The sequence below is a fragment of the Sorangium sp. So ce1335 genome (genome assembly GCF_051521615.1).
In the GTDB taxonomy this organism is placed as follows: domain Bacteria; phylum Myxococcota_A; class Polyangia; order Polyangiales; family Polyangiaceae; genus Sorangium.
The window spans coordinates 10,577,189-10,634,121 of the sequence record NZ_CP150363.1 but is presented as its reverse complement, the minus strand read 5'-3'; the positions used below and the strand labels follow the sequence as shown (position 1 = coordinate 10,634,121).

Genomic DNA, 56,933 nt, shown 5'->3' with positions numbered 1-56,933 from the left:
CGACCGGGCGCGCTGGGTCGAGTCGATCGTCGGGGCGCCGCACGAGCGCTTCTCCGTCGACGCGGCCGGGCGGATCTTCGCCGGCGGCGAGCTGCTCGGGCAGCTCGCGCGGGGCCCGGCGCTGCTCCTGCCCGACGTGCGGCTCGCCGCGCTCGACGACGTCGGCGCGGGGGCGCGGTCGCGGGTGCTGCGGCGGCTCGTGGCGTTCGCGCGCGACATGGTCGAGGAGCTGCTCGCGCCGCTGCGGTCGCCCGAGGTGCGCGCGCTCCCCGGGGCGGCGCGCGGCATCGTCTACCAGCTCGAGCAGGGGCTCGGGACGGCGGCGGCGCGCGACGCCGGCGCGCAGATCGCCGAGCTCGCGCCGGAGGACCGCGCGCTGCTCACGGCGCACGGCATCGAGGTGGGCGAGCGCGTGATCTACGTGCAGCAGCTCCTCCGGCGCGGCGCGCTGGAGCGCCGGCTCGCGCTGTGCGCGGCGTGGTTCGACAGGGGCCGCGTGCCCGCGCGCCCCGCGCCCGGGGCCGTGTCGGTGGCGGCCGCGCGCGGCGTGGACCCGAGGGCGTACGCGGCGATCGGCTACCCGGTGTTCGGGACGCGGGCGATCCGCGCCGACGTGGCGGAGCGGGTGCACCGCGCGCTCGTGAGCGGCGAGCCGGCCGAGCGGCTCTCGAGCTGGATGGGCTGCCCGGCGCGGGAGGCGCCGCGCGTCGCCGCGTCGCTGCTCGGGTAAGCGGGGAGGGGAGCGGGCCCCGCGCGGGCCCAGCGACCGAGCGATCGAGGCGCCTCGTGGGAGGGCATGGAGAGCACCGCTCGGTTTGCTGGGACCGACGCGGCGCGCGTGGTAGGGCCGGGGAGGGGTGCCGACGTGAAACTTATTGTCGACAAGCTGGGCCGGGTCGAACACGCCGAGCTGGACATCCGGCCGCTGACCGTGCTCGTTGGCGAGAACAATACGAACAAGACCTGGGTGGCCTACTGCCTTCACGGTCTTGCGCGTTACCTGACGTGGCGCCAATCCTCACCGCTCGGTGACCGCTTCGGTCATGGCTTCCTCCAGCTCGAGCCGGCGGCCGCGCGGGTGAGCATCGATGCGGCAGTCGGCAACGCGTTGGAGCGCGTGCTGCGTCTTCGTGCGCTCTCCGATGCGATCCAGTTCAGCGTCGCGCGCCGGGAGCTCGTCGAAGGCGTCCAGTGCGCTGTGAGGTTCACCCTCTCCGCCGACAGGATCCGGGAGCTCCTGAGGCTCACGGACGAGCTGTCGGACGAGAGCGCTGCGACGTTGGAGGTCGGACCCGAGGCGTTCCAGCGCCGGGATCTCGATACCGGCGCGCTCGGCATGAGCGCCGATCTGGACGTCATGTACTTCCGCCGGAGCGTGATGACGCATCTGTCTGCCCCTGGGGCGCGGGCCACCTTCACCTGGCAGCCGAAGCCCGATGCGGAGGTGGGGCCGGCCCTCGAGGCCTACGCGGGGGACGTCCTTCGGGCGCTGGCGCACCGTTTCCTCGCCCCAGGGATCGCCTTTGCGCTGCCCTCGGAGCGCAAGGCGTTTGTCTCGACCTACAAGCTGCTCCGGCCGGAGTTCGAGGAGACCCTCAGCCTTCCGGTCGTCGATTTTGCCAACTTTCTGACACTGACAGAGAACGTGTGGCATGTGCGCAAGGAGCCGGCGATGCCGGATGCGTTGGCTCACCTCGAGCACGGCATCCTCGGTGGATCCATTGAACTCGCGCCCGCCGGTGCGGGTTTTCGACTTGTATTCGCCACGCGAGCAGGCGCGGCGCTCCCGCTACACTCTTCGGCCTCGATGGTCCGCGCGCTCGCCGGCCTGGACCTCTATCTCCGCTGCTGGGCAGCGCCCGGTGACACCTTGCTCATCGACGAACCCGAGATGAACGCTCACCCGGAGGCGCAGGTACACCTCACCGAGCTCATCGCCTACCTGGTCAACCGGGGTGTCCGTGTCGTGCTTACCACGCACAGCCCCTACATCGTCGATCACCTGAACAACCTGATCCGAGCGAAGGATCTCTCCAGCGCGGATCAGGCTGCGATCGCCCCCCATTTCAAGCTCGGGACTGCGGAGTGCTTCCTGCGCGCGGAGGATGTCTCGGCCTACCTCTTCCAGGCCGATCGCGACAGGGTTCCGGTAACCGTCACACCGATCTTCGAACGCGAGGGGCGCCACATCATCGACTGGGAGACCTTTGGCCGCACCACCGAGTATGTGACGAATCTCTACTCGGCGGAGATCCTTGCCCGCCTTTACCGCTGAGGGCCGTCACCATGAGCAGGACGCTGCCTTCGAGGCCGCACCCGACGCCGCTCGGATACCTGATCGGGCCGGCGATGGAGTCGGTCGGGACCACGTCGCTCAGCGAGGCCGGGAAGAGCGCGTTCCTCTCCCCCCATCGGCACCTGGGAGAGACGGTGCGGCTTTTCGGATCCAGCCGGAGCCGTTCCGCCAGCATTTCGGCATGGAGCCGGATGCCCCCGTTGCCGACGCGCTCTTTCTTTACCTGAGGGAGGCGGAGGACGCGCCGGCTCGGTGGGTGGTGTTCGTGGTGGAGCTGAAGGGGAAAGACCACAAGCACGCGCTGGAGCAAATGCAGCGAACCATCCAGGCGCTCCGCGACAAACTGGGCTCCTCACTCGGTAGAGGATTCCTTGCAGGGGAGAATCTGCGTGCGATCCTCGTCTCGGATCGAGGCTCACCGGCGCGATTCGACGACGCCCTGGAGAACTTTCGGCGGCAGACGCGGGTGACACCCTATCTCTGCGTCAGCGGAAGCGGACGAGTCGACCTTCGACAATACCTCGATCCGTCCAGGCGGTGAGGTGATCCTGGAGAGGCCCCCTGTCGTCGAGCGAGGACCCAGCAGGCGGCCCCCGGATCATCGAGGCGTGGGCGTCTCGCCTACGGCGGCTCTGCGGGGCTCCCCGCCGGAGCCCCTCCGGGGGCGACGGTGAGATAGCCGAGGAGCGCGTCCGAGATCGCCCGCCGGAGGCCGCCGTCCTCGACGCCGGGGGGCGGATCGAGGGCCGCTGCGTGGACGAGCTCCTCGAACATGCGAAGCACCACGTACGTGGCCAGCTCGAGATCCGGCTGCGCGATCTCCGCGCCGTGGCGCGACAGGAGCTGCCGCGTGCGCTCGAAGACCGCCTGGCTCGCGGCGCTCAGCGCGCGCCGTTGCTCCAGCGTCGGGAGATCGGCGTGGAGGAGCCGCTGAAGCCGCGGCTCCGTCCGGTGGACATCGAGGCTCCTTGCGACGAGCAGCTCGGTCGCTTCCCGCAGCGAGCGGCCCTCGGCGGCCGCGTCGACCTGCTCGAGGAGCCGGAGCATGTGGCGCACGTGGCGCTCGTGCAGGGCGGTGACGAGGGCGTCCTTGTTCGGGAAGTACTGGTACACCGACCCGACGCTCACGCCCGCGATCCTGGCGATCCGGTTCGTGTTCGCCCCCTCGTAGCCGTGCTCGTCGAAAACGCGAGCTGCGGCCTCGACGATGGTGTCGACGAGGAAGCGCGAGCGCGCCTGGCGAGGCGCTTTGCGCGGCGTCTGCGGGCGCTTCACCGTCTGTCTTCCCAACGCGAGTCTCCGCCGTCGGCCGGATGGCCCAGACTGGCGGCTCATGATCACCTCCAACGCATCCCCGCGCAATCTGCTCCCGCCCGTCCTCTTGCTCCTCGTGACGGCCGCCATGGGGCTCGCGCACGCCCTCGTGCCTCACCCGTCGCTGCTCCCGGCGCCGTACCGCGCGACAGGCCTCGTGCCCCTCGCGATCGGGATCGCCGTGGCGGTCGCGGCCCGCGCGCAGTTCGCGCGGGCCGCGACCGAGATCAACACGTTCGCCGAGCCCACGCGGCTCGTGACCGGCGGGCTGTTCCGGTGGTCCAGGAACCCGATGTACCTCGGCATGGCCCTCGCCGCCGTGGGCGTGGCGATGCTGAGCGGCTCCGCGGCCTCGTTCCTCCTCGCGGCCGCCTTCGTCGTCGTCGTCGACCGCTGGTACATCGCGTTCGAGGAGCGGCGGCTCCGCGCCCGGTTCGGCGCCGCCTACGAGACCTACGCGCGGTCCACGCGGCGCTGGATCTGACGGCCGGCGCCGCCGGAGGCGCGCGGACGGCGCTGTCATGCGCGCGTGGGATGCGGGGCCTGTGCCGAGCACGCGGATGAAGCAAAACAGGACCGCCAGGAGTAGAAGGGAGGGGGAGACGCGGATGACAGGCAGGCTTCGCGGTGTGCTCGGGGTGGGTTGCGCAGCGGCGGCGGCGTTGACCGCGGGCCGGGCGGCCGCCATGCAACAGCCGCCTCCTCGCCCTCCCGCGCCCGCCGCGTCGCCGGCGTCGTCCGCGCCGCCGGGCCACCCGGGCGGCGCTGCGGCCGTGCAGCCGCCGGGCGACGCGGCGAGCCAGCCCGCTTCCCCTGCGCCGCCTCCAGGCGGCGCGGCGAGCCCGCCTCCTCCGCCCGCGCCGCCTCCTGGCGGCGCGGCGAGCCAGCCAGCTTCCCCTGCGCCGCCTCCTGGCGACGCGGCGAGCCCGCCTCCTCCGCCCGAGCCGCCCGCCGGCGCGTGGAGCGGGACGCCGCCCGGGTATCCCCCGCCGCCGCCGGGGTGGATGTGGAGCCCGGTCCCTGTGCCGCCGGAGGGCATCCCCGGCGGCGCGCAGCCCGCTCCGAGGCGAGTCTGGTACGGCTGGCAGCACCTCCTCGTGGGGCTCGGGAGCCTCGTCCTCCTGCCCGTCGGCGCCGCCGCCGAGTCGGAGGCGCTCGTCCTTCTGAGCGTCGGCGGCTTCGCGTTCGGCGGCCCCGTCACGCACTGGGCCAACGGCAACGTCGGAAAGGGATTCATCAGCCTCGGCCTCAACGCCGGGGGCACGATCGGCGGCGGCCTGGTCGGGATGGTCCTGGCCGCCTCCTCCGATTCCTACGACGAACCGTTCGCGGCGCTCGGCGGCTTCTTGATCGGCGGCGGCCTGGGCCTGCTCACGGCGAACATCATCGACATCGCCTCCCTCGAGTACGAGGAGCGCTGGCCAACGGGGGAGCGCTACGACTACCTCCGTCTCCGCTCGCCGCGCCTGCGGCTCGCGCCGCAGGCTGCCCTCGCGCCGGGCGGCGCCACCTTCGGCCTCGGCGGCACCTTCTGAGCGCGCCGCGCTGCCTCGCCCCGTCGCCTCGCCGCCGCGCTGCCCCATCGCTTCGGGCTGGCCAGGCGGCCGCGCGGGTGTAGCATCCGCGCGTGTTCATTCCGAAATCAGGTGCACGACGGCTCGCGTTCGCCGCGCTCGCCGCGCTCGCCGCGTGCGGCGGCGCCGACCGGCAGGAGCCCGAGTTCGCGGACTCCCCCTCGGTCCCGCTCCCCGGCCCGCCCGGCGCCGCGCCGCTCGACGCCGCCGGCGGCGAGCCGGAGGAGCTGCCCGGCGTCGACACCGCCGAGCTCGTCCGCCGCGAGCGCCACACCTGGTGGCAGCTCGTCTCGCAGCTCTACGCGCCCTGCTCCGAGCACGCCGTGTCGATCGCGCAGTGCGTCCGCGAGTCGCGCCCCTGCGCCGCCTGCGCGCCCGCCGCGCAGCTCCTCGCCGACAAGATCCGCGGCGGCGCGAGCGGCGCCGAGGCGCAGGCGGCGTACGGCGTGCGGTTCGGTCCGAACGTGAAGAAGATCGATCTCGCCGACTCGCCCTCTCGCGGGCCGGAGGGCGCGCCGGTGCAGATCGTCGTGTGGTCGGACTTCGAGTGTCCCTCCTGCGGCCGCGCGGTGCCGATCCTCGACGAGATCGTCGAGCGCCACGCGCCGAACGTCCGGCTGGTTCACAAGGTGTATCCGCTGCGGTCTCACGCGCACGCCGAGCCGGCCGCGCGCGCGGCCATCGCGGCGCACGCCCAGGGCCGCTACTGGCAGATGGAGCGCCTGCTGTTCGAGAACCAGCAGCGCCTCGAGGAGAAGGACCTGCTCGGCTACGCGCAGCGGATCGGCCTCGACATGGCCCGGTTCCGCGCCGACATGGCGGGCGAGGCCGCCGCGAAGGTGATCGCGCGCGACAAGGCCGAGGCCGACCGCGCCGGGCTCTCGGGCACGCCGTTCATCGTCGTCAATGGCCGGGAGTTCGATCTGGCGCTGTTCAGCCTTCAGGGGGAGCTCGACCGGTGGATCAAGACCGAGCTCGCGATCCTCGGGGCGAGCGGGCGAGCGGCGCCCGCCAGAACGACGGAGGGCGGCTCGGAGCACAGTCGGTCCTCCTCGCCGCGCGCAGGAGCAGGGGGCCCAGACGGACGGAACAGCAGCGCGAAATGATGGAGGCCCAGGGAGGCGCCGCGTTCAAGTAACACGTAACCACGCGAGGAAGTAGAGCCCGAGCACGCAGGTTGCCCCGCGGATTGACATGGACTAACCTCTTGGTCCACAGCGCACACCGCTGGCCGATCCCAGGAGGTTCCGGGTGAAGCAAGTCACCATCCATGCCGCCAAGACCCACCTCTCACGCCTCATCGAGGAGGCGTGCGCCGGCGAGGAGATCGTGATCTCCCGTGGCAGCGAGCCGGTGGTTCGCCTCGTTCCTGTAAAAACCCCTGCGCCGGCGCGCGTGTTTGGCAGCATGCGCGGCCGTGCGAAGGTTGACGCCGCCTTTTTCGAGCCGTTACCGGACGATGAGCTCGCTGCATGGGGGCAATGACGTGCGCGCCCTGCTCGACACTCACGCGCTCCTCTGGTGGCTCGACGGTGATGAGCGGCTCTCACTCCCGGCGCGGACCGTCATCGCCGATGAGAACAACGAGATTTTCGTGAGCGCGGCGAGCGCCTGGGAGATCGCCACCAAAGCCAGGATCGGAAAGCTCCCCGGAGCTCTCGATGTCGCCGCGGACATCGTGGATTGCCTGAAGAAGCAGGGGTTCACACCCCTCAGCATCTCGGTCTCGGATGGACAGCGCGCCGGGAGCTTACCAGGGCCGCACAGGGACCCTTTTGACCGCATGCTCATCGCGCAGGCGCTGTCGCTCGACATCCCGCTGGTCACGAACGAGACGGTCTTCGAACAGTACGGCATTCGCCGGCTCTGGTGACGATCGACGGAGCGAGGCACGGTCGGCGGGGGCCGACGTGACGAAGAGGACGACGGCCCACGCTGTCGCCCGAGCCCTCGACGCCCGAGCGACAGCGTCTGCCGCATCCGTCGGGGAGAAGCGCGAGGGGGCGCTCCTTGAGGCCGGCGACGGCGTGCTGCTGGACGACCCTCGACGCTCTCGGCCACTCCGAGCCGGATTCACCTGGCCGCTCAGGCCGATACGTTTCGCCATCCGGATCGCGATCCAGCAGGCCAGTTCCTGACACATCGAGGCAAATTGCCTCGGCGTGCGGGGCGTCCTGCGTGGGTTTCACTGCTGGCATACCCCTCGCAAGCCCGGCGTCCAGGCCTCCACAGCGCGAGATCCGCCGCAGGTCGCGCGCTGCCGGGGCGCTCCACGCAGCGCCCGATGGAGGCTGTACGCACGCGAACGAAGGGAGAGTCCGTCATGACGACAGCACGTAGGTTCCTGCCTGTCTTCCTCGCTGCTGCTGGCGTCCTCGTGGGCTGCGACTCCGCGAGGGACGAGCGAGCTCGAGCCGACCACGAGCTCCGCGAGGTCAAGGAGGAAGCGGCGGAGGCCCAGAGCAAGCTCGACGACATGAAGAGGCAAGGCGACGCGCCGACACAGGCCGAGGTGGATGAGGTCGTCGACGACCTCAGGGAGGCGCAGGCCGAGGCCAGGGAGGTGAGCGCCGAGGCGGACGCGGCGCTCGCGAGGGCGCGCCTGGAGGCCCGGTCCGCTGTGGAGAGGTCGCTCCAGGAGAAGATGAAGAGCATGGCCGACCTCCAGCGCGAGATCCGGGAGAAGCTGCCGAAGGCCGAGGCGGACAGGCTCGTGGAGGAGCTCACGCGGCGATCGGGGGCAGTCCAGGAGATCCTTCTCGAGATCGACCGCGCCAGGGGGATCAACCTGGAGGCGATCAAGAGGACCGCGGAGCAGCGCCTGGGCGATTTCGATCAGGCGCTGGAGCAGGCCCGACAGCGGGTCTGAGGAGCGGGCGAGCAGGGCCCATCGAGCCGAGCGCGCCGCGCCCCGGCATCCGCCGACAGGCGCCGCGCGCCCCGGCCTCAGCCCCTCTTGCGCCGGCGCCGGGCCTCCCCGGCCGGCGCCGGCGCCCCGGCGTCGCGGCGGGCGCTCCGCAGCGCTTCCCAGAGCGCCTGCGCGACGACGCCGTGCGGCCGGTCGCGGCGGCGCATCACGAACAGCTCCATGACGTCGGCCTCGAACTCGGGCACCTGCAGCCTCACGAGCTCGCCCGCGGCCAGCGCGTCGGCGGCCACGTGCTCGGGCAGCCCGCCCCAGCCCATGCCCGCGAGGATGACCTCCCGCTTCGCCGCGACGTCGGTGACGGTCCAGCGCAGGCCGCCCTCCAGCACGTTCAGCGACGGCGAGCCGCTCCCGGTCGCGCTGTCGCGCAGGACGATCTGCGCGTGCGCCCGCAGCAGCGCCGGCGGGATCGGCGCGCCGCACGTGGCCACCGGGTGATCGAAGCGCGCCACAGGGAACACCCGCACGTCGCAGAAGGGCGCGATCTCCACCTCGGACGCGTCGATCCCGAGCCTCGTCGCGACGGCGAGGTCGGCGCGCTGCTCGCGCAGCGCGTCGGCGGCGCCCGCCAGCCGCTCGGTGCCGAGCTCGATGCGCACGAGCGGATAACGCGCCTGCACGCCCCGGAAGATGCCCATGAGCGGCCCGAGCGGCGTCACCGCGTCGACGGCGAGCCGCACGATCGGCTCCACCTTGCCCGAGAGCCGCATGCCGAAGCTCCGCAGCGCCTCGGTGCTCTCGATGACCGCCGCCGCGCGCTCGTGGAACAGCCGGCCCGCGTCGGTGAGCGTGGCGCGGTACTCCCGGCGATCGAACAGCGCGACCCCCAGCTCGCCCTCCAGGTTGCGCACCAGCTTGCTCACCGCCGGCTGGGACTTGTGCAGCCGCGCGGACGCGGCGCTGAACGAGCCCTCGCCCGCGACGGCGAGGAAGGCGACGAGCTGGTCGTAGGTCATGGCGGCGCGCGCAGGGTTCAGAACCGGAGGTTATGGAGTCCATAGGAACATACCACTTTCTTGTTCCGGGGAGCGGCGCCAGGGTGTCGGCAAGAGAGGAGCGACACTCCATGTCCAACCGAATCGATCGCGTCATCATCACCGGCGCCAGCAGCGGTATCGGCCTCGATCTCGCGAGGCGCTTCCTGGCCGAGGGCTCGCGCCTCGTCCTGAACGGGCGCGATCCGGAGAAGCTCGACCGGGCGCGGCGGAGCCTGGAGGGCGGCGAGCGCGTCGTCGCGGTGCCGGGCCACGTGGGCGACAGGGCCACGGCGCGGGCCGTCGTCGACGCCGCGCGGGAGCGCTTCGGCGGCGTCGATGTGCTGATCAACAACGCGGGGATCTTCGGCGTGAAGCCGTTCCTGGAGAGCACGGAGGAGGACCTGGAGCGGTTCTTCTCCACCAACGTGAAGGGGACGTTCCTGATGACGCAGGCCGCTGTGCCGCTGATGATCGAGGGCGGCGGTGGCTCGATCCTCAACGTGGGGACGGTGCTCGTGCAGCAGGCCATGACGGGGATGCCCTGCTCGGCCGCCATGGCGAGCAAGGGCGGTGTCCACGCGCTCACCGTCTCGCTCGCGGCCGAGCTGGCCCGGCACAACATCCGCGTGAACACGCTGGCGCCCGGCATCATCCGCACGCCGCTCATCGGCGAGAACGCGGACGCGATGGCGTCGATTCACCCCCTCGGCCGGATCGGCGAGGTGCGGGACACGACGGACGCGGCGCTGTACCTGGCCAGGGCCGGCTTCGTGACAGGCACGACGCTCGACGTGGATGGAGGCTACGCCCATGGTCGCTGAGGGCCGGAAGCACGTGCTCCTGATGGGGCTAGAGGTGACGGACGAGGCGTCCTACGCCGGCTACCGCGCCCGCATGACGCCGATCCTCACGACCTACGGCGGCGCCTTCGGCCACGATTTCGTCGTGGCGCGCGTGCTGAAGGGGGATGCGCGCATCAACCGCGTCTTCACGATCGTGTTCCCCGACCGCGCGACGCGGGAGCGGTTCTTCGCCGATCCGGCGTACCGCGCGGCGCGCGCCGAGCTCTTCGAGCCGGCCGTCGCGGCGGCGATCGTGCTCGGGGAGCTCGAAGAAGCGGTGGAGTGAGCCGTCCCGTCCGCCACGCGCTGTCCATCACGCATTCTCGCGACGATCCGCGCGGCGTCGCGATCACGCCCTGCGTTCCACCTGGAGCCGCTGCGCCCGTGGAGGAGCAGGTGGCGACCGGCGCGGGCGGCAGGGCACCGCCGGCGACCCGGGGCACGGGGACGGCGGCGCCTGTGTAGCTCGATCGCGTACCGGCGCAACCACCGCCACCGATGAATCCCGTCAGGGGCTCGCCCCGCGCGACAGGCGCTGGCGGGCCGAGGGATCGGTCGTGCGGACGCGTCGCCGGCGCTTGACACTCTACCTACCGATCGTAACTTACCACGAGTAGATAGCCTGCGTCTTCGGCGGAGGCCCGTCAACAGGAGTCATCGCCATGCACGTTCTCGTTGTCGTCGCGCATCCCGAGCCCAGCTCGCTCACCCACGCGATCGCCGCACAGGTCGCGCAGGGCGCGGCCGACGCCGGCCATACCTTCGAGATCGCCGATCTGGCGCGCGAAGGGTTCGATCCTCGGTTCACCGAGGCCGATCTGGCCGTCCACCGCCGGAAGGCGCCGCCGCCGGCCGACGTGGCCGCCGAGCAGGCGAGGATCGACCGGGCGGACACGCTGGTGCTGGTCTATCCGGTCTACTGGTGGTCGATGCCGGCCCTGATGAAAGGGTGGATCGATCGCGTGTTCTCCAACGGCTGGGCGTTCGACTTCAGCGTCGGCGGCAAGCTGGTGAAGAAGCTCCGCCATCTGCGCGTCCACCTCGTGGGCCTCGCGGGCTCGGACGTGCGGACGTACGCGCGACACGGCTACGTCGGCGCGATGAAGATGCAGATCGACCACGGGATCTTCGGCTACTGCGGCGCCACCGTGGGCACGTCCGAGCTGCTGTTCGATTCGGAGGCGCACGACCCGGCTGTCCACCTGGAAGCGGCCCGCGCGATCGGGCGCAGGCTCCTCGATGCACCCGGCCGTCGCGAGACCGCGTGAGCGGCTCTCGGCAGCGAAGAGGCCGTTCTTCTGGCGCTGGCTGGGGCCGTGTTCGGTCTCTGGCATGGCCAGAGCCACGGCCACCACCACGTCGGCTGGAGCCTCGATCGCGGCGGTGACGTGACGGAGCTCTGGGGCCGAGGCGCCGTGGTGACTTCCGAGCGTGGCGAGCCGCCCTTGACATCCCGGAACATTGGCTTTTCTTTTCCCCTCGATGCGCATTGGTAAATTCAATCCGCCCGACGTCCACCGGACCCCTGGCTACCATCACGTCACGATCGTGGAGGCCGGCCGGATGGCCTTCCTCGCCGGCCAGTGTCCGCTCGACGTCGACGGCAACCTGGTCGGCGCGGGCGACCACCTCGCGCAGGCCGACCAGGTGGCGGCGAACGCCCTGGCCGTCCTCTCCGCGGCCGGGGCGCAGCCCGCCGACGTTGTACGCTCGGTGATCTACGTGGTCAGCGACGACAGGGAGGTGCTTGCCGCTGTGTGGCAGCGACTGAACGACTCGGCGCTCGGCCCGGCCTTCGGTACGGCCAGCACCCTGCTCGGGGTCGCCGCGCTCGGCTTCACCGGTCAGCTGGTCGAGCTGGACCTGACCGCCGCCCTCCCTGATTGATCCTGCGGTCGCCGGACCAGCCGGTCGCCGAGCGTCGACGGCGCGCTGCTTCTTCGCTCGCAGCGCTGTACTCGCCGTACGGCGGCACGAAGCCCGGGATCCCGATTCCCCGTTGCCTTCGCGCTGCACAGACCAGCAAGGCGCGACGTCGCGATCATGCCCGGCTGTTCCACCTGGAGCCGCCGCGCCCGTAGCCTCGCGTGATCATGGCTACCAACAAAAAAACCTCGCGCCGGCAAGCCCTGGCGTCCGTCTTCGTTCCTGGCACCGACCCGCTGGCGTTCGCGCCGCCCGTGGTCACCACCCTCTCCGCGCAGCTCGCGGGGTTCAAGGCCGAGCCCCACGGCTACGATCCCGAGCTCGCCGAGGAGCTCGTCGCCGCGTACCGCCCGCGGCTCACGGCCATCACGCCGGATAGGCTGGAAGTCCCGCGCGTCGATGTCGAGTCGGTCAGCCGCGCCCTGCTCACCGTTCACGCGCTCACGCAGGCCCCGCCGCTCCTCGCGCTCTACCGGGGCGCGGCGGCGCAGGGGGAGTTCCAGATCGACAACCTCGATCACCTGAAGGCGCTCGCGCTCATCCTCCTCCATGCCTATCGCCAGGCCGACGCCGCGGGCGCTTTCGCCAGCGGCGCCAAGCTCTCGGCGGCCCTCGACAGGGAGTCGGCGGAGGTCGAGTCGCGCATGCAGAAGGTGTGCGAGCACTTCTTCGGCGACGACCCGGAGCTCGGCCCGGTCCTCCGCCGCCTCAGCGCCGGGACGGGCTACCTCGATCGCGCGTATGACCTCCTTGGTTACGCGGACATCTACCAGGCCAGGCATGACGTCGTGTCCACGGATCCGGTCCATCACCGCGCGACCGACCTCGCCGACGCCCGGCGGCTCGCCTCGCAGATGCTCGCCGTCCTCGGCGCGGCGCTGAGCCCGAAGGCGCGTGAGGCGTACGACCTGCTCCAGCGCGCCTGGACGCTCGCCAAGCCGCTCTACGTCGAGGTGCAGGAGCTCGGGCTGCGTTTCCTGCGGTACGATCCGCAGCGCGACGCGCGGTTCCCGTCGCTCTACGTCGTCGGGCGGGCTGGCCAGGGGCGGAAGCGGACGAAGAAGGAGGCTGCGGCGCCCGCAGGGGGCGACACGGCGTCCAGCGGGGGCGGCGGGGCGGCGACCGGCGGAGGGGCCGGCGCGGGAGCGGCGAACGGCGGTGGCGCGGGCGCGGCGAACGGCGGCGGCGCGGGAGCGGCGAACGGCGGAGGGCCCGGGGCGGCGAACGGCACGGCCAGCGGGGCAACGTCGGGCGCCGGTGGCGGCGCGACGTCTGGCAGCGGCGGCGGGGCGGCACCGGCGGCCCGGGGCGCCGAGAAGCCGGCACCTGTGTAGCGGGCAGTCCTCCGGGGGCCGTGTGCACCTGTTCAGGACCGGCATGCTCGAACGACGTGATCCCGAGTTTCAACTCCCCCGGCGGCCTCGATCGAGGTCCTGGCCGGAGTTTCAACTCCCCCGGCGGCCTCGATCGAGGCCCTGACCGGAGTTTCAACTCCCCCGGCGGCCTCGATCGAGGTCCTGGCCGGAGTTTCAACTCCCCCGGCGGCCCCGATCGAGGTCCTGACTGGAGTTTCAACTCCCCCGGCGGCCCGATCGAGGTCCTGACCGGAGTTTGAACTCCCCCGGCGGCCCGATCGGGCGGCGCGAAGCACGACGTACGAAGCTTCGATCACGTCGCGGTGAACTCCAGCGTCATGGCGTGCGACATCGCGGCCGTCCCGCTCGGCGGCGGGGAGCTCGACGTCGCCATCTTCTGCCTGTCGCTGATGGGCGCGAACTTCACCGACTACCTGCGCGAGGCTCACCGCTGCCTCCGCCTGGACGGCCGGCTGCACATCTGGGAGCCCGCGAGCCACTTCGACGACATCGACGCGTTCTGCGCGGGGCTCGCGCGGCTCGGCTTCGAGGTGATGGATCCGCGCCAGCAGGGAGCGTTCATGCGCATCCGCGCGGTGAAGGCGACGGTAACGGCTGCGCCGGATATCGTCCTCCACTTCAGGGGAAGGCCGGCAGCCGCCTCAGCCGGCCGCTAATAAGCGGCATATCGCCGGATGCTGTTCTGAGCACGCCCGAGAGCGACGGGAGGCCGTTAACGACAGCCGCCTTGCTCCGAGGTCCGGGACTACCCGACCCTTGTGACATCAGCACCTGCGACAGGGCCTGGATCCCCGCCGCGACGTTGCCGATCCACCCTACGGCGAGCCCGGTCGATACGGCGATCGCTGGCACACTGATCGCGGCGCTGATTCCTGTGGCGCTCGTGACGCCCCCGAATACCTCCCCCGTCAAGCCCCCGATGGTGAGAGCCAGCCCACCCACGATCTGCCCGATGGCCAGCCCCATCCTGGCTTCCGGCGTCCCATGGGCCAGCACGCCCGCGGCGTCCAGCAGCCCATGCCCGACGCCGGCGAAAGGGACCGCCCCGAGCATCAGCCCGGCGATGAACCCTCCCTCCACCTGCACGTAGGGGTTCTGCGCCCCCCTGGATCCGCGCCGCGATGTTCCTGATTAACCACAAACCATGCCATGCGACGCCGCTTGGTTCGGGTCCCTTCTATTGAGGCTCTCGAGTCCAGGCTCCTCCCACTTTGCTGCGAAAGGCTACCCATCCCAAGGGCAGGTCAGCCACTTCCGTTACGCTCGGATCCATAGCGACGATCTCCTTCAGATGAACGATCCGGCCATCGCCTGGGTCGTTGGTTGTTCCACATAAGAATTGCCATCCGCCGTCGTCCGCGTCATGGGATATCATGAGAACTGGGGCCCCCGTTAGGACTGCCGCCGTTGTGATAACGCCGAGGCACGGATCCTCTTCGAAGCCTAGGTGATTCACTTGGATCCCTTCTCCAGGTTGCAGTTGCGGCATAGAAGTTGTCCATTATCAATGGTGCCGGAGCCTCCCTTTGACCGGGAGGTCACGTGATCAACATGCCCTTCATTGTTGGGCGGAGTTACGGATTTCGTGTGCTTCTGAGGTTTGACAACGTCGGCGCCACAGTTGTCGCACTTGTTGACCCCCCTATGCACTGCCGCGTTCTGTTTCCATATCTCGTCCTTTCCGGCCTTCGTAAATGGCTGTGCAGGTCGGCTTCCGGGCGCGCCACCCCGCGCGGCGAGCGCTGCGCCCTGCGAGCCCGTACCGCCAGATCCTTGCGACATCAGCGCCTGCGAGAGCCCCTGGATCCCCGCCGCGATGTTCCCGATCCCACCGACGACGAGCCCGGTCGACACAACGATCGCAGGCGCACCGATCGCGGCGCCGATTCCGGTGGCGCTCGTGATGCCCCCGAAGACCTCCCCCGTCAAGCCGCCGATCGTCAGGGCCAGCCCACCCACGATCTGCCCGATGGCCAGCCCCATCCTGGCTTCCGGCGTCCCATGGGCCAGCACGCCCGCGGCGTCCAGCAGCCCATGCCCGAGGCCGGCGAAAGGAACCGCCCCGAGCAACAGCCCGGCGATGAACCCTCCCTCCACCTGGACGTAGGGGTTGTGCGACCAGTCGATCGGCGCCGTGGTCACCGGCTGCGGCACATACCCGGACGCGCTCCCGGTCGTGCTCACGTCGACCGGCGGCGTGGCGCCGCCCGTCTCGGCAGCCATGGTGTTCGTATCGGCACCGGAGCGCGCCCCGTGCTTCGGGACCGGAAGGACCAGCTCGATCTCGATCGGCGGTAACCCGAGCTCGTCCGAAGTGAACTCCGCGCCAGCCGGCAGCGGTGCGTGAGCCCCGTCCCTCGGGAGCGCTTCCTGCAAGCCGCCTGGGTCGACGAACGCGAGCGGGTTGTTGAGTACGTAGCTGTATGGATTCCAGCTCTGGCCGAAGAACGGGAGGGAGATGATCGGGTCCGTGGTCAAGAACCGCCCGATCCTCGGATCGTAGATCCTGCCCTTCATGTTCACGAGCCCGAGCTCGTCGTCGCTCTCGTGCCCGGTGAACCCGTGCGTCGTCTTGCTGGTGAACGACGCCGGCACGGGCTCTCCCCACGCGGGGTTCCTGCGCTGCCCGAACGGATCGTAGCTCCGCCGTTCGATCACGTCGCCGTTTTCGTCGGTGAGCGCGTCGACCGAGCCGAGGTGGTCGACATGCATGTACCGCGTGCCGTCGTTCGCGCCTCCCCGGGTGACGATCGCCACGACCCGCTCGGGCGAGTGGATGTAATACCGATGCTCCACGGCCCCCGATGCCGCATCGGTGACCCGCTCGACCAGGTCGCCGAAGTAGAGCGTCTCCTTTTCGGGTGTCGTCTTGCGGATCCGCCGCTGGTCGCCGTCGTAGGCGAACGTGACGGTGCTCGCGCCCTGCGTGATGCGCTCTGGCAGGTCGAACGGCGTGTAGCGCACGGTCGTGCCGTCGGGGCGCGCGATCTGGTTGCCCACGGCGTCGTAGGCGAAGCTCCCCGTGCCCGCGCCGGTCACCGCGTGCGGGTGCAATGGATCGTCGTAGGACAGCGTTCCGACGTCCGACTTGAAGGTGAGATTGCCGTTCGGCGCGTGGTCGTAGCGGAGCGCGCAGGGCGCCGCGGCGCTCTCGACCCCGCTGAAGTACGCGCACGTCAGCCGCTGGAGCGCGTCATACCGAAAGCGCTCCGTCGTGTTCCGGGGCTGGAGCGCATCGGTGCGGCGTGTGAGGTTCAGGAGGTCATCGTACCCGTAGTCCAGGTCTTGTACCTCGGCCGCCCCGCTCTGCGTCACGACGTTCCGAAGGCGCTGCTTGTCGGCGTGGTAGCCCCGTGTCGTGACCGCGCCGTTGCCGAACACCTCCTCTCGAAAGCGCCCCGCGTCGTCCACGTCGGTCAAGCGCCAATACGTAGCCTTCGTCCGGCTGTCGCGCACCGCGAGCACGTGGCCGTGCGCGTCGTGGTCGTGGGCGACGACGAACGACGCCGCACCGGCCGGCGTCGGATACGTGACCGTGTCGATACGGCCGAGATCGTCGTAGCCCAGCCTGGCTTCCAGGGGAGCGCCCTCGCCGTCGAGGCGAAGCGTGATCGTCTCGAGCTGGCCGAGGCGGGTGTACCCGTACGTCTTCTCACCTTCGGGGCTCGCGAGCGCGTGGAGCTCGCCAATCCCGTGCGCCGCGGTGTCCCAGGTCCACTTCGTCGTCCGACGCTCGGCGCCGAGCCGGTCCACGCGCGTGTCGGGCCGCCCAAGCGCGTCGTACTCCCACGCGGTCTCGCGCCCGAGCGCATCGGTCGACGAGATCAGCTCGCCGAAGCCGTCATGGACCGAGCGCGTCGTGCCCCGATCGGGGTCGTCGAGCTGCCGGACGCGACCGAACCCGTCGCGCGTCATGCGCGTCACCGCGCCGCCGGGATCGGTGACCGTGTGCAGCAGGCCGAACGGGCCGTAGCTGTAACGGGTGATCCCGTCGGCTGCATCGGTGATGGCTTTCGTCCGCCCCAGCGGATCCTGCTCGGTCACGGTCACGTGGTCGAGCGCGTTGGTGACGCGCACGAGCAGGCCATCGTACTCGGTCGTCGTGACCGCGTTCCACGGCGTCGTGTGGCGCACCTCGCGGCCCACGGCGTCGTGCTCGTAGCGCTCGTACAGCCTCTCGCGCTCGGGCGTATCTTCGCTGACCGGCACCGAGCGCCGCGCGATGCGCTCGCCCAGCGCGTCGTACCCGATCTCTTGCAGGATGCGCTTCGTCTCGCCCGAGCCCTGCGCCGGCTCCGGCCCGTACCACCACCACCGGATCGGGCGACCGAGGCTGTCGAATTCGACGGTATCGTCGGCGCCGCCGGTCGTGGTGCTCCGCTCCATCACGCGCCAGGCGTCCTGGTTCGGGCCGCCGTCCTTGGTGCGCGAGAGCGCGATCGCCGTCGTGGTGCCGTCCGGACGCCTCTCGACGCCGAGGCGGCCGAAGCCGTCATACAGCCACGCCGTGACGCGCTGATTCGGGTCGACCCGCTTGAGGAGCACGCCCAGCGCGTCGTCGTACGCCACGATCGTCGTATGCCCGGCCGCGTTCACGTACCTCTCGGGGAACATTCCCTCGTCGTCGAGCTCCGTGCTGGATGTCCGCCGGTGGTCGAAGGCGTCCTCCGCCGTGATGGCTGTGATGTTGCCGAAGTCGTCGCGCGTGGCGGTCAGCTTCAGCTTCGTGTCGGGCAGGCCGTCGTCGCTCTCCGTGGATTCGGTGTCGACCTCGCCGTAGATCGTCGTGGTCCGCGTGAGGATCCGGCACTGGGAACTACCCGCCGCCGCGCTACACTCCTTCTTCGTCTCGAGCTGGCCGAGGACCCAGCGCTCGGTGTCGTTCTTGAATGTCCGCGTGACGTTGAAGGTGAGATCGACGCCGCCCGTCGCGACCTCCTCGGCGCGCACGTTGCCGAACGCGTCGAAGTCCGTCACCTTCGACACCGAGTCCTGCAGCAGCGTCGCGCCGCCGCCTCCGGCCTCGACCTGCCGCACGTACGTCTCGATCGCGGGCGGCTGGCCGCTCGGGGGCGGATAGATCCCTTGCGCTCGCCTCAGACGGCGCTCGGTCGGCAGCGTGAAGTACGTCGCGCCGTCGTTCGTGGGGACGAGCGTCCGCTGCACGTCGAGGAGCGCGAGCTCGATCTGCTCCGGCCTGGGCTGGGTCGGCAACCCTGGCGCCCAGCGCCACGTCCGCGCGACGCGCCCTGCGAAGGGAAAGACCTGGAGCTCGTCGTCGTACGTGACGTTGTCGTAGACCTCGAGCGCCGCGGCGCCCGTGTCCAGATCGGTGACAATCCGCTCCCCGAACCCGAGAAACCCTCTGCCCAGCCGGTGGTAGCGCCCGTCGCGGTAGCTGACCTCGAGGCGCCGCGGTCGATCCGCGCCGTTGTTGAGCGCGTACGCGCTGACCACTCGCCGAGGCCCCACGACGCAGCGGCGCGGATAAGCGCAGTCGTTCGCCGCGCCGGAGCGCGCGAGGTAGAGCGGGCTCTCCCGCGCCGGGTCGTCCGCGCTGCCGCCCTCCTCCGCCGCGACCGACGCGTCCGTCAGGTGCCCGTACGTGATGCTCACGTTGGGCACGAAGCCCGGCTCGGACGGCTCGTGGGCGTTCATGCCGTCGGAGATCGCGACCAGCAGATCCTGATCGGCCGCGAGGCTCTCGAAGAGGGTGAACGCGCCGCCGAGCGTCATGACCACGTCCTGGGCCCCGTCACCGTTGACGTCGCCGGTGCGCGGCCCCCGTGGATCGGCGAGCGTGACCGCATCGCCGAGGCTGGCCTCGAACGGCACCTGCGGGTCGACGAGCGTGAACGGGGGCCCATCGCGATCGCCGGTGGCCAGCAGGACGGCCCACGACGGCAGCGCATCGGAGCCGCCCGGCAGCATGCCCGGCGGGACGGCCATGAGAAGATCCTGCCGCCCGTCGCCATTGAAGTCGAGCGGAACGGCGAGCCGGAAGAACGCGTCCTGATCCGGGAAACCCAGCAGATCGCCGAAGCTGAACGCGTCGACGGTACGGAACGGTGAGGCCACAAAGGTCGGCCCCGTATTGAAGTAGGTTGTGAGCTGGTCGTGGCCGGATCCGGATTCGACGGCATCGGGCAAGCCGTCGCCGTTCGCGTCGAGAAAGACGACCCGGCCCCCGGGGCCCACGACAGGGAGTTCGGTGTCGAGCACCTCCCAGCGCCCATCGCCCCGGCGCATGATCGCGTCGTAGCTGGCTCCGGTGAGGACCGTCCCGTCACCGAACCGCCTCAAGGACGGCACGATGAGATCGATCTTGCTGTCGGCGTCGAGATCGAGCGTGTGGAATTCTGTATCGCAGGGATAGCCGATGAGCAGATCGATCGATTCGCCCGTCGGGTCGAATCCCGCGGGCGTCGCGCCACGCGCAGGCCGCCAGAGATGGACGGTCCACGCCGCAGAGAGCGGGAGCGGAGCGTGCCCCGCGCGGTCGTGATCCTCGCACTGGATCAGATCCGGCACGCCATCGCCGTCCAGGTCGGCGAGGTGCATCGACGCGCCGGGGCTGCTCAAGCTGGGCGGCGCAGGCGTGCTCTTCAGCGGAAAGGGCCTGCGGATGCCCGTGTCATGGAGCGCAAAGGTCCAGTCGGGCCGGGACAGGATCACATGCCATGTGACCTCGGCACCATAGACGTCGTGGAGCAGGACATCCATCCGCCCATCGTCGTCGTAGTCCAGGACCGTCCCGAGTTCGGGCTGAAGAAGGGCCGGATCGGACGGCCCGATCGGATCGGCGACGGTGGGCCAATCTTCGAGGAAGGCGAGCTCCGCCGGTGCGAGAAAGCCCGGCGGGGCGCGGGGCCCGAGGTTTCGCGCCACCCACCACGCGGTGATCGGGTTCGTCGGTGTGCTGAGCGCCGCGGCCATGTCCGGAATCACGAGGTCGTCGCGCCCATCGCCGTCGACGTCGAACACCATCGGGCTCGCCCTCTCGGAGACCGGCTCGTCGATGCCCGTCGTGATCCGCTTGAACCCGGGCGTGGCGCGGTTGTAGCGAAACCGCGTGGCGGGCTTGCACACCCCGTCGCTCGCACACTCCTCGACCTGCGTCAGGAGCGTGCGGTGCGTCGCCGGGCTGAGCTCGTAGCCGAACCCGTAGCGCCGGACCAGGGTATCGCCCGGGCCGAGCATCTGGATCTCGTCCAGGCGAAGCGAGCGCTGGAGCGCCATGCCGCCCGAATAGCCGGTACGAATGGCGGCCGGATCCTTCGTCCCGTACAGGAAGCGCACCGCCCGCGAAGGAGCGAGCGACGGCGTGCCCTCGAAGCCCGTGTAGCGGATCTCGTCCACCGCGTACTCGGCGGCATGGCCGTCCTCCGTCTCAGCGACGCAATACGCGTACGTCACGGCGTTGCCGCGCCCGTCGCGGACCTTGTTCGCGAGCCACGCGCGCGCGGCGCCGCCCCGCGCCAGCGGCTTGCTGCCCTCGGTGCGCCCGTACTCGACGACGCGGCCGTCGGGTAGGTGCGCCTCGAAGTAGAGCGCCTCGGCGGGCGCAGCCGCTTCCGGAGGGTAGTGCCCGACCATCTTGACGAAGGTATCAGGGAACGTCCGGTATTCGATGATCCCGGGCGCCTGGCCCACGGGAACGAGGCGCTGGCCATCGAGGCAGAGCTTGTCCTCGCCGTCGTACCGCACGGCGCGGATCTCCCCGTCCTGCGCGAGCGTGCTCGGACACCGCGTGATCGCGGAGAGCCCTGCGATGGAGAAGCCGGCGCCGAGCACGCCGTCGCCCGCATCGCTGCGGTAGACGAGCTGGAGCCGAGGTCCCATGCCCGCGCGGGAGGGCACGGTGGTCAAGTCCATCGTGTACACGGCTTCCCCGGTGCTCGAGATGGAGAACGTCCCCGGAATGGTGCCGGCGGCGACGGTCTCGACTTCCGGCGCGGGGCGGGGCGTCGCAGGGCCGTGCGCGCCCTGGGGCCGGCAGGCGATGAGGCCATGAGACGGCTCCAGGGGCGGGTCGCCGAAGACGCACTGACATCCCCCTTGAGCGAGCCCGCAAGCGAGGAACATCAAGAGCGGGATGAGCGCCCGGGGCACACATCGAGGAACGATCGCCATCGCAGCCTCCCTCGTCTCGAGGAGGCCATGGCGCGGCGGCCCGAGTCAACCGCTGTTCTGGAGGCGATACCCTCTGCCGATGATGAGCTCAAGGCATTCGTTGGGGCATCTGTGCCCGGCCGGCACGGACGCGCAGCAGGCATTGCGTTGTGTCAAGCCGCCCGGGGGCGGCACGCCGCCGCCCCCGGCTGTGAATGACTGAAGCCAATCAGCTGGGCCGATTCGTCTTGCCGGGCGTCGCCTGGCCGCCGCCCGCGCTCGTGCCCTGGCCGCCCGCCATCTGCGCCGCGGACCCGCCGCCGGTCTTGACCTCGATCGTGCGGCCGCGCTGCTGCTGTTGCGGCAGCTTCATGCAGACCTCGAGCACGCCGTTCTCGAAGCTGGCGTTCACGTCGTCGGCCTGCACGCCCTCGGGCAGCGGGATGGATCGCAGGAACGATCCATAGCTGCGCTCGGTGTAGCTCACGCCCTCGCGCTGCTCCTGCTGCTCCTGCCGGCGCTCGCCCTCGATGATCAGCGAATCGTCCTGGATCTGCACCCGGATGTCGTCCTTCGTCACGCCGGGGAGATCGGCCTTCACGACGAGCTCGCCATTGCGCTCGCCCACCTCGATGTGCGGCGACCAGAGATTGGCGCCGAACGCCGAGAGGCCCCGCCCGCCGCCCTGCTCGGCCATCGGACGAGACTGCCGGAACGGCGAGAGCACCCCGCCAAAGCCGAAGTCGTCGAACATGCGATCCATGTCCTCCATCATCCGGCGCATCATCGAGAGCGGGCTGATGAAGCCGCCCGCTCCTCCATACCGCCCGAGCTGCGCGCCGCCCTGCTGGCGCTGCATTCCCGTGGACTGCCCGCCGGCGCCCTGAGAGGAGGGCTGACCCATCGCCTGGCTGCCGGACCTGCCCTGCTGCGACTTGCCAACGGACACATCTTGACCCGTCTGCTGACGCTGCTGTTCCGCCATGGGAACCTCCTTTCAACCACGTTTCGATGCAAACGCGGTGCCGCGCCGCGAGCGTGAACGGCGCGAGACGGGCTCAGGCCCTCTGCGACGTCACACAGCGAAACGCAGGATGAGCTCGGTGATCCCCGCCCCGACGAGCAGCAGCAGCCCGACGACGAAGCCGATCAGCGTGAACCGATCGTCCCGCCACCGCGGCCTTAACGGCACGATGTCGCGCTCCGGCAGCACGACAGCCCGCATCGTCTGGTGGATCGGCAGCCCGCCCGGCCGCGGCGCGACAGCCACGCTCTGCGGCTGCGCCAGCCCCATGTTGATGAACCGCGTCACCCCCGCGCGGAGCCGGTCGCCCATGCCCGGCAGCGCGCTGCCGATCGCGACGGCGCGGATCCACGGCGCGCGCTCGAACGCGTTCTCCATCGCGATCACCCCGAAGAGCTGCCGCAGCCGCGCCATCAGCGCCCGCACCTCGGCCAGGTGCTGGAACGCCCGCGTCCTCGCCTCGGGCGGATCCTCCGAGCTCACCCGCGCAAGGCAGTACGACTCCAGCCGCGCGTTCAGCCCCTCGAGCTCCTGGAGGATCCGCGGCGCCGTCTTCTCAGGGCTCGTCTCGAGCGGGAGCGCGAAGCCCCAGGGCTCCTCGCGCCCGCGCTCCGCGGTCCACTGGAACACCTCGGCGAACCCCCAGAGCGTGTCGTAGCGCGACAGCACGACGTACGCGGGCACGTCCGCGCGCAGCGCGCGGCCCACCTCGACGAGGTACGCGCGCATGCGGTTCGCGTACGCGTCGAGCCCCTGCTCGTCGAGCTCGATGAAGTCGGCGATGCTCAGGACGACGAGGATGCCGTCGATCGGCTCGCGCTTGCGCGAGGTGCGCAGCTCCTCGCAGAGCTGCGCGAGCTCGGGCGGCTGCCGCCGCGGGCCGACGACCGTCGCCTCGGGCTCGATGAAGAGCGCCTCCCTGGCAAGCCAGTACGAGCACCGCGCCCCGGGCACGCCGATCGCGAGCGGGCCGGCGCTCGGGGGCCACGTGAGGTTCATCGAGCGGATCACCGTCGAGCGCCCCGAGCCGGGCTCGCCGAGCACGAGGTAGCAGGGGACGGCGTAGATGCCCTCCGGGCTGCCCGGGTTCGCCTGCTCGACGAGCGCGTGGACGCTCGCCAGCTCGTAGACGAAGGAGCCGCTCATCCGACCCTTTGGGCGATGGTCCACGCCATCGCCGCCGCGCCGAGGGTCGCCACGAGCGCCGCCAGCGCCCGCCCGACGAGCGCGGACCTCCACAGCGGCACCTTGGGGACGTGCTGGACCGCGACCCCCTCGACGCGCACCGGCCGGAGCACCCCGCCCGTCCAGTCCCGGTCCGGGTCCACACCGAGCTTCAGCGAGAGATCGCGCCGGATCCGCAGGAGGTCGTCGATGTTCTGCCCCGGCAGCCCGTAGCGGCCGCGGAAGCCGAGCCCGAGCACGCAGGCGTAGGTCGCCATCACGGGGAGCGGGCCCTTCCGCACGCGCTCCAGCCGCTCGAAGAACTCGACGCCCGCGTTGTTCGTCATCCACCGCGCGGCCTGGAGCGGGCGCTGGGCCCAGACCGGCCGCAAATCGGGCAGCGACATCGCGACCTCGTCCGCGAACGCGGCGATCGCGAACATGCCGTCGTCGACCGAGGCGTTCGGCATCTCCCGCGCGAGCCTGGACCCCTTGAGCTCCTCGAGGAGCAGGTTCGCCTGCCGCAGCACGTGATCGGCCGGCGGCCGCCGCGGGGACTGGCGGAGCATGCAGAGCCAGAGGAGCATCTCCTCACCGAAGACGCCGATGGAGGTTTCCACGCGGCCGCGAGCTTACGCCAGGCGCGCACCGACCGTCGAGTCGACCCGCGCGCGAGCTCCGTACGACGCGCGCCGGCGACGCGCGGCCGCCCCGGCGCGCGACGGCCGGGTGTCATCGCCGGCGCGCGTCCGCGTCATCGGCCGCACGCGCGCGGCAGGCAGGGGAGGCGCCCTGCGCCGGCGAGCTCCGCCGGTGCACCGGAGCGTCGACATCCGGGGAGGGCCGTGCCTATGCTCCGCCCGCTTCTCGAGCCCCGCTCGAGCACACCCGGGGACGCGCGAACGCGGCCCCCTTGAGGAGAGGTCATGTCGGAGATCCAGAGCGTCATCGCGCGCGAAGTCATCGATTCGCGCGGCAACCCCACCGTCGAATGCGAGGTCACCACGCTGAGCGGCACCGGCCGCGCGGCCGTGCCGAGCGGCGCGTCGACCGGCGAGCACGAGGCCGTCGAACTCAGGGACGGCGACAAGAAGCGCTACCTCGGCAAGGGCGTGCTCACCGCGGTGAAGAACATCGAGACCGTCCTCGGCCCGGCCGTGCTCGGGATGGATGCGCTCGATCAGGCCGAGCTCGACCAGGTCCTCATCAAGGCCGACGGGTCCGCGAACAAGTCGAAGCTCGGCGCCAACGCGATCCTCGCCGTCTCGATGGCCGCCGCGCGCGCCGCCGCCGACACGGTCGACCTGCCGCTCTGGCGCTACCTCGGCGGCGCCGCCGCGCGCGTCCTGCCGACGCCGCTCATGAACATCCTGAACGGCGGCGTGCACGCCGACAACGGCCTCGAGATCCAGGAGTTCATGATCGTCCCCTACGGCGCCGAGTCGTTCGCCGAGGCGCTGCGCACGGGCGCCGAGATCTTCCACACCCTGAAGGGGCTGCTCAAGAAGGACGGCATGGTCACCGCCGTCGGCGACGAGGGCGGCTTCGCCCCGCGCCTGCCGTCGAACCGGGCGGCGCTCGAGTACGTCGTGCGCGCCATCGAGGCCGCCGGCCACCGCCCCGGCGAGGACGTCGGCGTCGCGCTCGACTCGGCGCTCAGCGAGTTCTACGACGCGAAGACCGAGCGGTACACCTTCGACAAGCAGCAGAAGACCCGCGAGGAGATCGTCTCGATCTACGAGGAGCTCAGCAAGGCGTTCCCGATCGTGTCGATCGAGGACGGCGTCGCCGAGAACGACGAGAAGGGCTGGCGCCTGCTCACCGAGCGGCTCGGCAAGAAGGTCCAGCTCGTCGGCGACGACCTCTTCGTCACGAGCCCCGCGCGGCTCGCCAAGGGCATCGAGGACGGCCTCGCCAACGCGATCCTCATCAAGCTGAACCAGATTGGCACCGTGACCGAGACCCTCGAGTGCATCCGCCAGGCGGCCGAGGGCGGCTACCGGTCGATCATCTCGCACCGCTCGGGCGAGACCGAGGACACGTTCATCGCCGACCTCGCCGTCGCGACGAACGCGGGGCAGATCAAGACCGGCTCGGCGTCCCGCTCGGACCGCGTCGCGAAGTACAACCAGCTGCTCCGGATCTCGTACGCGCTCGGCGACGGCCAGATCTTCGCCGGCCGCAAGCCGTTCCGCCGCCCGGGCTCGCAGCGCGCCGCCCAGTGAGGTCGCCCGGCGCTGGCCGCGTGGGCGCGGCCAGCGCTCGGTCGATGTCGTCGATGTCGCTGCGGTCGACGTGAACGACGCAGCGGCGCCGTCGACGTGAACGACACCGTGGCGCCGTCGACGTGAACGACGCCGCGGCGCCGTCGATGTGGGTCGATGTGAACGACGTGGCGAGGCCCCCGCGGCGCGGATCGCGCCGCGGGCCCAGCCTCGCTGCGCTTACCAGCGGTCGCGGCCGCCGCCACCCCCACGGCCACCACGGCCGCCGCCACCGCCGCGGCCACCACCGCCGCCGCCGCCGCCACGGAAGCCACCGCCGCCGCCGCCACCGCCGCCGGGACCGCCGGTGCGCTCGCGCGCCTCATTGACGGTCAGGGTGCGGCCGTCGAGGTCCTTGCCGTGCAGCGCGTTGATGGCCGCCTGCGCCTGGGCATCGCTCACCTCGACGAAGCCGAACCCGCGAGACTGCCCGGTCATCCGATCCGTCATCAACTGAATCGACAGAACCTCGACACCCGCCTGCTCGAACGCGTTGCGAAGGGTGTCTTCCGTCGAATGGAACGCCAGGTTCCCCACATAAAGCCGCTTGCTCATGTCTGCCGCCGATCCCGTTGCACGATCCCCGCATCCCTCGCGACCGGCCCGGATCGTGCCGCGGGCCGTACGCGAAACCGCTCCCCGACGACCGGCCGTCACCCCACGTTCGGAAGAGGCAACCACGTTGCAGCAGGCGGCCGGATCAGAGGTCGAGGACGAACGAGCCTTGAGGCGCTCCGGAAGCTACCGGCCGGCGGCGGACTACGCAAGGTATTCCCCCTGGATGGCCGCGTCTGCCTGGTGATTGTTCGCGCTCGCCGCCCTCCGGCGCGCGCTCGTCGCCCCCGGCGCACGCCTCGCGCCGCCCCGTGACGCCGGCGCCCCCGCAGCGCCCGCACCGGAATGAGCGGTTTTATGCAACACGGACGCAACACCGGACGAACCGAGTGCCGTGTCCTCTCGCGCGCTGCTGGGCTCGGCTCGAGCGAGATCGCGTGAGCACGTCGTCCGCGGGCGGAAGCCTGGCCGACTGTCCTCGATCGCCTCTTCTGGTAGCCTGCCTGTCCGGTGCTCGGACTGGAGGTCAGACCATGAGATCACGCGTGTTCTCCGCGAGGGCAGGCTCGCGCAAGGCGCACCGGGGGGCGCTCCTCCTCGCCTTCTCGATGGCGATCGCGGCGGCCGGGGCGGCGTGCTCGTCGTCCGGCGGCGGCCCGGGCGAGCCTCCGGGCGGCGCGCAGGGCGGCGGCGGCTCCTCCAGCAGCGGCGCGGTGGAGGGGCTCGTCTCGCTGCGGGTCGAGCCGGCCGCCGCCTCGGTCGATCTCGCGTACGGCGAGCGCGCGGCGGTGGAGCTCAGCGCGATCGGCCGCTTCCAGGACGGCGCCGAGCGCGACGTCACCGATCGGGTGACCTGGAGCGCCAACGACCTCTTCGCCCACGTGGACGCCGGTCAGCTGACGACCTCCTCGCCCGGCCTGGTCCGGGTGACCGCCGCGGACGGCTCCGTCGCGGCGAGCGCCGAGGTCACCGTGAGGCTCGCCGGCGAGGTCGCGCTGCCCGGCGCTCCCCCCGGCGCGGGCGAGGCGCTCGGCGGCGCGCCCGCGCCGGCGAGCGCCCCCGCGATCGCCTACCCGCTGGACGGCGCGCTCTTCCCCTCGAACATCGGCTCGGTCGAGCTCCAGGTGCGCCGCGGGAGCGCCGGGCAGCGCGTCGGCCGTGTCGAAATCTCGGGCGATTTCATCGACTTGCGGCTCGTCGGCGCCTGCGACCCCATCCCGGACACCGACGGGTGCGCGATGGCGCTGCCCGCGGATCTCGTCCCGATGCTGGTGCGCGCGAGCGAGGGCGAGGCGATGGAGACGCGCGTGCGCCTCGCCGCCGAGGACGGCAGCGAGCTCGGCGAGAGCGCGGCGATCGACGTCCGCTGGGCGGGCGCGTCGCTCTCCGGCGGCCTGTACTACTGGCGCACGGACGGGACGACGCTCCAGGCGGGGTCCATCTACCGGTACGACCTCGACGACGCGGCGAGCCCGCCCGCGCTGTTCTGGGAGAACGAGCAGTCGCCGCCGCTGCCGAACGGGCAGGAGATGCCGTGCATGGGCTGCCACGCCCTCGCGCTGGCCGGCGACAAGATGGCGCTGACCTTCGGCGGCAGCGGCCCGTCCTCGTTCGCGCTCGTGGACGTCGCGACGGCGGAGATCATCGCGCTGCGCAACACGGATCCCGGCGGGTTCGCGACGATGAGCGCCTTCTCCCCGGACGGCGAGCTGATGGTCAACGCCTTCCGCGGTGCGCTCACGCTCCGCCGGGCCGACGAGACGCTCGAGTCGCTCGGCGACCTGTTCAGCGACCAGCCCGAGCGGCTGACGCAGCCGTTCTGGTCGCCGGACGGCGAGCACCTCGCCTTCGTCGCGTGGCAGCCGGGCGAGAACGGCGCGGGCCCGGAGCTCTACGGCGACACGGTGCGCGGCGCGCAGATCCTGATCGCGGCTTCCGACGGGGCGGGCGGGTTCGAGGCGCCAAGGGCCCTTGTGCCGCGCGAGCAGGACAGGAGCCATTATTACCCTGCCATCTCCGACGACGGCGCGTGGGTCGTGTTCAACACGTCGCGCTGCGACGGTCCGCCCGGCAACGGGGCCTCTGGCAACGACCCGTGCGATTCCTACGACGACAACTCCGCGCGCCTGCGGATCGTCCCCGTCGAGGGGGGCGAGCCCGTCGATCTCGCGCGGGCGAACGGCGACGACACGTGGGCGAACTCGTGGCCGCGCTTCGGGCCGAGCCACGCCACGTACCGCGGAAAGAACATCTACTGGGTCGCGTTCTCGTCGCGGCGCCCCTATGGCCTGCGCCTGCCCGGGTCGAACGACGGCACGTCGAAGCCGCAGCTCTGGTTCGCGGCGGTGACGCTCGCGCCGGGCGGGGCGATCGACGGCGATCCGAGCTTCGCGCCGGTGTGGATGCCCCAGCAGAACGACGACATGGCCGATCCCACCGGCAACCACATCCCGCAGTGGGCCGAGAAGGCGCTGCCCGTGCCGCAGTGACGGCCGGGCGGGGCCGAGCCTGCCCCGGCGCCCGCGGCGCCGGGCGTCTTCAGGCGCGCAGGACGGTCACGTCGCGCCCGGAAGGGGTCCTGGCCTGCTCGAAGCGCGGACGGCGCGCGGCGAGCCCGTCGCGCGCATCGAAGATCACGAGCGTGCCGCGCCGGAGGCGCAGGCGCTTGAGGTACTCGTCGAGCTGGGAGAGCCCGCGGCCGAGCGGGTCGCGCTCCCCGCGGCGCCACACCTTGAGCTCCATGGCCCGCCGCTGGATCGCGCGGGTGCCGTCCGCCTTGCGGTAAGGAAAGCGCACGAGGAGGTCGATCCGGCCGCGCCCCACGCCGTACTCGCGGTCGATGGTCCCCCCGCCGTTGACGATGCGCTGCAGGAAGGCCATCAGCACGAGCTGCGGCGCGACCTCGGGGTAGGGGACGCCGGCGGACAGGATCTCGCCGTGCTCGCTCCAGAACGCCGCGAACGCGCGAAGCAGCCGTCTCCAGGCCAGGCGGCCGTCGGGCAGGAGGAAGCGCGAGGGCTCGGCCGGGATGCGGGCCTCGACAGCGGCGCCGAGGACCCGCGCGACGACCTCCTGGTAGATGGGGTTGGCGATCCGCAGCGGCTTGTCCGGCGCGATGAGGCCGAGATCCCGGGCATACGACAGATCGTCCGCGTAGCTGTCGCCCCCGCCCTCGTAGGTGCCGGCGAGCACGGGCTCGATCACCCGCCGCACGCGCGGCTCGACGAGCCTGTGGGCCAGCGAGTCGAGGTGCGTGGCGCGCGCCAGGATCAGCCGCTCGGTGGCGATCTCCACGTGCTTTCCCTCGATCGGCTCCTCCGCCGGCACGGCCATCTTCTCGACGATCTCCCGGCCGAGCGCGTTGACGAGCCAGGGTTGTCCGGTCGTCGCCTCCCAGGCCCGGGACACGCTCTCTGCCGTGAAGACCTGCCCCGTGTCCTCCGTGTGCTGGGCATAGAGCTCGGCGAGCTCCTCGCGCGTGAAGTCGCCGACGCGAACGGACTCCAGCTTGATGTTGAACGGGCTCGCGGTGCCCAGCCGGTCCGGGTCGCCGCCGCTCGCGGCCTTGTACTCGCGGACGTCGCGCAGCCCGCACAGGATGACCGAGGAGGGGAAGGCGTGCGGCCGCTCGGCGTAGCCGGAGCGGAGCTGCCGGAGCACGCTGATCAGGCTCTGTCCGCGCAGGGAGTCGATCTCGTCGAACATCAGGACGAGCGGCCTCGGGCAGCTGCGCGCCCAGGCGGCGAGCAGGCCGCCGAGCACGCTCCCCGGCGGGGATGGCGGCGGCTCCGGTGGCCTCAGCTCCGGCGGCAGCGCGCTCTCCGCCTTGCGCGCCATGTCGGCGAGGACGAGCTGCTCGGCGGCCCCGTAGTCGTCGCCGGCCGCCTCGCCCGCCTCGCAGGAGAAGAGCAGCGCGGCGTACGCGCCCGATGCGGTCAGCCGCGCCGCGAGCGAGCGCAGCGCCGTCGTTTTCCCGGTCTGGCGGGGGGCGTGCACCACGAAATACCCCCGCTGCTCCACGAGAGAAGGCGCCTCTGGCAGCCGCCGCTCCGCCGGAATCATGTAGTGCCAATCCGGGCGACAGGGGCCGGCCGTGTTGAAGCGACGCTTCATGCGCCGGAGCATGGTCCAGCCGCGCGTCCGCCCGCAAGCCGCCGCGCCGGGGGAGCGGCGGCCGGTTCCGTCTCAGGCGGCGCGCGCCGCGGCCACGGCGGCGCGGGGCTGCACGACGCCCCAGCCCTGCCGCTCGAGCGCGATGCCGGGCAGCCCGCGCGCCGTCTTCATCAGGATGCGCCGGCACTGCTGGGGCGTGAGGCGCGGGTTCGCCTCCAGCATCTGCGCCGCCACGCTGCTCACGATCGGCGCGGCGAAGCTCGTCCCGTCCACGTGCTTGTAGTGGCCGGAGATCACCTTCTGGTCGCGCAGCTTGGCCGCCGCGAGCTGGCGCACGAGGTACGGCTCGCGCCCGGCGACGGCGTCGAGGTCCGGATCGACGCCCGCGTGCTCGACGAGCAGCCCCGGCAGCTCCTCGTCCCGCGCGCCGTCGAGCAGCGACAGGAGCTGCGCCTGCGCCGCGGTCGGCGTCCCGGGCAGGATGGGCGCGGCCAGCCAGATGGCCGGCGCGATGAGCTCCGGCTTCTGCAGCCCGTCGACGGTGAGCCCGTACGACGAGTGGTAGTTCCACGTCTGCTCCCCGGCGCCGCCGTCGTCGAGCCCGCCGACCGCGATCACGCTCGGCGCGCTGGCCGGCGGGAGGACGTTGTGCGCCGCATCGTGCCCGGCGTTGCCCGCCGCCGCGACGACGACGATGCCGTGCCGGCTCGCGTCGTCGGCCGCGCGCGAGAGGCTGCCGGTCAGGTACGACTCCTCGTAATCGCCCCCGCACGAGATGTTGAGCACGCGGATCCCGTACTCCTCGCGGTGCGCGATCACCCACGCGATCCCCCGGCGAATGTCGTCGTGCACGATGCGGTGCGCGGAGCCGACCTTGACCAGCACGACGTCCGCCTCCCAGGCGAGGCCGCGGAAGCGCCCGTCCGAGAGCGCGCCGTTCCCCGCGGCGACGACGGAGGTCATCATCCCGTGCCACGACGACACGTCGGGGCTCTCCAGCGCCGCGAGGCCCGCCTCGGGGGCGAAGAGGTCGTGGTAGGCGAGGATGCGGCTCCGGGGCGTGACGAGGTCCGGGTGCGCGTAGAAGCCGGAGTCGAGGAAGGCGATGGTGACGCCCCGGCCGGCGTAGCCGGGGTCCGCGTGCAGCCGGTCCGCGATGGGCAGGATGCGGCGGGGATCGAGGTGGCTCGGAGACATCGGCGCGATGCTACCGCACGGGCCCGCCGACCGAGGTCCCCGCGCGCGCCGAGGAGCGGCGCGGAGACGAGCCGGACGCGACGTGCGCCGGCCGAGCGCGCCGAGGCGCAGCGCCGGGCAGCGATCTGAGCTACAGCGGTACAGAGACGACAGCGGTACCGAGACGACAGCGATACCGAGCGCGGGGCCCGCGCAACCCGCGCTCCCCGACCGAAACGTGCCGCCCGAGATGTCGAGTGGCCGGCGCCCGGCACAGGGCTGCTCGGACCGGGAACCTCGTCGCGGTCACCTGGCGCGATCGCGCATGTAATGTCCCGGGGTCACCCCGAACTCGCGCTTGAAGAGCCGCGTCAGGGGGGCCTGGTCCGAGAAGCCCAGCCGGCGCGCGACGTTGAGGATGTCGGCGTCCCGCGCCTCGAGCGCCTGCCGCGCGCGCTCGAGGCGCCGCCGCAGCACGTACTGGTGCGGGGCGACGCCGAGGGATCGGCGGAACGCGCGCGCGAAGTGCGCCGCGCTCAGGCCCGCGACGCCGGCCATCCGCTCGACCGTGAGCCCCTCGCCGAGCTCCGCGTCGACGAGCGCGAGCACGCGCTGGAGAGCGCCCCGCGACAGCCCCCCGCCGCGCGCCGCGCTCGCTGGCGCCGCCTTCACGCCGAACGTCCCGACCACCTGGACAGCCAGGGCCGTGGCGAGCGCGTCCACGAACGTCGCCCCGCACGGGCCGCCGCGCTCGGCCTCCGCGGCCAGCGCGCGGACGAGGTGCTCCAGCTGGGGGCAATCGACCGCGTACGCCCGCCGGAGCTCGCGCGCCTCGTCTTCCCCGAGCGCGCGCAGCACCTTCTCGGGCTCGAGCGTGACGATGGCGAAGCCCGAGGGCGCCCGCACGCGGTGCGTGAACGAATCGCCCGCCGGGCAGAACCAGAGCTGCCCTGGCGCGAGGGTGATCTCGCGGGGGCGCCCGTCGACGCGCGCCTCGAACGTCAGCGCGTGAGGGTCCGTGTTCAGCGCGAGGTAGTGCGCGCGCACGGCGAGATCGCGCACGTCCCACGACGGATTGTACCCGACCTCGACGTGCACCCCCGGCCACCCCAGGTCCGCGCTGGAGACGAGGATGCGCGCCGACGCGAGCGCATCGACCGGCTCGGACGAGCTCGAGGCGACGAACGGGACCGCGCTGCGACCTCTCACCCGCCCGACTTTACCCGCCCCGGCGGCCCGGGGCGAACGGCGCAGGATCCTTCAACGGCGCGCGCGGGCTTCGTTCAAGCGCGGGGCGCCGCGCGCGGGCACCCTCACCCACGACAAGGAGCCCACATGAGCCACGCCGGAGCCCACGCCGCCATCGCCGCAGCCGCCATGGCGCTCACCGCCTGTGCGAGTCCGACGAGCGCCGTCCAGCCCGGCGCCCAGGAGACCGTCATGCAGAACGCGACGAGAGACCGCGCCGCCATCCTCGAGACCATCCACAACGTCGCCAGGGGCGCCGATCTCCGCCAGTGGGACGCGGTGCGCTCGGCGTTCGCCGGGCGCGTCGTGCTCGATTACGGCGCCCCCGAGCTGCTCACGCCCGAGGAGATCGTCTCCCGGTGGCGACCGCTCCTGTCGGCGTTCGACGGCACGCAGCACGTGATCCGCGACGAGCAGGTGAGCTTCGTCGAGCCCGACCTCGCGCGGGTGCGCTCGCGCTTCCAGGCGGCTCACCACCTCGCCGGCGCGGCGGGCGGCGAGCTCTGGACCCTCGGCGGCCGCTACGAGCACGAGCTCGCGCGCACGCCTTCCGGGTGGAAGGTGACCCGCATGCGCATGATCCCCGGCGAGTCGACCGGGAACGCCGCGCTCCTCGAGCGCGCCCGCGAGCGGGCCGGCCTCGCCGCCCCGCCCGCGTCCGGATACCGCGTCGAGCACGTGCGCTTCCCGAGCCAGGGCGCGGATCTCGTGGGGCTCGTGCGCCTGCCGGCGAGCGCGCGGGAAGGCGATCGGTTGCCGGCGGTGGCGGTGCTCGGGTCGTGGACGACGGTGAAGGAGCAGATGCCGTCGCTGTACGCGCAACGCCTCGCGTCCGCCGGCTTCGCGGCGCTCACGTTCGATTTCCGCGGCTTCGGCGAGAGCGAGGGGGCGCCTCGTCACGAGGAATCGCCCGCGCGAAAGATAGAGGACATCCGCGCCGCGGTGGCGTTTCTGTCCGCGCACCCCGCCGTGGACGCCGGGCGCCTCGGGCTCGTCGGCATCTGCGCCAGCAGCGGCTACATCGCGGCGGCGGCGGCGGACGACGCGCGCGTGCGGAGCGTGGTGATGGTCGCCCCGTGGCTCCACGACGCAGCGCTCGCCGCCTCCGTCTACAGTGGGCCGGAGGGCGTCGCCGATCGGGTGCGCAAGGGCAGGGAGGCCCGCGCGCGCTTCGCGTCGACGGGCGAGGTCGCCTATGTTCCCGCCGTGAGCGCGACCGACGCGAGCGCGGCGATGTTCGGCCCATTCGACTACTACCTCGACGTGCGCCGCGGCGGGATCCCGCAGTGGGGGAATCGCTTCGCCGTGATGTCGTGGCCCGGATGGCTGGAGTTCGACGCGCTCGCGAGCGCGCCTCGCCTGCGCGCTCCGACGCTCATCGTCCATTCCGAGGAGGGCGCCATCCCGGACGGGGCAAAGCGCTTTGCGGCCGCGATGCCGGTCGCTCCCCGCGTGGTGTGGATGCCTGGCACGCAGTTCGATTTCTATGACGACCCCGCGACGGTCGACCGCGCGAGCCAGGAAGCCGCCGCGCACCTGCGCGCGACGCTCTCCCCGCGCTGAGCCGGCGGCCAGCGGGCCGGGAAAGCGCGGCCCGCCGCCGAACACCCCTTCTCGCATCACGCCCGTCCAGCGGGACGGCGTCGCGGTGTCGCCGCCGTCACGTCGGCTGGCACCACGGAGGAAGCCATGCGACGTGTGCTCGATTTCACAGCGCTGTTTCTCTTCATCGCCTTGCCCCTCGGCTGCGCCTCTCCGCAGCCCAGGCCCCCGGAGGAAGCCATGTCCAGCTCGAGCTCATCGGAGGTGCGGGAGAGGCACCGCGCCGTCGTCCGCGCCTTCTTCACCAGGCTGGAGGCGTTCGATATCCGCGGCTTCGTCGAGCTCTTCGCCGAGGGGGGCAGGCAGATCATGCCCTTCTCCCCGGAGGGCTTTCCGAAGCGGCTCGAGGGCCGCGCCGCCATCTTCAACCAGTACCGGAGCATGCCCGACAACTTCGCCAGCATGCGGTTTCCCGACCTCGCCGTCCACGACATGGTCGACCCGACTCGCTTCTTCGTGACCTACCGCGGCGAGATCCGCCTGAGATCCGGCGGCTCCTACGACAACACCTACGCAGGTCTGTTCGTGGTCCAGGACGGCCGGATCGCCGAATATCACGAGTACTTCGATCCCATCGTCCTCCAGCGCGCGTTCGGCGACGCGCTCGGGGCGAGCTTCAACGTGGGGCGGTGACCGAGCGCCGACCTCGCTCTCCTGGAAGCGGCAACCCCCCGACCCCGCGGAGCTACCCCTTCCGCCGCTCCGACGCCCGGATCCCCTCGCGGAGGCTCCGCAGCAGGTCGACCCCCGACAGGTCGGCTCCGGCCTCCACGAAGGCCTGCGCGAGCTCCGCTCGGACGCCGGTGACGATCGGCCTCGCGCCCAGCAAGCGGATCGAGCGGACGAGCTGCGTGATGTGCTCCGCGACCGCCGCGTCGGCCGTCGCGACCCCGGTCAGGTCGAGGATCACGCAGCGCGATCGCCGCTCCACGATGGCGCGGAGGAGCCGCTCGCCGATCTCGGCGCTCCGCCCCCCGTCGAGCGCGCCGATCATCGGCAGCGCCAGCGTGCCCGTCGCCACCTCCAGGATCGGCGCCGAGAGCGCCAGGATCTCCTGCTTCTGCTCCTCGACGAGGTCGAGCGCCCCCGCGAGCTCCGCGACGAGCCTGGCCCGCGCCTCGGCCGTCTCCTCGGCCGCCCGCAGCTCGGTCTGGTCGGTGTGCTGGACCAGCGTGGCGGTGTCGCCGGTCGCCGGATCCGGCACCGGACGCGCCTCCACCACGTGCCACCGCTCGCCCTCGCGCGTCAGCACCCGCGCCTCCCGCGAGATCACCTGACCCTCCGAGACCGCCGCCAGGAGCTCCCGCGCGAGCGCCCGATCGACGAACCGCTCCTCGAACGGCGCGCCCTCGCCGAAGGCGCGAAGCGCCGCCGGGTTGTGGAGCAGCACGCCCCCCTCCGCGTCGAGCAGGGTCACCATCACCGAGGAATGGCGCAGCGCCTCGACGCTCCGGGAGCGCGCCGCCTCCGACGCCCCGGCGTCGGACAGGGCGTGCACGAGGATACCCTGGCGTCCATCGTCGAGCTCGATGCCCGAGAAGAACGCCTTGAGCGCCACCGGCTTCCCGCCCGGGTAGACGGTCCACGTGTCCTCGGCCGTGTGGCCCTGTCGAAACCGAGCCATGTAGCCCGCGAGTCGCGTCCGGGTTGCCTGCGACATGTCCGAGAGATCGCGCGAGAAGAGCTCCTCGAGGCTCGCGGCGTTCCAGAGCCTCACCGCGGCGGCGTTGGCCCATCGAAAGCGCATGTGGTCCGGGTCGAGGACCATCGTGGCGAGGCCGGAGGAAGCGAGCGCGGCGAGGCGTTCATCGAGCGTCATCGAGACTCCCTTGCGCGACGGAGCCGCTGGCCGCCACCGCATAGGCGCGACAACGCGCGGATGCAACAAGGCGCGCGGCCCGCCGACGCGCGGATGCAACAAGGCGCGCGGCCCGCCGACGCGCGCCGACGCGCCCGCCGGCGCGCGCCGGGCGAGCGTCATGCCTCCTGGACATGCCTCCTGGACGGGCCCACGCGGCTCCGCCAGGCTCCGCGCATGAGGTCATTCATCGCGACGATGGTCTACGAGCTCCACCCGGACACGCCCCCGGACGCGAGGAAGCTCCTCCGGGCGCACCTCGTCGGCAGGCGCTGGCAGGACAGGCACGAGGGCGCGGCGATGCCGTCCACCGCTGTCTGGATCCGCCGCTCCGCGCAGGACCACGAGACGACCGACGACCTGCACGCCGCGTGCGCGCGCGAGCTCGGCGAGGCGGCCGCCGCCGTGGCCCGGGCGGGGCGCCCCATCCAGGTGATGCGCGCGTGGATCCAGGTGAGCGGCGCGGGGACGTACGGGCTCGCCGCGCCCGCGCGCCCGGCGGACGGCTGAGCGCGCCGCGCGGAAAGCCGGGCCTCACCGCGGCGCTTCGGATACGCTGGGGCGGCTCGAAGGAGGCGATGATGGCTCGACGACTGGGACCTGGCACGGCGCTCCTCTCGCTTGTCGCCCTCGCGGCCGGCTGCGGGGGGCTCTCGACGGAGGAGTCGCAGCAGCGCTGCGATCGGCTACGCGACCTGGTGCCGATGTGCTCCACCGAGCAGAGCTACGCCGCGTGCGTGAGCTGTCACGAGGAGTGCGGCGACGACTGCGAGGCGTTGACGTCCTGCCCGCAGACCTTCGCCTGCGCGGAGTGAGGCCGACGGGGGCGGGCGCGTCGGCGGGGCGATCCGGGCGCGCCCGCTCGCCCGCGGCGTCGCCCGCCGGGCGTCACCTGACCTCGACGCCGCAGTTGATGAACTCGATCGAGGTGTCGATCCGGAAGTGGGAATCGGTCACGTGGCGCTCGGCGAAGAAGAAGTCGAGCTGGTAGGTCTTCCCGATCTCGAGCCCGAGCTCGTCGAGGTTGACGACCGTCGTCTGCTCGGCGTGGATGCCCCCGAGGTCGACGACCTTCTTCCCGTTGATGAACGTGAAGACGTCGTCGTCGCCGGCGAACGTGAACTGCTCGCCGCCCTTGTACTCGAAGCCCATGTGCATCTCGAAGGTGAAGTGGTAGTTGTGCTCCCGCCCCTCGTTGCCGAAGAGCTCATTGTCGATGGGGAAGAAGAGCTGGTCGTTGTACGTCCACACGCCGTCGCCGTCGGGGTCCTCGAACTGGAGCGTGATGTTCATCGGCATGTTCACGCCCTCGATGTCGCGGAACCACGTGTCGAAGTTCTCTTTCCCTGTCGTCGTCGTGGTGCCTTCGGGCCCGCCGGCATAGACGGGCTTCAGGTCCTGTCCGAGGGTGTCGGCGACGATCTCGTGGTCATCGCAGTTCGAGCACTTGCCGACGTCCTGCGGCTCCATGTCGGGGTGCTCTTCCTTGAAATCGCGCACCCGGCCGGTGAACCTGCCGTCGCACGACTCCCCGTTCTGCTGCCCGTTGTCTCCAGGCGTCCCGCCGCCGGTGCCGCCCGCCGTGGTGGGGTTGACCGAGCCGAAGCTGTCGTCGTCGCCCCCGGTCCCGCCGGGCCCCCCCGGCCCCCCGGCGCCGCCAGGCCCACCGGTGCTTTCGGACGACGAGCTCCCGCCGCTGATCTGATTCCCCTCCGCACCGCACCCGCTCAGCGCGCCCACGAGCGCAAGCGCCGCCACGCAACCCGCCGCCGTCTTCATCGCCTTCATCACCGACCTCACCCTTAAGAATGTCGTCCCAAGCCCCGGCGCCAAAGTAGCATGTGGACGCCATTCCGGCGTGTTGACGTAATGCGTCATCAGCGGAATTGTGCGCGCCAAGCAGGCTATTCGGTCTGCTGAAACTGGCATTTTCTACCATCGATGCTCCCGGGCGCGGGACCCGAGGCCGGTGGCCCCGGGTGCCGGATTGTTTGATCCCATACGTTTCACGGGCCCGTCCCGGTGACGGCCGGCGTCGAACCCGCGCGCGGTGACGGCCGGCGTCGAACCCGCGCGGCGCCGGGGGTACCGTCGAGCGGGCCGCCGGTCGATGAGCGCGCTCGTCGCCTTCACCGCGGCGCGAGCTGCGCCTCGATGGCGCGCGGGCCGGGCTCGACCGCGCGCCGCCGACGGCTGTGCCCGGCGCCGGGAGCGACCTTCTCCGACAGGTGCGCCCGCGGGGGTGGACGCTGGATTGCATACAGGACGTCGCACGGAACGCCGAACGCGTGACGCGGAAGGAGGAAGCGACGATGGGTGATCAACAACGTGACGTCGCGGAGCGGACGGCCGCGCGGACCGGGCCGGTCGAGGGCGCGCCGTCGGAGGAGATCGGGCACAGCCCCGGGCTCGATCCGCCGGGCGCGGAGCCCGAGGACGACGACGCCGACCCCAGGGACGAGGCCTATGCCGATCGGCCCGCGGACATCTCACCGTCCGCGCCAAAGGACGGGCGCGAGCCCGTCGGGCAGTCCGACTACACCGATATTGCGGCCGTCCAGCGGCCGCCGGACGACTCCTGAGCTCCAGGCCGGCGTCCGCCGGCCGACTCCCGAGCTGGCGACCGCCGGCCCCCGCCGACTCCCGAGCTGACGGCCACAGCCACGCTCGCCTGACGCCCCTGCCACGCTCATCTCCCGCGGGAGCATCTCCTCGGGGCAACTCGATCTCGCGTCCGCCGTCGGCTCGTTCACCGCCGCGGGTCGCGCCGCTGTGTCCGGCGCGCGCCGAAACGAGGGGCTCGACATCCGGGCACGCTCGGAGTACGCGGGGACCGCTCACGGAGAGGCGCGGGTGCGCAGTGGACCACGAGACGCGGAGCGACATCGAGCCTGGCTCCAGCGCCGCTGACGCGCGGGAGGCCCACCACGCCGCCGAGGCGAGCCCATCGCCCGAGTGGGCCGACGCGCCGTCGACCCGTCCGCCCAGCGCCGGTGAGGCAATTTGCCCTGTCTGTCTCGAGCGCATCGCCGCCGGCGTCGCCCTCTGCCCCGAGTGCGGCGAGCCGACCGACCCGCCGAAGGCGTCGGTGCGGGCCCCCTCGATCCCCGACGCCCCCCCGGACGCGAGCTGGCTCTCGCTGCACTGGCGCCCGCTCGTCACGATCGGCGCCATCCTCGGGCTCATCAGCACCGGCGGGGCGCTTCGCTACCTGGCGCCCCACCGCTTCTCGCCGTCCCGCGCTGCCACGGCGGTCCCCCCGCCCACCCCTGTGTGCGGCGCCCCGTGCTGGAGCGGCGAGTCGTGCCAGCTCGGCCGCTGCGTCTGGCAGCGCCCGAACGACGTGGGCCACCTCGTCGACGCGCCGTCGATCGCCGGGCCCTTCCAGCTGCCCAAGGACGCGTTCGACGCTCTCCCGCTCGACCGCGACCGCTTCGCCGTCGCGCTGTTCTCGGGCCTCGAGGTGCGCAGCGCGAGGACGGGCGAGCCGCTGAGCCTCGTCAGCGAGGCGCCCAACGTGCGGCGCCTCTACCGCGTGGGCGAGGTGGTCTACGCGACCTCGCCGTCGCGCGTCTACGTGATCGACGCCGCCACGACGCGGCTGCTCAAGACGATCGAGCTCGGCGAGGCCGTGGCGGACATCGTCGTCGGCGCCTCGGGCCGGCGCGCGCTCGCCTCGCTGCCCGAGGCGCACGCGGTGGCGATCCTCGCGACCGAGTACCACGCCGAGATCGAGCGCATCCACTTCGGCGACGACGCCGTGGGCCCGGTGGCGGTCGACGACAGCGGCACCCGGGCGATCACGACGACGGGCCAGGTCCCGCAGCCCGGCCAGCGCGAGCCGTCGTCGGGCGGCGTGGCGTATCCGTTCGACCCGAGCCGGCTCGGCTCCGAGCAGGACCGCGTGCGCACCTCGATGGTGGGCAACCCGGCCAGCGCGCTCATGAGCCCGGACGGCACGGCGGGGTTCGTCGCGCTCCGGGCCGAGAACACCCTGGTGCCGCTCACCTGGCTCCCGTCGGGCGCTGTGCGCCAGGAGGCGCGCATCACCACGTGCCGCGAGCCGGAGCAGATCGAGCTCGTCCGGCGCGACCGGCGCGCGATCGTGCGGTGCAACGAGGGGCGCGCGATCCAGGTCTTCGACCTGTCGAAGCGCGAGCTCCTCCGCGCGGTCACGTTCCCCGGCCGCGCGCTCGACATGGCGGTCGCGCCCGACGGGGCGCAGGCGGTCGTGGCGCTGGGCGGCGACGGGGCCGGCTCGGTGGCGCTCGTCGACCTGAAGACCTACGCGGCGAAGGTCCACCCGCTCGGCGGCGAGCCGACGCGGATCCGGCTCGCCCCGGACGGCGGCTCGGCGCTCGCGCTCGGCGATCGCGCCAAGGTCGCGTGGGTGCTGCAATGAGCGAGCGCCGCGTCCCGTGCCCGAGCTGCGGCGCCCGCGTCGTCGAGGGGGCGCGCAAGTGCCGCGCCTGCAAGGCGTGGATCGGCGAGCGCCCGCGCGGGTCGTCCGCGTCGCTCTCGGGCCGCGAGCCGCGCCTGGCGCGGGCGGCGGTCTCGGTGGCGAGCGGCCTCGCGGCCGTCGTCATCGCCCTCGTGACGAGCCTGAAGTCGCCCGTCGGCGAGGCCCCGCCGCTGACCGCGCTCACGCCCGAGGGCGCCGCCGCCTCGTCCGAGGTGCGCGACGAGGCGCCGAACCCCGCGGCGTTCGGCCCGGACCCGGCGCCGCCGCCCCCGCCTGTCGAGCGGAAGGGCCGCTGGCGCGCCCGCGAGTTCCGGATCGGGGACGTCCACCCGCTCGACGTCGTCTTCAACCCGAGCGGCGCGTCGATCTACGTGAGCGGCGACGACGCCTCGCTGCGCGAGTACAGGCTCGACACGGGCGAGATCATCCACAAGGCGTCGGTGCCGGCGCAGGGCGATCACATCCGGCTCCTGTTCGACCGGTACGTCGCGGTGCTGCGGCACGTGGACGCCGCGCGCATCCCGGTGATGGACACGACCGCGTGGGATCGCGATCCGGTCCTCCTCGACGTCGGCCGGAGCCCGGGCGACATCGTGGCGCTCCCGGACGGAAAGACGGTCGTCGCGGCGACGACGGACACGAAGCGCGTGACGAAGTTCGAGCTGCCGACGGGGGTGCGGCTTTCGAACATCACGCTCCCGCACGCGACGGGGCAGCTCTTCCTCGTGCAGGCCGAGGGGCGGCCTTACATCGCGGCGCTCGGCGCGCTGACGCACGCCGGCCGCCCCGCGGGCGCCTGGATCGACCTGTTCGACCCGAGCGAGTCGCCGTTCGGCGCGACGCGGCGGAGCATCGCGGTCGGCCGCGAGCCGCGCGAGGGCGACATCACCGCGGACGGGGGCGCTGTTTTCTTCCCCGATCGGCTGTCCAACACGGCGGTCCTGCTGAGCGTCGCCGGGGTGACCGAGACGCGGAAGGTGCCTGTCGGCGTCGGGCCGACCGCCGGCTACCTGCTCCAGGGCGACAGGTACGGCATCACGCTCAACGCCGAGGCGCGGACGGCGAGCGTCATCGAGCTCTCGACGATGACGGTGAAGAGCACGCTGCCGTTCCGCGGCGAGCCGCGGACGGGCGTGACGTCGCCCGATCGGCGGACGCTCTTCGTCGCGCTCGGCGGGACGCGGTGGCCGCCGGTCGGCAGCGGCGTCGCGGTCATCGCCGGCGACCCGCCGAAGGTCGTCGCGTCGCTGCCCACGGGCAAGGGCGCGTGCGCGGTGGCGGTCTCGAAGGACGGCGCGCGGGCGGTCGTCGCCTCCTACTGGGACCGGTCGATCACGGTGCTCGAGCAGCAGTAGGCCTGTTCAAAAACCCGGTACGATTTCGTCCCGGTCATCTTCGCGAAACCTTCCTGCGCGGAGCGCGGGAGCAGGCTCAGCAGAGCCGGCGGCGGTTCCGACGGTCGTCTCGTCGCGCTGGCGGCGAGGCCATGGCGGTCGTCCTCATGCCTTCCCTCCTGCTCTGCCCATGACCAACACGCCTGCATGTCGTCAGCTCGGAGTTCTTCTCGGCGCGAGCCTCGTTTGCCTGAGCGCGGCGCGCGCGTCGGCTCAGGCCGCCGCGGACCCGGCCGCGCCGGGGCCGGCTGCCGCCGGGCCTTCCGCCGCGGACCCCGCAGCCGCGGAGCCGGCGGCCGCGGAGCCGGCGGCCGCGGTGCCGGCGGCCGCGGAGCCTGTCGCCGCCGAGCCGGCCGCGCCTCCTGCGGCTGCGGAAAAGCCCAGGCCGCCGCCGTATTCCTTGCCGTTTCAGCTTCGCCCGGTGGTCGCGGCGAGCGTCGTGCGCGCCGACTCGACGACCGCGTTCTACAGTGCTCCCGGGGTGAGCTCGTCGGGCACGACGAGCGTGTCAACGCTGCTCTTCAGCTACAAGGTGACCGACGATCTGGCCCCGCTCGTGCGGCTGGGCATCGTCTCGAACTCTCCGCCGGCAGGCGATTCGGGCCTGGCCTTCATGAACCCGGTCGTCGGCGCCGTCTATTCGTTGAAGCTCGCGCCCGCGCTGCGCCTCGGCCTGTTCCTCGGCTTCACGGTGCCCGTGGGGTCCGGCGGCGGCAACGCGCCGAGCGCCGAGATGGGCCCCACGAGGACGGCGGGGATCTATGCCCGCTCGGCGATGGATAACGCGATGTTCGCCGTCAACGATCTCACGATCTTCCCCGGCGTCGGGCTCGCGTACATCGCGCACGGATTCACCGCGCAGATCGAGGCCACGGTGCTTCAGCTCCTGCGGGTCCGCGGCGAGGAGGCGCAGCCCGACGCGTCGAAGACGAATCTCACCGCGGGCGTTCACCTCGGTTATTTCGTCGTGCCGATGCTGTCGATCGGCGCGGAGCTCCGGCACCAGCGCTGGCTCTCGACGCCAGTGGCCGTCCGGCGGGACGCGTCGCGCGCGACGCGCGACACGACGACGGTGGCCTTCGGCCTGCGCGGTCACTTCAAGCTGGGCGAGACGATGTGGCTGCGCCCCGCCGTCGCGTTCGCGATGGGCCTCGATGATCCGATGATGGCCTCCGAGCACAAGATCCTTCAGGTCGACGTGCCGTTCGCGTTCTAGGACCTCGGGCCAGAGATCATGCCAGGGCTCTGCCTCGCGAGCAGGGCGGACCTGTGAATGCCGACCAGCTGGCCCAGCCGGTCTGGCCGATGCGGCGTCCGGACCCAGCATGCGCTGCACCACCTTCTCTCGCAAAGGAGTCCGAGCACGGCTGCTTCAAGCGAGTGGTCCACCCTCGCCCCGCTCAGGTCGTCCAGCTCCTCGTGGCCGGGCTCGGTCGACCAGAGAGGCGACAACCTCTCTGACATCCGGGGGCTCGCACGAGGCGCGCGCAGCTCTGGCGCGTCGGCGGCGAGTCGCGTTGCGCATCCAGGCAAGACATTGCGCGCGACGCCGCGCTGAAGGCCACGGGTTGCGAGGGCGAGCCGCGCGATCCCATGCCACGTTCGAGGCTCCAGCTTGCTCCCGAGCGGCGTCTGGGATTGGAGCGGAGGTTGCTTGAGCAGGCTCAGGGCAGCCATCCGCGAGTCCCGACGATGCTCGCGCCGATGAGGGAGCGCTCATGGAAATCGAGACCTCAATATACGACCGCGTCGCTCGCCAGTGCCGTGAGGCAGGGTTCAGTCATTTCACGCCATCCTTCCTGCTGGATGAGCCCGGTTTGCGCGCCCTGCGCGCGACCTACCGAAAGCTGCCGGCCGATCCGCGCAGCGCTTGCAGGACGCGCGCTCATTCCCGCCTCGCATGGCATGCAGGCGTCGGACGCTACGAGCTCCAGCAGCATCGGGGCTACTCGCAGAGCGCCACCCACAACGACCTCGACGGGGGCATCGTTCGTCGATTCGAGCCGCTGAGCGACGCCTTTTTGCGTTCTCCGGTGTTTCAGAGGCTCGTCGACCTCGACCGGCGCGTCGTGGACGCGAGCGGGCTCATCGACGGGGGCGCGTACGACGTCGGTCTCCACCAGATCCGCTACCGCGCAAGCGTCGACGAGCCGTCCTACAGCTCGCCGCTCTGGCTGCACCGCGACGACGAGACGGTCGTGTTCATTCACCTCCTCGACCTCTCGCCGAACGCGATCGGCGGCGACAACCTCGTCGCCCCGAACGCCCGCACGATCTCGAAGGTGCTACGGCTCGAGCGCCCTCTGGAGAGCTTGGTCGTCACCCAGGCCATCCTGCACGCCGTGACGCCCCTGAGCAGCCGCGAGGGCGCCGCCTTCCGCGACATCCTGCTGGTCACGTTCGACCCCCTGACCCCGGCGAAGGCGGCGAGCCGCAACAGGGAGGTGGCATGAGCGCGCCGAGCGCCCGTCCGGGGCAGCGGCTCGCCCTGCCGGCCATCGTCGCCGCCACGCTTTTTTGGGGGATGACCTTCGCCTTCATCAAAGAAGCGGTACGCCGGATCCGTGTCTTCGACTTCCTCGCGCTCAGGTTCGCGCTCGCAGCGCTGATGATGCTCCTTCTTTTCCCTGGCCTCCGGCGTCGCCTGAGCCGCGCGACATGGCGGGACGGCGCCGCCTTGGGCGTGCTGTTGTTCGGCACCGTCGCGTTCCAGACGAAGGGCCTGGAGACGGTGCCGGCGTCGACCGCGAGCTTCCTGACGGGGTTCTCCGTCGTCCTCGTCCTCGTCCTCGAAGCGGTGGTCTCCTCCCGTCGTCCCTCGCTCCGGGCCCTCGTGCTCGCGCTCGTCGCCCTCGCGGGCGTGGCGCTCGTCTCGGCCGGCGAAGGAGTCGCCAGCTCCGCGGGGGGCCTGATGCCCAGCGTCGGGCAGGTCTTTATCCTGGCCTGCGCGCTCTGCTTTGCGGGCTACGTCGTGGCCGGCGATCGCGTCAGCCGGCGCCGCCATGACACGGCGGCCGTGACCTTCGTGCAGCTGGCGACCACCGCCATCCTGTCTCTCATGGCCTGCGCGATCTCCGGAGGAGGTCCAGGCCTCCCGACCGAGGCGCGCGTCTGGGGCAGCGTTCTCTTCTGCGCCCTGCTCGCGTCGGCGGTCGCGTTCTATCTTCAGCTACGCTTCCAAGGCGACGTCGGTCCGCAACGAACGGCGATCATCTTCTCTCTGGAGCCCGTCTTCGCGACCGCTACCGCGGTGCTCTTCCTGGGCGAGACCGTGAGCTGGGTCTTCGCGGCCGGAGCGGCGCTCATCCTGGTCTCGACCTTCCTGAGTCGGCGGGAGCCCTCCCCGGCCTGATCGCAGGCGGCGCCTCCAGACATCGCCAGGGTGCAAGTGCGGCGGTTCGTCACCGGCGCGCTCCTCGGACCCGCTGCCGAAGAGCGTTTGATTTCGCCTCACCGACTGTCGCTCGAGCATCCTCGATGCGCGGCTCGACCCGCTGGCGGGATTTCTGACGCGCCGAGCCAGGGCTCCGAACGGTTGAAGCTCGTGCTGGCGCCCTTGCGGTCTCTCCCTCGCTCGCTGATCGGGTCGCGCCCAGCTCGCGCAGCAGCCAGGGTGGAGCTTCCCGGGTTGACGCTCCACGGAGCCCGCCCGATACCCTCCGCATGCGCACGGGGAACATCCTGGCCCCGGTCGGGGTCGGGCCGCGGTGGTGAGCTGCTCGCCTCTCCGTGCCTGCCTTGTCGCGCTCCCGGCGCTGCTCGCCGCCTGCCGCGGCGGCTCCGGCGCGCCGGACGCCGGCCCCGCGCCGGCCGCCGACGCCGCCGCGCCTGCGCCCTCCGCCGCGCCTGCGCCGCCCTCCGCGGCGAGCGCAGCAGCTCCGGACGCGGGCTCCGCGTCGGCAGCCGAGGCGCCGGCGCCCGACGCAGCAGCCCCGGACGCGTCGGCGCCCGACGCGTCGGCGCCCGACGCGGGCGCCGACGCCGCAGCCGCGGCGGCCGACGCGGGCTGCAAGCTCCGCCGGGGCCCGCTCGCGCTCTCGCTCCGCGGGCCGGCGCTTCTGTGGTCCCCGGACGAGAAGGCCCGCTCGGACTTCCGGGTGATCTTCAACCGCGACGGCGCCGCGCAGCACGTCGCGCCGGCGTTCTCCGCGCTCGTCGGGTCGGTCCCGCCGCGCGACGAGGCCGCGGCCGACGCCGGCGGCGCCGAGCCCGCGCGCGCCTCGTGGCCGGCGTGCCAGGTGGCCGCCGGGTTCGTGTTCTGCATGGATCAGGCCGGCACGATCCGGCGGACCCCGATGTACGGCGGCGAGGGGCCGCCCATCGGCGCCGGGCGCCGGGGCACGGCGATCTCCGCCGTTGCGCTGCCCGGGGGGCACACGGTCCTCGCCTTTCTCTCGGATCGCAAGACGACCGAGGGGGTCGTGACGCAGGCCTTCGCGGTGCTCGACGACAGGCCCGCCGTGCCGCTCTCCGAGGAGGGCAGCGGCGCGACGTTCGTCGCGCTGTCCCCGTGGAAGGGCGGGGCGCTCGCGATGTACATCGACGCGCGGTCGGCGCTGACCCCGGTCCACGCCCGCACCCTCGCGGTCACCGCGGAGGGCAAGCTGCAGCTCGGCCCCGACGCGGTCCTCTTCGTCGGCGGCGCGGGCGAGTCGCGGATGGGCGGCGCGCTCGCGATCGGGCCCGAGGGGCCGGCCTACGCGCTCCTCCCGGCGTCGAAGGACATGTCCGGGTTCGGCATGGCCGCGATCCGCATCGACGACGCGCCCCGCGACGACATGCCGGCGGTCTGGTCGCTCTACCCGAACGGGCTGAGCCCCGCGCCGATCGCGGCCACGCAGGGCACCTCGCCGATCCACGTGGCCCGCGTCCGGCCGGTCGCGCGCGAGCCCGGGGCGCGGCACGCGCTCGAGATCGGCCAGATCGACATGGAAGGGCGCTTTCAGCCGCGCTGCGTGGCCGTGGAGGGCAAGTCGTTCAAGCACGTGGCGATCGAGGCCGACCGCGACGGCTCGCTGTGGGTCGCCTACACGACGGACACCGGCACCTTCGTCGAGCAGCGCGCCGCGGGGCCGTGAAGCGCGGCCCCCGTGTCCGCCGACCGCGCCCGCCGCGCGGAGGCGACGTCCGGAGGGCTCCGGCGCCCCGCGCTCGCAGAAACCGAAATCGGCGCGCGGGCCTGCCCGGAACTTGATGGGCATGAGATACCCGAGACACCCCATGAGCGCCCCGCCACGTCCTCCCGTCACCGCGGACCAGATCCGGCCGGGCGACCCGTACGAGCTGTCCGAGGGCCAGCTCGTCGAGTGCTTGCCGACGGGAGAGCGCGGCGGGCGCGGCAACCTGGTGGGCGGCTCCGTGCTGGACACCGATCCAGCGGTCGAGTCTGCCGGCGTCGATGTCGGCGTTTCGCCGCGCCCGGACGTGCTCCGGGCGCCGGACATCTCGGTCGGCAACGTGGGGGACAAGCCCGGTTGGGCGAGCGCCGCGCCTCCGCTGGCCGTGGAGTACGCCGACACCGGACAGGACGAGGGCGAGCTGCAGCGAAAGATCGGCGAGCTCCTGACCATGGGCACGCGCTGGCTCTGGGTGGTCCGCCTGAGCGGCGCCCGGCGGGTCGAGGTGTACGAGGCGGGCGCGGCGGATCGCGAGGCCTCGTCCCCGCCGGGGCCGCCGTCCGGCGGGCGCGCGCAGCGACGGCCCCGGCTGCGGCCGTCGCGGGTGGTCTACCCGGGCGAGCTGCTGGAGGCGCCGGGGGTGCTCAAGAATCCGGTGCCGGTCGAGGCGCTTTACGATCGCGAGGCGGCGCACGAGGTGACCTTGCGCAACCTCCTCCAGCGCAAGGGGTACGAGAGCCTGGATGCGGTGCGGGAGTCGGGGCGCGAAGAAGGGCGTACCGAGGGCCTGCGCACCGGCCTTCGCGACCTCTGCGAGCTGCTCGCGATCGAGCTCTCGCCCGAGCGCGAGGCGGCGCTCGACGCCATGAAGGCAGCCGAGCTGCTCGCCTTGCGCGATCGCATCAAGCGCGAGCGCCGCTGGGCGTGACGCCCCGCAGCTCCGCCCTGCGGCGCGCTGCGAGAGGCCCTCTCCAGGCGCGCCGCGCCGCGGAGCCGTGAAGACACCGACAGCGCTGTGCGGCCGAGCATCGGAGTCCGTCCGGAGCCGCCGGTGCCCGCGTGTCCGCGGCGTGTCATGGCGCCTGTCCCGGGGCACGAGCGTGAGCCCCGGCGCACGACAGCACCATGGCTGTTGCGCAATCCGCCCTGCTGGCGTAAGGCAACCCCGTGGAGTGGCAGATCCACTCCTGATGTAAAATCTTGAGGAGTCGAGATGAAGCTGGATTACCTTCCTGCGGGCATTTTGTGGCCGTTCCTGTCGCTGATCGCGCTCGGCGTTGTCGGCTGTGGTGACGAGGGCCAGGGCGACTCCGGCGGGGCGGGGAGCACCTCGACCGCTGGTGGACAGGGCGGGGAGGGCGGCGCCGGGGCGGCGACGACGGGCCCGGGCACGGGCCCGGGCACCGGCGCCGGCGCAGGTAGCTCCACGGCGACCGGCGCCACCTCGACGAGCAGCGGTGATCCCGGCACGACGTCCGCGACAACGTCGGCCTCGGCCAGCAGCGGCGGCGGCCCGTCCGTGAGCTGCGATTACCCGGCGGCGTACGAGAACGGATCCATCACCTTCTACACGCTCGACATGGGCTCGACCGAGGTGAACTGCAGCTACCAGATCACGGGCCGCAACCCGGACATCGTCGCGCACGTCCCCTTCGGCGGGGGCCAGTACTTCGCCGCCATGAACACCGCGGATTACAACGACGCGGCGATGTGCGGCGCCTGCGTGGAGGTCTCCCGCGACGACGGGCGCACGGTGCAGGCCATGGTCGTGGACCAGTGCCCGATCGCCACGAACCCGAAGTGCGTGCGGGGCCACATCGATCTCAGCAAGAACGCCTTCCTCAAGATCGGCGAGGAGCGCGAGGGCTATCTGGGGACGACCAACGGCGGCGCGGCGGGGAAGATCTCGTGGAAGTACATCCCGTGTCCGACGACGGGGGCCGTCACCTTCCGCCTCAAGGACCCGACGAACCGCTACTGGAACGAGATCATCGTCGAGGGGCACGCCCACCCGATCGAGAAGCTCGAGGTGGAGATCAACGGCACGTGGCAGACCGCAACGCGGCAGTCGTACAACTACTTCGTCGTCGGCGACGGGAACATGGGGCAGCCGCCGTACCATGTCCGCGCCACCGACATCAACGGCTCCACCGTGGAAGCGATGCTGGACCTCAAGGCCGGAGACCAGCCCGCGAGCGGCGAGCTCGCCGCCTGCAACTGACCGTCAACTGATCGTCAGCGACCGTCAACTGATCGTCAGCGACCGTCAACTGACCGTCAGCGCCCGTCAACTGACCGTCAGCGCCCTGCGCGCCCTCGCCCGCGGGCGGCGCCTGCAGGCCACGGCGGCCTGCGCCCTTCGCGCTGCGCGGCGGCGATCCCCCCGCGCGGCGCCCGCCTGCCCGTGAGCGCCCTCGCCACGCCGGCTCCCCGCCACCCCGGCTGGTAGGATGGCCGGCGCCCGCGGTCAGGACGCACCGCGGAGCGCCCCAGGAGAACGCCGTGCAAGACCCTCGCCCCGCCCCGTCGCTGCTCACCGTCGACGACTTCGAGCGCGCCGCGCGCGCCCGCCTTTCCCGGATGGCCTACGACTACTACAGATCGGGCGCCGACGAGGGCAGGACGCTCCGGGAGAACCGGAGCGCCTTCCGCCGCCTGGAGATCCACTACCGCGTGCTCGTCGACGTGGCCGAGCGGGACATGAGCACCACCCTGCTCGGCGCGACGGTGCCATTCCCCATCCTCGTGGCGCCCACCGCGTATCAGCGCCTCGCGCACCCCGACGGCGAGCTCGCCTCCTCGCGGGCGGCCTCGGATCTCGGGACCATCTTCACGCTCTCCACGCTCTCGACGACGAGCCTCGAGGCGGTCGCCGAGGCGTCGCCGGGGCCGAAGTGGTTTCAGCTCTATGTCCACAAGGACCGCGGACTCACGCGCTCGCTCGTCGAGCGGGCGGAGGCCGCGGGCTATCGCGCGTTGATGCTCACCGTCGACACACCGCTCCTCGGCCGCCGGATAGCGGACGTACGCAACCGCTTCGCGCTGCCCGAGGGGCTCACCATGGCGAACCTCGTCGACGCCGCGGCGTCCGCTCCGGAGGGGGAGCGGGGATCGCTGCTCGCGTCCTACGTCGCCGCGCGACACGACGCCTCGCTCACGTGGCGCGACGTCGAGTGGCTCGGCTCGATGACCCGGCTGCCCCTCCTGCTCAAGGGCATCGTCCGCCCGGACGACGCGATCCGCGCGCTCGGCTGCGGCGCGGCCGGCGTCATCGTCTCCAACCACGGCGCGCGGCAGCTCGACGGCGCCCCGGCCACGATCGACGTCCTCCCGGCGGTCGCGGACGCGATCGCCGGGCGGTGCCTGGTGCTGATGGATGGCGGTGTCCGGTGGGGTACGGACGTGCTGAAGGCGCTCGCGCTCGGCGCCCGCGCGGTGCTCGTCGGGCGCCCCGTCCTGTGGGGCCTCGCCGCGCTCGGCGGCGAGGGGGTCGCGCGCGTGCTCTCGGGCCTGCGCGACGAGCTCTCGATCGCGATGGCGCTCGCGGGCTGTCCCACCCTCGCGTCCATCGATCGCGACCTCGTCCGGCGATCCCATTCGCGCTGCCGTTGCCACGATCGCGATCAGGACCGTTGAAGGGGCCCTGAGTCGCACGAGCATAAAGTTTTCCAAGATCGGCGCTGTCACACACGGGCGCACGCTGGATTGTTGCGCTTCCCTGGAAGCGGGCGTGGGAAGCGGACGTGGGGAGCGGACGTGGGGAGCGGGCGTGGGAAGCGGGCGTGGGAAGCGGACGTGAAGGCGTCTTCGACGAACGAATCCGGTGGCGGCCATTCGGCCTCGCCCGTACACTCGGCGGCGGTGAAAAGCGCTGTACCTGCGAGGGAGCGGTGGCGGGGGCTCTTCCGGAGGGGCGCTGGCGCCCCGGCGGCGGGAGCGGGGTCAGGGGTGGCGGACGCGACCATGGGGATTCGCCTCCGGCGCTTCGCCGGGCCGGCTGCGTACCTCGAACAGGTGTCGTCGCTCCGCATTGCCCACCTGACCGACCAGCACGTCGGCCGGGTGACGCCGATGCGGGTCCAGCGCGCGGCCGTGGCGCTCACGAACCTGCAGCGGCCCGATCTCGTCGTGCTCACGGGCGATTTTGTGTGTCACAGCCAGCTCTACCTCGATCAGCTCGAGGAGATCGTGCGCGGCTTCGAGGCGCCGGTGATCGCCGTGCTGGGGAATCACGACCACTGGTCGGGCGCCGACGCGGTGAAGCGCGCGCTCGAGCGGGGGGGCGCCGCGGTGCTCTGCAACGCGAGCACGGTGATCACGCTGGGCCACGAGCGGCTCCAGGTGGTGGGGCTCGACGACGCCTACACCGGCCACGCCTCGCGCGAGAAGGCGGTGAAGGGGATGCGGCGCGACCTGCCGACGCTGGGCCTCTCGCACATCGCCGAGGAGGCGGACGGCCTCTGGCGTCACGGCATCCCGCTCGTTCTCTCGGGCCACACGCACGCGGGCCAGGTCACCGTCGCGCGCCTGAACGAGCTCTCGATCGGCAAGATCGCCGGCCACCGGTACATCCACGGGCTCTACGGCACGCGAAAGCGGGCGGAGCCCGGCCAGGGGGCGGTCTACGTGGGGGCGGGGATCGGCGCGGCGGTGATGCCGCTGCGGCTCGGCGAGCGCGGCCAGCGCGAGGTCGCGATCTTCGAGCTCGGCAGCGAGCCGGGGTCGTTCGACGAGCACCACGCGGAGCAGGCGCCGCACGCGGGGCGCAAGCCGTCGCCGGAGCTGATGGCGAGCCGGGCGGCGCGCGTGGCGAGGAACCGCGAGCGGCGGGCGCGCGCGCTCCGGCAGGGCGAGCACGGCGGCGAGAGCGCCGGCGGGGAGCCCTGAGCCCGCGCTCCACGCATCCCTGACCGGATGCTGGCGCGCGAGCCGGCGCTGCGCGGGCACGGCCGGGGCGCGCGGCGAGCCTCGCCGGCGGGCCTCGTGGATCTCGCGTCAGCGCGCGCCCAGCGCGCGGCCCAGCGCCGCTTCGAACGCGGCGCGATCGCGGTAGATCTCGATCCCGCCGACGGCGATCTTCATGAGCCAGGCGCCCAGGGTCACGATCCTGGCGTCGACGAGCACGTGCTCGGTCACCGACGCGCTCTCCCGTACGGCCCGGAGGTACTCGGTGAGGCGGACGCGAACGACCGAATCATAGCCGGTCACGCCCGTGCAATCGAGGAACTCGTCGATGTGCCCGTGGAGCGCCACGCCCTGCAACGTCGGCTTGACGAGGCTTGCGAGGAGCGGAGCGTCGATGTGCCCCGTCAGCCGGTAGTAGATGACGTGACACGTCGGATAAGAGACCTCGACGCGGCCCCGATCGGATTCATGGCGGACATCGACAGAGAGTGGCGAGCCGAGCATTCGTTCTCCTGCGCCCCGCGCCGACCGGAGGTCCGGGAGATTGACGCCGAGCTCAGGTGACGAGACTACGCGAGGCAAGCCGCGGACGCGAGCGTGATGTGGCGCACGCCGTCCGCGTGGCGGGTCGTCACTCGATGGGCGCGCTGATGCACGGGCCCCGCAGCTCGACGGAGATGCCGCTGGCGGCCGCGACACAGGCGTTGGAGTATGTCTGCCCATCGCAGCCGCACACGGGAAAGAGCTCCTTCGTGCAGGCATCGGGCTTCTCCGCGCAGGTACCGGCCGCGTCCGCGCGGCCGCAGATCGCGTCGGGCGCGTACTTGCAATAGAGCCCGTCGCCGCACAGGCGCGGGCCGCCGAGGGTGAAGCCGCCGCAGCTCTCGCCGAGACCGACGATCGTGGGGCCGCACTCGCCGAGGCTCCTCACCGAGACCCCGGCCATCGCCGCGACGCAGTCGTTGCCGTACGTCCGGCCGTCGCAGCCGCAGACAGGATCGTAGTCCTGCCTGCACGCCTCGGGCACGAGCTCGCACGTGCCGCTCCGATCGTAGGCGCCGCAGCTCGCCTCGGGGGCGAAGTCGCAATACAGCCCTTCCGCGCAGCGGATGCCGGCGATGCCGCCGCACATCGCGCCGGGCTGCGCGCGGGGCGAGCAGGCCCCGCCGTCGCACGTGAGGCGGAGCTCTAGCTCGATGGGGGCCCGCTGCGACAGCATCTGCACGACGTACGCCCCGGTGCCCTGGCTCCTCCACGTCGCGGTGGCCTGCCCCCGCGCGCCGCTGGCCCGCGGGATGTTCCGCAGCCTCCCGTCGGTCGTGACCTCGTGCAGCCTGAAGACGATCGCGGCGTCCCTGCCGCCGGCGATCGCGCGCAGATCGAGCGTGAGCGTCCTGCCCGGATGGCTCGTGAAGTGCGCGTAGGCCGGCTCCCCGCGGTCCACCGCGAAGCGGTTCTCGTGATCGAAGTACGCGGGGACAGCGGCGACGTCGCTCAGCCTGAGCGCGCCCTTGGCTGTCCCCGTCTCCTCTTGATCCGCGAGCTCGACATCGTCGGTCGACGCCGTGCAGCCGGCGAGCGTTACAGCGAGAACAGCACCCAGAACATCCGCCATCTTCATGATCGTGAACACTCCTCATGAGGGGACGTGCCCGGCGCTCCGGGCCTCTCCTCGGAAATGCGAATCGGCTTCGAGATGGACGCCGCGCCGCCGTGAGGCGCGCTGGCTCGGCCCGTCGTCCCGGGCAGGCGGTCGTCAGGACCCGGTGGCGGGCCCGTCGATCGCCGTCCAGGTGAGCAGGCCGATCCGCGCTCGCGGCGCGACGGTCATGCGTCCTGCGTCTCCCTGCGAACTCGCTGTGTCCTCCATGCCGCCGAGCTCTCGCTCGACCTGGGGTTGAAGTGCGTCGATATGTCCACACTCCAGCGCCTCGACGATCGATCTCCTTATTCACCCACGTCGTCAGGTCTCATCGACTCGGCATCTGATGCCATCCGTCTTCTGCCGTCCTGTGTCGACCCTTCCACCGTCCGTGAACGTTTGGAGTCGTCCTGCGTCGTCTGCAATCAGCGTACCTCGCGAGACGAGATGAGCCCGCCCGCCGGCGTCTCCTGAGGCGGCGCGGCGGCGCGGCGCGCGGCGGAGATGGGAATCCGGGTGGGTCCGGGCGGGGCCAGCGGCGAGAAGACGGCGCGCACCTCCTGTTCCCACATCACACGCGGTGATGAGGCGTTCCGCCACACGTCGTCGTTCATCGTACGAGGGCTTGCCGGGCAGCGGGGCAGTTTGCTACGGGGGCGGAGCGCCCGGCGCGACGCGGCGGGCCTGGGCACAGGGAGCGGTGACGGCCCTTGCTTTCGCCGTGCGAGGGCGGCTAAGTCTTTGTCTTCTCGAATGGTCCGTCCCACCGACAAGACCGCGAACAACCGCACCCCGCGGGAGCTGAACCGCTCCCTCGTCCTCGACCTCGTGCAGGAGCACGGCCCGATCTCCCGCACGAACCTCGCGCGGCTGAGCGGGCTGACGAAGCCGACCGTATCGGCCATCATCGAGGAGCTCCTCGAGAGCGGCAGCGTCCGCGATGTCGGGGCCGAGTCGCGCGGCGGGCGCCCGGCGCGGCTCCTGGAGTTCAACGACGACAGCGCGGCCTTCCTCGGGATCGAGCTCGGCGTCGAGCAGACGGCCGTGGCCGTGGCCGACGCGCGCGGCCGGATGCGGGCGCGCCTGGAGCAGCCGGCCGTCCTGCGCGATCCGCACCGAACGGTGCGCGACGTTGTCGAGCTCGTGCCGAAGGTGCTCCAGCTCGCCGGGGTGCCGCGCAAGCGGCTGCGCGGCGCCTGCGCCATCCTGCCCGGTCTCATCGAGCGGCCGAGCGGCGTCTGCGTGCTCGCGCCCAACCTGGGCTGGGAGCGGTTCCCGCTGCGCGCGGAGCTCAGCCGCGCGCTCCGCATGCAGGTGCCCGTGTACAACCTGCCTCAGGCGGCGGCGGTGGCCGAGGGGGAGCTCGGCGCGGCGCGGGGGCATGCGTCGTACGTGTGGCTCTATGTCGGGCTCGGCATCGGCGCGGGGCTCGTCGTCGATGGGCGCCTGTTCTTCGGGATGCAGGGGTACAGCGGCGAGATCGGCCACTGCCGCGTCGCGGAGGACGGCCCGCAGTGCGGCTGCGGCCGCCGCGGCTGTCTCGAGACGTTCACCTCGGTGATGGCGCTCCGGCGCGCCGCCGAGGCCGCGTCGGCGCGCTCGAGCGCGCTCTCCGCGCTCCCCCGGCCGCACTCGGTGTCCGCCGTCGCGAGCGCGGCGCTCGCCGGCGACGAGGGCGCGCGCGCGATCTTTCACCAGGCCGGCGCGCAGCTCGCGCGCGGCATCGGGGTCCTGCTCAACCTGCTCAACCCCCAGCTCGTCGTGCTGGGCGGCGAGCTGCTCGCCGCGCCCGACGTCCTCCTCGCCGGCGTCCGCGAGGAGCTGCCCCGCCACGCGGTCCGCGCCGACACGGTGCCGGTCGTCGCCTCCCCGCTCGGCAGCGAGGCGGGCCTCCTCGGCGCCGTCCTCCTCGCCCGCGAGGGCGCGGTGCGCTCCCTCCGCCTCGTCCCCGACGGCGTGCTGCAGGACAGCGCCCCGTGACGCCCTCCGCGCCCGATCCGAGGCGCGGCGGCCTTTGTCAACCCCCTTACCGAAGCCGCTGGATCCGGTCGTGGCCGGCCCCGGGGCTCGCGCGCGTCGCCGGCCGGTGCTCCGCGAGGAAGAGAGGATTGGAACCACAGAGGCACAGAGGGCACAGAGGAAGAGAATGAATCCTGGCCTCTCCATCCCTCTTCTCTCTGTCTCTCTCTATCTCTAATTCTCTTCCTCTGTGCCCTCTGTGCCTCTGTGGTTTTTATCTCTTCATCCCATCTTCCGGCCACCGGTCACCCCTGCGCCGGCGAGCCGCGCTCTCCGAGCGCCGCGCTGCCCCTCGCAGACGCCGGCCCGGGGGACGTCTCCGCGAAGAGCGGCGCGAACGCGCGGCGATCGCGCCAGGTGAGGGCGCCGAGGAGGCCGAGCAGGACGACCGCGTTGATGCCGGCGCGCGGATCGAGCAGCAGGTGGAACAGGGCGATGTTCACGACGACCGGCCAGAGCAGCGCCAGCGCGAGGGCGCGGCGGCGGCCGACGAGGAGCAGGACCGCGGCGGTGAGCTCCACGGCCTTGACGGCGTAAATGTAGCCGCTGTCGAGCAGCATCCGGGTGAACGGGTGGAGCGGCTCCGGGACAGGCACGACGCGCACGAAGCCGTTGATGCCGCCGAGCAGGACGATGAGGCCGAGGGCGACGCGGATCGCGTCGACAGCGCGAGGGGGCATGGGTCCTCCTTGTTTCAGGGGACCACCATGCGCCCGGACGCGGCCGGCTCTTGTACGAAGTGGCTGCGCGCGAGGGCGCCCGGCGTGCGGCCCAGCGTGGCGGCGACGGCGCGCGCCAGGTGGGCCTGGTCGTGGAAGCCGCCGGCGAGCGCGGCCCGGGCCGGCGCGGCGCCGGCCACGAGCGCCCGGACGGCCGCCATGACGCGCAGGAAGGTCACATAGTCGCGCAGCGGGTGCCCGAACGCGTCGTGGAACAGGTGGGAGAGCCGCGAGCGCGAGAGCCCCTCCGCCGCGGCGAGCGGGCCCAGCGCGGGGCGGACCGGCGCCTGCTCCGCGAGCCGGCGCATCGCGCGCAGCACGCGGCGGT

Annotated in this window: 49 protein-coding genes and 1 pseudogene (2 of these 50 running past the window's edge); 33 read left to right on the top strand and 17 right to left on the bottom strand. The window is 72.1% G+C overall.

Features of this window, described 5'->3' with window-relative positions; translation table 11 throughout:
* From WMF24_RS39795 to WMF24_RS39785, 3 genes are all read left to right on the top strand, one after another.
* Window positions 1-730: the end of a helicase-related protein gene (locus WMF24_RS39795; RefSeq protein WP_437732681.1), read on the top strand. 1,574 nt of this gene lie to the left of the window's left edge; only the last 730 of its 2,304 coding nucleotides appear in the window; the start codon falls outside the window, past its left edge; its stop codon occupies window positions 728-730.
* A gap of 135 nt (window positions 731-865) precedes the next feature.
* Window positions 866-2,275 carry an AAA family ATPase gene (locus WMF24_RS39790; protein WP_437732680.1) on the top strand — a complete coding sequence of 470 codons (1,410 nt, stop codon included), beginning with the start codon at window positions 866-868 and terminating at the stop codon, window positions 2,273-2,275.
* 202 nt (window positions 2,276-2,477) lie between these two features.
* A complete protein-coding gene (locus WMF24_RS39785) occupies window positions 2,478-2,837 on the top strand; it encodes a hypothetical protein (RefSeq protein WP_437732679.1) in 360 nt (119 codons plus the stop codon).
* Between the two features lie 80 nt (window positions 2,838-2,917).
* Here the strand turns inward: WMF24_RS39785 and WMF24_RS39780 are convergent, their stop codons facing one another.
* Entirely contained in the window at window positions 2,918-3,571 is a 654-nt protein-coding gene (locus tag WMF24_RS39780) for a TetR/AcrR family transcriptional regulator (RefSeq protein WP_437732678.1), read from the bottom strand.
* Between the two features lie 58 nt (window positions 3,572-3,629).
* On the opposite strand from WMF24_RS39780, the gene WMF24_RS39775 reads away from it, so the two are divergent.
* The 6 genes from WMF24_RS39775 to WMF24_RS39750 all read left to right on the top strand — a co-directional run bounded on the left by WMF24_RS39775 (window position 3,630) and on the right by WMF24_RS39750 (window position 8,053).
* Complete coding sequence (locus WMF24_RS39775; RefSeq protein ID WP_437732677.1) at window positions 3,630-4,094, top strand: methyltransferase family protein; 465 nt, start codon at window positions 3,630-3,632, stop codon at window positions 4,092-4,094.
* A 124-nt stretch (window positions 4,095-4,218) separates the two neighbouring features.
* Entirely contained in the window at window positions 4,219-5,145 is a 927-nt protein-coding gene (locus tag WMF24_RS39770; protein WP_437732676.1) for a hypothetical protein, read from the top strand.
* Between the two features lie 92 nt (window positions 5,146-5,237).
* Window positions 5,238-6,290, top strand: coding sequence for a DsbA family protein (locus WMF24_RS39765; protein ID WP_437732675.1), 1,053 nt, complete (start codon window positions 5,238-5,240; stop codon window positions 6,288-6,290).
* A gap of 145 nt (window positions 6,291-6,435) precedes the next feature.
* Window positions 6,436-6,669: a type II toxin-antitoxin system Phd/YefM family antitoxin gene (locus WMF24_RS39760; RefSeq protein ID WP_437732674.1), complete on the top strand. Its 234-nt coding sequence runs from the start codon at window positions 6,436-6,438 to the stop codon at window positions 6,667-6,669.
* A 1-nt stretch (window position 6,670) separates the two neighbouring features.
* The gene (locus tag WMF24_RS39755; protein WP_437732673.1) at window positions 6,671-7,057 is read left to right on the top strand and encodes a type II toxin-antitoxin system VapC family toxin; all 387 of its coding nucleotides are present in this window, start codon (window positions 6,671-6,673) and stop codon (window positions 7,055-7,057) included.
* 450 nt (window positions 7,058-7,507) lie between these two features.
* Complete coding sequence (locus WMF24_RS39750) at window positions 7,508-8,053, top strand: hypothetical protein (protein ID WP_437732672.1); 546 nt, start codon at window positions 7,508-7,510, stop codon at window positions 8,051-8,053.
* 77 nt (window positions 8,054-8,130) lie between these two features.
* Here WMF24_RS39750 and WMF24_RS39745 read toward each other — a convergent pair whose 3' ends face one another.
* Window positions 8,131-9,066 carry a LysR family transcriptional regulator gene (locus WMF24_RS39745; RefSeq protein WP_437732671.1) on the bottom strand — a complete coding sequence of 312 codons (936 nt, stop codon included), beginning with the start codon at window positions 9,064-9,066 and terminating at the stop codon, window positions 8,131-8,133.
* Between the two features lie 110 nt (window positions 9,067-9,176).
* Here WMF24_RS39745 and WMF24_RS39740 point away from each other — a divergent pair, with 110 nt between their 5' ends.
* The 6 genes and pseudogenes from WMF24_RS39740 to WMF24_RS39715 all read left to right on the top strand — a co-directional run.
* On the top strand, window positions 9,177-9,908 hold the full coding sequence (locus WMF24_RS39740; RefSeq protein ID WP_437732670.1) for an SDR family NAD(P)-dependent oxidoreductase: 732 nt from the start codon (window positions 9,177-9,179) through the stop codon (window positions 9,906-9,908).
* A complete protein-coding gene (locus WMF24_RS39735) occupies window positions 9,898-10,215 on the top strand; it encodes a DUF1330 domain-containing protein (RefSeq protein WP_437732669.1) in 318 nt (105 codons plus the stop codon). The genes WMF24_RS39740 and WMF24_RS39735 overlap by 11 nt, the downstream gene beginning before the upstream one ends.
* A gap of 376 nt (window positions 10,216-10,591) precedes the next feature.
* Complete coding sequence (locus WMF24_RS39730) at window positions 10,592-11,197, top strand: NAD(P)H-dependent oxidoreductase (RefSeq protein ID WP_437732668.1); 606 nt, start codon at window positions 10,592-10,594, stop codon at window positions 11,195-11,197.
* Between the two features lie 214 nt (window positions 11,198-11,411).
* On the top strand, window positions 11,412-11,816 hold the full coding sequence (locus tag WMF24_RS39725) for a RidA family protein (protein ID WP_437738909.1): 405 nt from the start codon (window positions 11,412-11,414) through the stop codon (window positions 11,814-11,816).
* Window positions 11,817-12,022: 206 nt separating this feature from the next.
* On the top strand, window positions 12,023-13,189 hold the full coding sequence (locus WMF24_RS39720) for a hypothetical protein (RefSeq protein ID WP_437732667.1): 1,167 nt from the start codon (window positions 12,023-12,025) through the stop codon (window positions 13,187-13,189).
* A gap of 311 nt (window positions 13,190-13,500) precedes the next feature.
* Window positions 13,501-13,887: pseudogene (locus WMF24_RS39715) on the top strand (hypothetical protein); the annotation flags it as partial.
* Here the strand turns inward: WMF24_RS39715 and WMF24_RS39710 are convergent.
* The 5 genes from WMF24_RS39710 to WMF24_RS39690 form a co-directional block, all read right to left on the bottom strand.
* Entirely contained in the window at window positions 13,850-14,317 is a 468-nt protein-coding gene (locus WMF24_RS39710; RefSeq protein WP_437732666.1) for a hypothetical protein, read from the bottom strand. The pseudogene WMF24_RS39715 and the gene WMF24_RS39710 overlap by 38 nt on opposite strands.
* 366 nt (window positions 14,318-14,683) lie before the next feature.
* On the bottom strand, window positions 14,684-21,364 hold the full coding sequence (locus tag WMF24_RS39705; protein ID WP_437732665.1) for an RHS repeat-associated core domain-containing protein: 6,681 nt from the start codon (window positions 21,362-21,364) through the stop codon (window positions 14,684-14,686).
* A 208-nt stretch (window positions 21,365-21,572) separates the two neighbouring features.
* Window positions 21,573-22,328, bottom strand: a complete 756-nt coding sequence (locus tag WMF24_RS39700) for an Hsp20/alpha crystallin family protein (protein ID WP_437732664.1) — start codon at window positions 22,326-22,328, stop codon at window positions 21,573-21,575.
* A gap of 90 nt (window positions 22,329-22,418) precedes the next feature.
* The gene (locus WMF24_RS39695) at window positions 22,419-23,513 is read right to left on the bottom strand and encodes a type VI secretion system protein (RefSeq protein ID WP_437732663.1); all 1,095 of its coding nucleotides are present in this window, start codon (window positions 23,511-23,513) and stop codon (window positions 22,419-22,421) included.
* Entirely contained in the window at window positions 23,510-24,151 is a 642-nt protein-coding gene (locus WMF24_RS39690) for a DotU family type IV/VI secretion system protein (RefSeq protein ID WP_437732662.1), read from the bottom strand. Before WMF24_RS39690 ends, WMF24_RS39695 begins: the two co-directional genes overlap by 4 nt.
* Before the next feature lie 306 nt (window positions 24,152-24,457).
* Between WMF24_RS39690 and eno the strand changes: the two genes are divergently transcribed.
* Entirely contained in the window at window positions 24,458-25,756 is a 1,299-nt protein-coding gene (eno, locus tag WMF24_RS39685; protein WP_437732661.1) for a phosphopyruvate hydratase, read from the top strand.
* A 219-nt stretch (window positions 25,757-25,975) separates the two neighbouring features.
* Here eno and WMF24_RS39680 read toward each other — a convergent pair whose 3' ends face one another.
* A complete protein-coding gene (locus WMF24_RS39680; RefSeq protein ID WP_437732660.1) occupies window positions 25,976-26,350 on the bottom strand; it encodes an RNA recognition motif domain-containing protein in 375 nt (124 codons plus the stop codon).
* A gap of 533 nt (window positions 26,351-26,883) precedes the next feature.
* Between WMF24_RS39680 and WMF24_RS39675 the strand changes: the two genes are divergently transcribed.
* Window positions 26,884-28,839, top strand: a complete 1,956-nt coding sequence (locus tag WMF24_RS39675) for a hypothetical protein (protein ID WP_437732659.1) — start codon at window positions 26,884-26,886, stop codon at window positions 28,837-28,839.
* Between the two features lie 49 nt (window positions 28,840-28,888).
* On the opposite strand, the gene WMF24_RS39670 is transcribed toward WMF24_RS39675, so the two are convergent.
* The 3 genes from WMF24_RS39670 to WMF24_RS39660 form a co-directional block, all read right to left on the bottom strand.
* A complete protein-coding gene (locus WMF24_RS39670) occupies window positions 28,889-30,463 on the bottom strand; it encodes an ATP-binding protein (RefSeq protein ID WP_437732658.1) in 1,575 nt (524 codons plus the stop codon).
* 72 nt (window positions 30,464-30,535) lie between these two features.
* Entirely contained in the window at window positions 30,536-31,660 is a 1,125-nt protein-coding gene (locus WMF24_RS39665) for a S8 family serine peptidase (protein ID WP_437732657.1), read from the bottom strand.
* A gap of 285 nt (window positions 31,661-31,945) precedes the next feature.
* Window positions 31,946-32,848: a helix-turn-helix transcriptional regulator gene (locus WMF24_RS39660; RefSeq protein WP_437732656.1), complete on the bottom strand. Its 903-nt coding sequence runs from the start codon at window positions 32,846-32,848 to the stop codon at window positions 31,946-31,948.
* A 126-nt stretch (window positions 32,849-32,974) separates the two neighbouring features.
* On the opposite strand from WMF24_RS39660, the gene WMF24_RS39655 reads away from it, so the two are divergent.
* Window positions 32,975-34,450 (top strand): alpha/beta fold hydrolase, encoded by a 1,476-nt coding sequence (locus WMF24_RS39655; RefSeq protein WP_437732655.1) that lies wholly within the window; start codon window positions 32,975-32,977, stop codon window positions 34,448-34,450.
* 126 nt (window positions 34,451-34,576) lie between these two features.
* Window positions 34,577-35,122 (top strand): nuclear transport factor 2 family protein, encoded by a 546-nt coding sequence (locus WMF24_RS39650; protein WP_437732654.1) that lies wholly within the window; start codon window positions 34,577-34,579, stop codon window positions 35,120-35,122.
* Window positions 35,123-35,174: 52 nt separating this feature from the next.
* On the opposite strand, the gene WMF24_RS39645 is transcribed toward WMF24_RS39650, so the two are convergent.
* On the bottom strand, window positions 35,175-36,308 hold the full coding sequence (locus tag WMF24_RS39645; RefSeq protein ID WP_437732653.1) for a PAS domain-containing protein: 1,134 nt from the start codon (window positions 36,306-36,308) through the stop codon (window positions 35,175-35,177).
* Window positions 36,309-36,524: 216 nt separating this feature from the next.
* Between WMF24_RS39645 and WMF24_RS39640 the strand changes: the two genes are divergently transcribed.
* Both WMF24_RS39640 and WMF24_RS39635 read left to right on the top strand, forming a co-directional pair.
* Window positions 36,525-36,857: a hypothetical protein gene (locus WMF24_RS39640; protein ID WP_437732652.1), complete on the top strand. Its 333-nt coding sequence runs from the start codon at window positions 36,525-36,527 to the stop codon at window positions 36,855-36,857.
* A gap of 68 nt (window positions 36,858-36,925) precedes the next feature.
* Window positions 36,926-37,162: a hypothetical protein gene (locus tag WMF24_RS39635; protein WP_437732651.1), complete on the top strand. Its 237-nt coding sequence runs from the start codon at window positions 36,926-36,928 to the stop codon at window positions 37,160-37,162.
* 73 nt (window positions 37,163-37,235) lie between these two features.
* Here the strand turns inward: WMF24_RS39635 and WMF24_RS39630 are convergent, their stop codons facing one another.
* Window positions 37,236-38,135 (bottom strand): fibro-slime domain-containing protein, encoded by a 900-nt coding sequence (locus WMF24_RS39630; RefSeq protein ID WP_437732650.1) that lies wholly within the window; start codon window positions 38,133-38,135, stop codon window positions 37,236-37,238.
* 524 nt (window positions 38,136-38,659) lie between these two features.
* Here WMF24_RS39630 and WMF24_RS39625 point away from each other — a divergent pair.
* From WMF24_RS39625 to WMF24_RS39575, 11 genes are all read left to right on the top strand, one after another.
* The gene (locus WMF24_RS39625) at window positions 38,660-38,929 is read left to right on the top strand and encodes a hypothetical protein (RefSeq protein WP_437732649.1); all 270 of its coding nucleotides are present in this window, start codon (window positions 38,660-38,662) and stop codon (window positions 38,927-38,929) included.
* Window positions 38,930-39,207: 278 nt separating this feature from the next.
* The gene (locus tag WMF24_RS39620) at window positions 39,208-40,749 is read left to right on the top strand and encodes a YncE family protein (protein WP_437732648.1); all 1,542 of its coding nucleotides are present in this window, start codon (window positions 39,208-39,210) and stop codon (window positions 40,747-40,749) included.
* Window positions 40,746-42,164 (top strand): YncE family protein, encoded by a 1,419-nt coding sequence (locus WMF24_RS39615; RefSeq protein WP_437732647.1) that lies wholly within the window; start codon window positions 40,746-40,748, stop codon window positions 42,162-42,164. The genes WMF24_RS39620 and WMF24_RS39615 overlap by 4 nt, the downstream gene beginning before the upstream one ends.
* Window positions 42,165-42,333: 169 nt before the next feature.
* On the top strand, window positions 42,334-43,419 hold the full coding sequence (locus WMF24_RS39610; RefSeq protein WP_437732646.1) for a hypothetical protein: 1,086 nt from the start codon (window positions 42,334-42,336) through the stop codon (window positions 43,417-43,419).
* 502 nt (window positions 43,420-43,921) lie between these two features.
* The gene (locus WMF24_RS39605; protein WP_437732645.1) at window positions 43,922-44,656 is read left to right on the top strand and encodes a 2OG-Fe dioxygenase family protein; all 735 of its coding nucleotides are present in this window, start codon (window positions 43,922-43,924) and stop codon (window positions 44,654-44,656) included.
* On the top strand, window positions 44,653-45,555 hold the full coding sequence (locus tag WMF24_RS39600) for a DMT family transporter (protein ID WP_437732644.1): 903 nt from the start codon (window positions 44,653-44,655) through the stop codon (window positions 45,553-45,555). Before WMF24_RS39605 ends, WMF24_RS39600 begins: the two co-directional genes overlap by 4 nt.
* A 358-nt stretch (window positions 45,556-45,913) precedes the next feature.
* Entirely contained in the window at window positions 45,914-47,281 is a 1,368-nt protein-coding gene (locus WMF24_RS39595; RefSeq protein WP_437732643.1) for a hypothetical protein, read from the top strand.
* A 142-nt stretch (window positions 47,282-47,423) separates the two neighbouring features.
* Window positions 47,424-48,248, top strand: a complete 825-nt coding sequence (locus tag WMF24_RS39590) for a hypothetical protein (RefSeq protein ID WP_437732642.1) — start codon at window positions 47,424-47,426, stop codon at window positions 48,246-48,248.
* Window positions 48,249-48,533: 285 nt separating this feature from the next.
* Window positions 48,534-49,541: an expansin EXLX1 family cellulose-binding protein gene (locus tag WMF24_RS39585; RefSeq protein WP_437732641.1), complete on the top strand. Its 1,008-nt coding sequence runs from the start codon at window positions 48,534-48,536 to the stop codon at window positions 49,539-49,541.
* Between the two features lie 281 nt (window positions 49,542-49,822).
* Entirely contained in the window at window positions 49,823-50,956 is a 1,134-nt protein-coding gene (locus tag WMF24_RS39580; protein WP_437732640.1) for an alpha-hydroxy acid oxidase, read from the top strand.
* A 327-nt stretch (window positions 50,957-51,283) separates the two neighbouring features.
* Entirely contained in the window at window positions 51,284-52,207 is a 924-nt protein-coding gene (locus WMF24_RS39575; RefSeq protein ID WP_437732639.1) for a metallophosphoesterase, read from the top strand.
* Between the two features lie 108 nt (window positions 52,208-52,315).
* Here WMF24_RS39575 and WMF24_RS39570 read toward each other — a convergent pair whose 3' ends face one another.
* Complete coding sequence (locus WMF24_RS39570) at window positions 52,316-52,729, bottom strand: hypothetical protein (RefSeq protein WP_437732638.1); 414 nt, start codon at window positions 52,727-52,729, stop codon at window positions 52,316-52,318.
* Window positions 52,730-52,856: 127 nt separating this feature from the next.
* A complete protein-coding gene (locus WMF24_RS39565) occupies window positions 52,857-53,846 on the bottom strand; it encodes a Kazal-type serine protease inhibitor family protein (RefSeq protein WP_437732637.1) in 990 nt (329 codons plus the stop codon).
* Window positions 53,847-54,620: 774 nt separating this feature from the next.
* Between WMF24_RS39565 and WMF24_RS39560 the strand changes: the two genes are divergently transcribed.
* Complete coding sequence (locus WMF24_RS39560; protein WP_437732636.1) at window positions 54,621-55,847, top strand: ROK family protein; 1,227 nt, start codon at window positions 54,621-54,623, stop codon at window positions 55,845-55,847.
* A gap of 284 nt (window positions 55,848-56,131) precedes the next feature.
* Here the strand turns inward: WMF24_RS39560 and WMF24_RS39555 are convergent, their stop codons facing one another.
* Both WMF24_RS39555 and WMF24_RS39550 read right to left on the bottom strand, forming a co-directional pair.
* A complete protein-coding gene (locus WMF24_RS39555) occupies window positions 56,132-56,566 on the bottom strand; it encodes a membrane spanning transport protein (RefSeq protein ID WP_437732635.1) in 435 nt (144 codons plus the stop codon).
* 14 nt (window positions 56,567-56,580) lie between these two features.
* Window positions 56,581-56,933, bottom strand: partial view of a helix-turn-helix domain-containing protein gene (locus WMF24_RS39550; protein ID WP_437732634.1) — the 3' end only. 427 nt of this gene lie beyond the right edge of the window; the window shows 353 of its 780 coding nt (coding positions 428-780); its start codon lies off the right edge, out of view; it ends in the stop codon at window positions 56,581-56,583.

Bases quoted from the DNA above. Each gene is read 5' to 3' on its own strand.
- WMF24_RS39675 (WP_437732659.1), top strand. From the start codon at position 26,884: ATGAGATCACGCGTGTTCTCCGCGAGGGCAGGCTCGCGCAAGGCGCAC.
- WMF24_RS39635 (WP_437732651.1), top strand. From the start codon at position 36,926: ATGATGGCTCGACGACTGGGACCTGGCACGGCGCTCCTCTCGCTTGTC.
- WMF24_RS39645 (WP_437732653.1), bottom strand. From the start codon at position 36,308: ATGACGCTCGATGAACGCCTCGCCGCGCTCGCTTCCTCCGGCCTCGCC.
- WMF24_RS39605 (WP_437732645.1), top strand. From the start codon at position 43,922: ATGGAAATCGAGACCTCAATATACGACCGCGTCGCTCGCCAGTGCCGT.
- WMF24_RS39720 (WP_437732667.1), top strand. From the start codon at position 12,023: ATGGCTACCAACAAAAAAACCTCGCGCCGGCAAGCCCTGGCGTCCGTC.
- WMF24_RS39575 (WP_437732639.1), top strand. From the start codon at position 51,284: ATGGGGATTCGCCTCCGGCGCTTCGCCGGGCCGGCTGCGTACCTCGAA.
- WMF24_RS39665 (WP_437732657.1), bottom strand. From the start codon at position 31,660: ATGTCTCCGAGCCACCTCGATCCCCGCCGCATCCTGCCCATCGCGGAC.
- WMF24_RS39725 (WP_437738909.1), top strand. From the start codon at position 11,412: ATGCGCATTGGTAAATTCAATCCGCCCGACGTCCACCGGACCCCTGGC.
- WMF24_RS39655 (WP_437732655.1), top strand. From the start codon at position 32,975: ATGAGCCACGCCGGAGCCCACGCCGCCATCGCCGCAGCCGCCATGGCG.
- WMF24_RS39705 (WP_437732665.1), bottom strand. From the start codon at position 21,364: ATGGCGATCGTTCCTCGATGTGTGCCCCGGGCGCTCATCCCGCTCTTG.
- WMF24_RS39785 (WP_437732679.1), top strand. From the start codon at position 2,478: ATGGAGCCGGATGCCCCCGTTGCCGACGCGCTCTTTCTTTACCTGAGG.
- WMF24_RS39700 (WP_437732664.1), bottom strand. From the start codon at position 22,328: ATGGCGGAACAGCAGCGTCAGCAGACGGGTCAAGATGTGTCCGTTGGC.
- WMF24_RS39630 (WP_437732650.1), bottom strand. From the start codon at position 38,135: ATGAAGGCGATGAAGACGGCGGCGGGTTGCGTGGCGGCGCTTGCGCTC.
- WMF24_RS39775 (WP_437732677.1), top strand. From the start codon at position 3,630: ATGATCACCTCCAACGCATCCCCGCGCAATCTGCTCCCGCCCGTCCTC.
- WMF24_RS39570 (WP_437732638.1), bottom strand. From the start codon at position 52,729: ATGCTCGGCTCGCCACTCTCTGTCGATGTCCGCCATGAATCCGATCGG.
- WMF24_RS39735 (WP_437732669.1), top strand. From the start codon at position 9,898: ATGGTCGCTGAGGGCCGGAAGCACGTGCTCCTGATGGGGCTAGAGGTG.
- WMF24_RS39560 (WP_437732636.1), top strand. From the start codon at position 54,621: ATGGTCCGTCCCACCGACAAGACCGCGAACAACCGCACCCCGCGGGAG.
- WMF24_RS39695 (WP_437732663.1), bottom strand. From the start codon at position 23,513: ATGAGCGGCTCCTTCGTCTACGAGCTGGCGAGCGTCCACGCGCTCGTC.
- WMF24_RS39730 (WP_437732668.1), top strand. From the start codon at position 10,592: ATGCACGTTCTCGTTGTCGTCGCGCATCCCGAGCCCAGCTCGCTCACC.
- WMF24_RS39750 (WP_437732672.1), top strand. From the start codon at position 7,508: ATGACGACAGCACGTAGGTTCCTGCCTGTCTTCCTCGCTGCTGCTGGC.
- WMF24_RS39680 (WP_437732660.1), bottom strand. From the start codon at position 26,350: ATGAGCAAGCGGCTTTATGTGGGGAACCTGGCGTTCCATTCGACGGAA.
- WMF24_RS39555 (WP_437732635.1), bottom strand. From the start codon at position 56,566: ATGCCCCCTCGCGCTGTCGACGCGATCCGCGTCGCCCTCGGCCTCATC.
- WMF24_RS39585 (WP_437732641.1), top strand. From the start codon at position 48,534: ATGAAGCTGGATTACCTTCCTGCGGGCATTTTGTGGCCGTTCCTGTCG.
- WMF24_RS39600 (WP_437732644.1), top strand. From the start codon at position 44,653: ATGAGCGCGCCGAGCGCCCGTCCGGGGCAGCGGCTCGCCCTGCCGGCC.
- WMF24_RS39770 (WP_437732676.1), top strand. From the start codon at position 4,219: ATGACAGGCAGGCTTCGCGGTGTGCTCGGGGTGGGTTGCGCAGCGGCG.
- WMF24_RS39615 (WP_437732647.1), top strand. From the start codon at position 40,746: ATGAGCGAGCGCCGCGTCCCGTGCCCGAGCTGCGGCGCCCGCGTCGTC.
- WMF24_RS39650 (WP_437732654.1), top strand. From the start codon at position 34,577: ATGCGACGTGTGCTCGATTTCACAGCGCTGTTTCTCTTCATCGCCTTG.
- WMF24_RS39565 (WP_437732637.1), bottom strand. From the start codon at position 53,846: ATGAAGATGGCGGATGTTCTGGGTGCTGTTCTCGCTGTAACGCTCGCC.
- WMF24_RS39590 (WP_437732642.1), top strand. From the start codon at position 47,424: ATGAGCGCCCCGCCACGTCCTCCCGTCACCGCGGACCAGATCCGGCCG.
- WMF24_RS39670 (WP_437732658.1), bottom strand. From the start codon at position 30,463: ATGAAGCGTCGCTTCAACACGGCCGGCCCCTGTCGCCCGGATTGGCAC.
- WMF24_RS39610 (WP_437732646.1), top strand. From the start codon at position 42,334: ATGACCAACACGCCTGCATGTCGTCAGCTCGGAGTTCTTCTCGGCGCG.
- WMF24_RS39640 (WP_437732652.1), top strand. From the start codon at position 36,525: ATGAGGTCATTCATCGCGACGATGGTCTACGAGCTCCACCCGGACACG.
- WMF24_RS39625 (WP_437732649.1), top strand. From the start codon at position 38,660: ATGGGTGATCAACAACGTGACGTCGCGGAGCGGACGGCCGCGCGGACC.
- WMF24_RS39740 (WP_437732670.1), top strand. From the start codon at position 9,177: ATGTCCAACCGAATCGATCGCGTCATCATCACCGGCGCCAGCAGCGGT.
- eno (WP_437732661.1), top strand. From the start codon at position 24,458: ATGTCGGAGATCCAGAGCGTCATCGCGCGCGAAGTCATCGATTCGCGC.
- WMF24_RS39745 (WP_437732671.1), bottom strand. From the start codon at position 9,066: ATGACCTACGACCAGCTCGTCGCCTTCCTCGCCGTCGCGGGCGAGGGC.